Here is a 57,671-nt window from a genome sequence, read left to right as displayed (position 1 = left end):
TGAAAAAATCCACTTCAACGCTAAACAACCCCATTCGAGCGGGCGACAACGCACCCACTACCGGCGGGCCTGTCATTACACGCCCCAGAAACTGGAGGAAGAGTCCTGTACTCAGAACTCTTCCTTAATGGCGGTTTTATTTATTATGCCGGAGTCAGTCCATGGCGTCTTTCCTGAGATTCTGTTTACCACTTCCCCTTGCCTAAATGGCCCGCTATCTCGGCTTTGCTTCTCTGTTTGATGATCCAGGCCTCATCGCGGGCCTGTTCAAACAAGGCTGCGCACGGGGGGTCAAGATTGATCTCAATGCCTTCTTTGGCCAATTGGGCTATTTTCATGGCCAGATTTATAATTTCCATATGAATATCATTGGTGCGGTCCGATGCATAAATCTTTTTGGCATCCTCCTCGGACAGGGCAGCGAATTTCTCCTTAGGTGACATGCACTTGGGGCATTTTTCAGGCGCCTCATTGCCCTCGTAAACAAAACCACAAACCGAACATTTCCACAACATACTTTTCATCTCCCTTCATTCTGTTGAGTAATGCTTATCACATATACCGCACACATACCGGAATTCCTGGCTAACACTTGGAAACTGGACGGTTTTTATTCTACACCTCTTTATCGGCTTCTAAACTGGCATGAAGACCAGCCAGGTATCCATAGGTCATAGCCGGACCCAGAGTACTGCCTCCTCCCCAATAGGCCCTGGCCACCGGGGATGCCACGCAATTGCCGGCACCATAAAGTCCCGCAATGGGCTGGTCATATACATTCAGAACCTGGGCATTTTTGTTAATCACCGGACCTCCATTGGTATCCAAGGTGCCTGCACCGAGGATGATGGCATAGTATGGTCCCTGCTCACTGAGCGGATACATGGTATAGTTCGGACTGCCCGCCGCAGGCCATTCTGCCCCGGGAATGGTGGGGGGGAAGGTGGTCCACTCCCGGTCATAGTTGTAATTACCGCGGCCGAAATCCTTATCCTGACCCGTTCTGGCGAATTCATTGAAACGTGCTACGGTTTTCTCGAGATTATCCTTAAAACCCGGGTCCAGGCTGAATCCTCCGGTTTTTGGAGCGAGCATACTCAGATGCCGGGTTATTCCTAAGACTAGTTCATCCCAGCTGTCCCCTTTTATAATGTAGGATGGTGCTGATCCTTCTACCACATAAGGCGGGAAGCCCTGCCACAGTATTGCCGTACGCTGATCAAATATCATAAAAACCAGCATATTGGTCCACTCCGCTCGCTGCGGGTCCCACACAAAGTGGGTCATGGCGCGGTCATTATAATTGCGCTTCTCATTCATAATTCTGCGGCCATAGCGGTTGACCTCGATCACGCTGTCCCCGGGTATATAGAACACATTGTGCACACCATCCGGATCTGACAGGGCTTCTTCAACAATAATTTCAGCTCGGAAAGCACCGACCATATTACCCAGTTTAGCGCCTATGGCAGCTGCCATCTGAATAAAATCTCCGCTGTTGGTGGGGGCGGCGCACCCTCCGAAAATCGGACCAGGCTGGAAATGCAGCATCAGTTCGGCATTGTGGGTATAGCCTCCGCTGGCGAAAATAACCGCCCTTCGCGCCCGAAAGTTGATGTTTTGCTGATCAGGGCCGATCACTTCCAGCCCAACCACTTCCTCTTGGGCATTTCTGTGAATTTTACTGACCCGATGATTAGTCAGTATCTTAATCCCTTGAGTTCTTGCCTTGCTCCTAAGCTGCCTGACCAGTTCTCCGCCGAAACCCTGTTTACCGTCGGCAGTGCGGGCAAACAAGACCCGTCCCCGCACGCCTTTATTCTCGGGGAGATGATCCATATAATCGACCTGAGGTTTACCGGTCCAGTTGATTTCCTGAATGCTCTGCAGAGCTCCGCAGTCAGCCAAAAAGTCGATTGCTTCTGCAGCCCGGTCATAGTAGGTTTCGATTAGAGCAAACTCGTTTTCCGGCAGCCCCAACCTGGAGTCTTCGGGATTGTAAAGGTGAGGATAGGAATAGCGCGCCATATAGCGCAAAGCGTCCTCTTTAAGGTCGATAATACCCAGTTCTTTCTGAAAACGATTATTGGGAATCCAATATCCGCCGCCGGAGCGCAGAGTGGTTCCCCCAATGATAGGGCCCTTCTCCAGCATAATCACTTCCGCCCCATATGTACTGGCAGTGATCGCGGCCGCAAAAGCAGCCGCCCCGCTTCCAACCACCAGGATATCAGCAGCCTCATCAAACTTCATGTTCAACCCTCCCTCATACTATCGATTCCTCATTACCGGGAATGCAATAATAGTCCTTGGAAAAACCCTTTTCCTCATAGATAGGACATCCCGGGCAGACGCACCCTGACCTGACGGTGATGCACTTACTGCTGCCATACTGGGGAAGACAGAAGGCCAACGGTTCACCGCAGGCTATGTAAGATGGGCACATTTTACAGATACATCGCTTCTGGTCACTGTCCATACAAAAACCTCCCCTTCCGCTCTGCTAAAACTACACCTGGCAAACTAAATATGAGTGTATGGGTAAACTTTATAGAGATTGGATATATTTTAACATAAATAGATGGTATTTACTTAAAAAATAAATCTTTTTAGAATATAGCTGAATAATTGAGGAATTGGTTCGTGAGCCAAAAAAGAATGTTGACCAGCAGGAGGTTCTGGCGTGGATCAATGGCTTTGGTTTAATTCCACCCGTATTTGCCCTTCATCTCTACAAAGGTTACTTCGCCCATCTCTTCACAGTGAATATTACCGGTTTGGTCTTTGGTGATCACGGTCAGTTCTTGCAACCCTTTGCTTCCCAACGGGATTACCATCCTCCCCCCAGGTTTGAGCTGTTCGACCAGTTCTTGTGGCACCTTTTCCGCTGCGGCGGTCACCATGATACAATCATAAGGGGCATGTTCGGCCCATCCATCACTACCGTCGCCCAGTTTAAAATAGATGTTGCTGTATCCCAGAGCAGTGAGTTTTTGTTCGGCGCTCTCTGCCAGTTCCTTGACCCTCTCCACGGTATAAACCTCCCCCGCAAATTGTGCCAATAGAGCGGTCTGATAACCGGATCCGGTTCCGATTTCCAGGACCTTGTGTTCTTTTTTCGGTCCCAATAGGTAAGTCATTCCCAAAACCAGGCTGGGCTGGGAGATGGTCTGCTCGTAACCAATAGGAAGTGCCGTATCTATGTGAGCATACCCTTTAATCGATTCGTTATCGATGAAATAAGCTCGATCCAGCCTTTCAAAAAATTCCCTTAATTCACGGTAATCACCGTATTCCATGCTGCCATTCCCCCATTTGTACCATTTCATAATCTTAACTCCGATCTCCTATTATGATGCCTAATGGGCAATATCTCATCCTCAGTGTAAACAATACTATCGCGGCAGCGATTTTTGTTTTTTCTCGACTCATCATGAAGGTACGGTTTGCTACTCCGCCCCTGGTACTCCTGCAGGCACCTTATCACTGCCTTACAACTCTGTTGGCCAGTTTACCGATATTTTCAATATAGCATTCCACTATGTCGCCGTCATTAAGCAGTCGGGGCGGGTCGCATCCCATCCCCACACCGCTGGGAGTGCCGGTTAATATTATATCCCCTGTCTTTAAGGTCAGACCCTTGGAGAGGTCGCTGATGATGGCAGGAATATCAAAGATCATTTCTCTGGTATTGGAATCCTGTCTGAGTTCTCCGTTTATCCGGCATTGTATATTCAGCTCTAACGGCAGCGGCAGAGCTCTCTTGTGCACCAAGACCGGCCCCATGGGGCAGAAGGTATCCAGGCTCTTGCCCTTGAACCATTGTTTGTGAGCACCCTGCAGGTCACGGGCGGAGACATCATTGGCTACAGTATAGCCGAATATGTATTCTTCAGCTTCTTCGGGCCGGATGTTAATCCCCGCCTGGCCTATCACCACCGCCAATTCCACCTCATAATCAACCTGTGTGGTGGCCTGTGGAGAAAAACGTATATCATCACCGTCGGTTATGGCCGGGCTGGCTATCTTGGTGAAATAAATAGGGCATTCCGGGATGCCGGTATCGGAGATTTTAGTCATTTTGATCTCCCTGGCATGATCAGCGTAATTTTTGCCCAGGCAGAAAACATTGCGCGGCGGATAAGGGATTGGGGCTAGCAATTTTACCTCCTGCATGGGCACGGTTTCATTGCCACCAGCTTTTAAGGCCTTTTCCGCAGCATCCAACTGGCAGTCTGTGACTTTCTCAATCATTTCCAGCATCGAAGCAACTTTGGTGCCTATAAGCTGATTTACCGGCACAACTCCGTTCTCCATCAAGAATCCTACCTGCTCTTTCCCCTGGGCGTAAAAAGTAACCAACCGCAAAATGATTCCTCCCGTCAAAGTCAGCTGTAAACTGCATTGTATCACATTTTACTGTCCTCTTGCCAAAGCTACAGTCCGGTTGTTACACCCGTTTTACTAGGTTTTCCAAGACATTCTTTCCTTAACAACTGACTGTATCCGAGCCCCCAATTGTTTTTACCAACCTTGAGCGATCAAAAGCTGATGGCGTTGCCTGACCGGATTTGCTGGATATAATGGTCATATCATAAGAAAAGGATAGACGCCCCGTTTAAATGTGCCAATGCTAAAAAACTTGCTTTCGACCTGCTTTGATCAGGTTGCCCGGGTCCCGGGCTGCCGCATTTGGACCGTTCCCAGGTCGGGGAGTATGTAACGGCACCTGACTTATGCAGGTGCCGAACATGATATTTTCTCGGATAATGTTGTTGACGAGATATTTAAGTTTTCGGTTAAGCAGCTAAAATGGTCAACAAGGTCTGCACCCATGGCTGCTCTATGGAGCACTACAACCGTTTTGATGATTAATAATCATCAAAAAACTCCCCCTGGATAATGGCGGTTAATACAGGTTTAACTACTCTCAAAAATTCAAAATCGCCTTCAAAGTCCTTGCCCTCAACTACCATTCTGTATTCACAGCACCCCGGACAGATGCCTCTGTCACAGAAAGTCACTGTAAAAGGCTCACTGATTTCTATCTCGAGTTCTAGTGAAAGCTGTTCATTATCGTCTTCTACATCAAACTCCTTTAGATATCTCCAGCTTTGAACAGTCTCCTTCACACCATTACAAACCCGCTCTAATTTAAACAGCAAATCAACCTCTACCTCAGGCTCATATGTTTGCTCATCTTCTCCTGCAAACACAATCAGGCTAGAAAAATCGATTTTGACCAGCGGTTTGAAAATGTCGGTAGTATCGATGGTCAGCCGGTCTAATATAAAAGTCTGATGTTCCTTTACAACGCCATCATCGATTTCGAATATTGCGTCCTGAGGATTGTGCCCACATTCTACTTGAATTACTTTTTTCGAAGTCTTTCTTTTTTGCGAAGACTTTTTGGGAGGAAAATCATCACAATACTTGTATGACACTCTATTCACCCTTTCTACATATTATTTGAGCTCTAGCTCACTATTATGGTATGAAGGTTGAAATAGAAATTCTACTCTTTTTTGGTAGATTTTAGACAATTACGTAAATGCAGGTCAATGGCAGCAAACCTAGCATCAATAGATAATTTATCCAAGGTTATCAGACCTACCGTTATAGTACTCTGACCCGTGGAGGCTAGTTTTCTCCATGTCTGCATAGCCACTAGTTTAACCGTTCAATGATAATTTGCTACACACACTCCCTAATGACTGCATAGCTACAAGGACTCCAGTACAAACTAGAAAAAATTCGGGTTGAGGTGACTCAAGTGTTAAATGACGTATTTTTATGGTCATTGGTAATACTTCCGTGGTTTTCACTATTCCTTATGAAAAAAGACGAAATAAGACGATATCTGCCTGTAGGCATATTCGCTTCAATCACCAGTTTCATTATCATTGATATCGGCGCTTCTCTGCATCTATGGAAACTTACGTATAATATATTTCCATTTTCCAATCTGTTCCCTTATCATTTGGGTGCGGGTCCCGTAGTAGCAATGTGGTTGTTTAAATTTACTTATGGGAATTTTGTAAAATTTATCACTGTAGATGCCCTTCTTAACTTGGCTTTCGGCTTATTGCTCTTGCCTCTGTTGTCTTTTTTAGGGATTCGAGAAAACATCAGGGGTACATATTTGCTAGTATCTGGTATAACAACGCTTCACGCGGTGTTCTTATACTATTTTCAAGCATTTCTGGAAGGCTCATATGAACATCGGCATTCGTTTAGCATCAATCCGGCCGCTGCCAAGCCTTATCAAAACTACAATGATAAAAATGACAGCGACGAATAGACATAAGCCAGGCGCTCCAGCGATGGTTCATCTATCAAGTACCGGGACACGAAAGCATTGAATCCGCTACAGCGCATCCTGTATATCCTCAATAATCCAGGTTAAAAAGAAGGCTCAGGTTTCAACTATCGTGCTAACTTGAGCCTTTTTCTTGCGCAAATCCTCCTGATTGCCCCTCCAAAAACTCCTAGTCATAATTTTCCAGTTGGCCTCTGCCGATTTGTCCCCCCTATGTTGGGTTTCCTCACTCACGGTTGGGCGCCTTTCCGAATAACATATTAGGAATAGGTGCAAAGGGGTGATTATTTGAAGCCAGTAGTAGAAGTCTCCAATGTCAATATGACCTATCAATCCCCCAATGGAGAAATCCATGCTCTGGATGACATCAGCTTCGTGGTCCACGAAGGTGAGTTTGTAAGCATTGTAGGTCCCAGCGGCTGCGGGAAATCCACGCTGTTGTCGATCATATCCGGTCTTCTAAAGCCCACCTCAGGCGAGGTCTTGCTGTATGGTGAACCCAACATCGGACCTTCCAGAAAAACCGGCTATATGCTGCAGAAAGACCATCTCTTTGAATGGAGAACCATTTTGCACAATGTTCTGCTGGGGGTGGAGATACAAAAAACGCTTACCCCAGAGGCCAGAGAAAAAGCCTTGAACTACCTAAAGACTTATGGCCTCTACGAATTCCGCAATAAGTATCCCGAGCAGCTTTCCGGGGGGATGCGGCAGAGAGCGGCTTTGATCCGCACTCTGGTGCCCGACCCGCAGATACTCTTGCTCGATGAGGCCTTCTCCGCCCTGGATTATCAAACCCGCCTGGCAGTCAATGAGGATATATATCTCATCATCCGCCAGGAGAAAAAGACCGCCATCCTGGTGACCCACGACATCAGTGAGGCCATCAGCATGTCGGACCGCGTGGTAGTCTTAAGCCACCGGCCGGGGCGCCTAAAAAAAATCCATAACATAGAGCTTAGCTGCGCCAAGCGCACTCCCTTAAGCTGCAGGGAAGCACCCGAATTCCGGCACTACTTCCAGCAAATATGGAAGGAGTTGGATATCCATGTCTGATTCAGCTGTTATTCCTTCTAGCAGCATGGCGGAGCCGGCCATTTCCGCTGCCCATGCTGAATACCTGAATAAATGCAGACGGCATAAACTCATGGTCCGGGCTACCCAAATGGCAATTCTGGTCATATGCATCGTCCTGTGGGAAATGCTGGCCCGGGCCGCCATAATCGACCCCTTTATTACCAGCCAACCCTCACGGATCATCCGCACCATTGGGGTGCTGTTCCATGAAGGGGTGCTGTTTATGCATATTGGGGTGACCTGTGTGGAGACTATTATAGGTTTTTTGCTGGGCACCGTCGCCGGGGTACTGTTCGCAATTGCTCTGTGGTGGTCTAAGTTTTTTTCCGAGGTTTCAGAACCGTATTTGGTAGTTTTAAACAGCCTTCCCAAAATAGCCCTGGGACCAGTGTTCATTGTTTGGATCGGCGCCGGGCCGGTAGCTATCATCGTGATGACCCTGGCCATCTCCTTGATCGTGACCATACTTGAGGTTTTGAATGGTTTCATGGGCGTGGACCAAGAGAAGATCAAACTTGTGCATACCTTCGGAGGCAGTAAATATCAGGTCTTGACCAAGGTTCTCCTGCCCGCCTCCTTTCCCAGCATCATTAATGCCTTGAAGATCAATGTGGGTTTATCATGGGTCGGGGTCATCGTAGGTGAATTCCTAGTCTCCAAAGCCGGGCTGGGTTATCTGATTGTATACGGCGGGCAGGTATTCAAGCTGGATCTGGTTATGACCAGTGTCGTTATTTTAGGGATCGCAGCCATGATCATGTATCAGGGAGTGGTCTGGTTTGAGAATTTTGTTTTGAAGAAAAATGGTCAGTTGCAAAGAGAGGATAAGGATTGGTAATGAGAAAATTAGTTGCTGTATTGTTGGTACTGATGGTGGGCATGGCCTTGATGGTGTCCGGGTGCAACAACACCACCAAATCGGAGCTAACTAAGGTGGAACTGTGCGAGGTGACCCATTCGATTTTCTACGCTCCGCAATATGTGGCCTTAAGCCAGGGCTTCTTTAAAGACGAAGGCCTGGATATCAAACTCACCAACGGGCTGGGAGCGGATAAGGTCATGACCGCGGTGTTGACCGGGCAGGCCGACATCGGTCTGGCAGGCCCTGAAGCCAGTGTGTATGTTTACAATGAAGGCAAAGAAGACTATGGAGTAGTATTCGCCCAGTTGACCAATGGAGACGGCACCTTTTTAATGGGCCGGCAGCCTGAACCGGATTTCCAGTGGTCCGATTTGAAGGGCAAGACCGTGATCGGCGGGCGTAAGGGCGGCATGCCGGCAATAATTCTGGAGTACGTCCTGGAGAAGAATGGTATGACGGTGGGCAAAGATGTATTTATCGATACCACTATGCAGTTTGCGGCTATGCCAGGGGCCTTTTTAGGTGGCCAGGGCGATTATGTTATCATATTTGAACCGACTGCTTCCACCATGGCCAAAGAGGGTAAAGCCCATATCGTGGCCTCGCTGGGCAAAGAGAGCGGTGAAGTGCCGTATACCGCTTATTTTGCCAAAAAGAGCACTCTCGAAAAAAATCCTGAACTGATACAGAAGTTCACCCGGGCGATATTTAAAGGACAGCAGTGGGTCGACACTCATTCTCCCGAAGAGATAGCCAAAGCAGTGAAGCCGAGCTTCCCGGATGAGTCCGAAGAAATCCTGGCCAGTGCCATTAAGAATTACAAAGAACAGAACAGCTGGAAGAAGGACCCCTTGCTGCTGGAAAAGGATTTCTACCTCTTGCAAGAGATCATCAAAGATGCGGGAGAGCTGAATAAAATCGCTCCCTATGACAAAGTTGTGAGCACACAGTTTGTGCCTAAATAATTAAGCTTAAAGGGGGGCCTATCAAAAGCCCTCCTTTATTATGGGTATTCATATATAATTATACTAAGTAATGGTAATTGCCTGGCTTCCATCACCGATACAATTCAATTAGGGAAAGCAGCTTTGCGATCGTTGTCCGGGACCTGGTCAATAGTATAATCCGGGAGCCGCAATCGTAGACTCTAATATACAACGCTGTACATCAGTTTTAGGGGGCGATTCGCATGACTGATGAGGTTGTATCGGCGAGGTTTGGCGATGTTATCGGCGTATACCGCGGCCCTACCAAACACTACGGGATCTATGTCAATAACCACAGCGTGATCCATTATGCCCCTTATGTAGATGAATTCGATAGATATTACTATATAAGGGAGACCACTTTGGACCGCTTCCTGCATGGAAGGTCAAACTATTTTCTGTGTGTTTTTCCAGAGGTTGACGGCGATGGCCAGATTGATATAAGATCGGGCCGCTTTGCCAGTCTGGTGCCTTTTTGCAGCAGGATCAAGCTCCTCCAGCTTTTCGACCAAATACCCGGCTGCCGCCTGTTATCCCCTCAACAGACCGCACACCGTGCTTTGAGCAGGGTCGGGGAGCGCGAATACACCTCTGCTATCGGCAATTGCGAGAACTTTGTTATCTGGTGTAAGACAGGTATTTGTGAGACTGCTACGGTCAAAGCCCTGCTCGGACTACTCCCCAACCTGGACGCACATATATTCGCAACCTAATATCCGCCTGGATAAAACGGTAATTTGCAGCACGAAAGACTCCCTGATTAAGGGGGTCTTTTATTTGCGCGCACGCCACTTCCTGATCGGTGGCTGCAGCTGATACCGATCCTTTTCATAAGCTTATACTTTTTCCATTGTAACCAAATATTGGTATGGAAGAATACATTAGATTAGATCAGGCCGACATTAATTGTCAAAATATCCAGGCAGATTATTCTAAATCAGGAGGTAATGTGATGAAGACCAATTATCAGAGAGATGCTTACAGATGCGGCAAGCGCAGGTCAGAAGAATATGATGGCAGACAGGATTGTGATACCTGTGCTCGGCAAGAGTATTATGACGACAGTTATGATTGCGATTATGACCCGAAACCTAGAAAAAATAAACACGACGACAAAAAGGATCACTATCCTAAGCCCAAGGAAACCGAGACCATCTTAAGGTGTGGCACCAGCACAGGTTCCGGACCGATATCCTGCGGCGGCGTTTTGATCAATGGGGTGGCTTCAAGCAGTATCAACAGCAATAATAGCGGGATTGTTCAGGCCACAGTAGCCCTTGATACCAGTGGTTTAGTCGAACCCACGGTCAAACTCGATTTCTCTTCGCTGATTAGTTTCAGGACCAGTGACAATGAGAATTTTCTGCTGCGTCTGGTGTTCAAGTTAAGCAGGATTTGCAAAGGCAGCCATGTTCCTCTGGGGACCTGGACATTCGAAAGACAGTCCAGCGTAGCCGTTAGTCAGGTTAATGATTTCATACAGCAGTCCGATTCCTTCAGTTTCAGCTTCTGCTCTTGTGAATCCTGCCCGGATTGCTGCCATTACGTTGTTGAACTTGTCAATCAGGAGTGCTTCAATATTACATTTGCTACCATAACCAATACTTCGCTCACCGCTCTGGCAGTGGGTAAAAAATGCTTCTGATCAGTTGAGCCATCGAGTATTGTAAAAAGCGCCCCTCCGAAACTTGCGGAGGGGTACTTTTTCTTTTCAATGGGGCTTATCACTCCGCTTCGGCCTCAACTGGCTTCTCTTCCTCTTCCTCCTCAGCAGGTTGAACCGGCATATAATTTATGGACGCAAAGACAACATCCTCGCGCTCGCTCACCTTCAACTGCGGGTCTATGGTTAAATTCCCGACGGTAATGGAATCGCCCGCGTTCAGTTGCGCCACATCGACAGCAATGGCTTCAGGCACTGCATCCATAGTGCCCAAAACAGTTACCTCGGGTTTGACTACCATGAGCAGCAATTGTCTGGCAGACAGTTCTTCTTCGCCGCTGAATATGAGCGGAACCTGTAGCTTAACCTCCTGGTCTCTGGACACAACCTGCACGTCTACGTGAGTAATCTGTTGAGAAAGCGGGTCTTTTTGGATCTCCTTGATAAACCCGAGCTTCTTTGTGTTATCGTACAGTACAGTCACTCTGGCGTTGCGGCCGTGGCTTTTCAGGATCTGATGCAAATCAGAACTCTTGAACTTTACCGGATTGCTAGCACCTGCCTTATCACCGTAGATAACCCCGGCTATATAGCCTTGCTCCCTGAACTTACCGCCTTTACGGTCCCGTTTACCGGCTGTCAAAATGGTTTCTTCCATGTTTGTTCTCCCTTTTGTCATTTCTTGGGCTTTATCCCTTTGATATTATTGCCATTATTATTGAAATAATAGCCTCTTCGTAGGTTTTATCAGAACAACTCTGCTCAAATGCCGGTTTTCCTGACCATTATTTTGTGCCGTTATTTGGGTGCTTTTACCCGCTATAAAACCACTATCCTATAATCTGTGTCAATCGCTATTACCTAGTAGAACACGCATCTGATAAGGCATATCCTTGGTGCCCGCTCTCGTCCCGGCGGCCCAGATTGCTCAAAGCCTCAGTGGTTCCCTACCATCACTTCAGACTTCCGGCAATGTCAGGAAGTGGTCTGGAAATATAATACGCCCGCTTCCTCACTCATAGTGAGTTGGCCTTTGACCACCAGGTGATAGAGATGAGCCAGGGCCTCGGCGCAGGCATGCATCTTTTGATTAAGGGGGAATTCATCCCAATCCCGGTAGCTCAAGTCCCATCGCATGCGCTGGGCTACCTGAGCAGCGGTTTTCTTATCTTCCCCCAGGGCTTGCAGTACATCCTGCAGGCGGCGGACATGATGCTGTTTGATCTCATCTATCCGCCCCCGCACATCGGTAATGATATTTCGGTGCCCGGGCAGAACCAATTCCACATCTAGAGCTGCCACCTTGTCCAGACTAGGGATATAAAGGCCTAACAGGTCATGCTTAAAGCTCCATAGGCCGATGTTGGGAGTAATCTTATCCAGGATGTGGTCTCCGGCGATGAGTATCTTCTGACCGGTTTCAAACAAACACATATGGCCGACAGTATGCCCTGGTGTAGATACCGCCTGCCAGGTATAACCGCCTCTAACAAATTTATCTCCCTCGTGAACCACATTGATGGGCACTTCGGCGCGGTCAGCGTATCTAGCGGTCGCCTCCTCTTGGGGACGATAAGGAGAACCTTCGCGCAGCAAACCGCTGCGATGCAGCATTTTCGCCGCCGTACTGATGAACAAGTTCTCTCGCATATTGCTCTGAAATAGCTCAGCATCATCCTCCCCCATCCATACGCTGATACCAGGGCGGAACAGATGCTGCACCAAACCTGAATGATCGGTATGGACATGGGTGATGAACAGGTCAGTCTCCTCCATGTTGATGCCCAGCTTCGCCAAGGCCTGGTCCATGGCGATCTGGCAGGCTTCCAGGTTGAAGCCGGTGTCCACGAGAAGACTTCTGTCATGGTCTTTGATCAGGTATGAGTTCAACACCCGCAGCGGATTTTTGGGCAAAGGGATTTCGATGCGATATATATTGGGCAGTATGCGCTCGATCACTACTATCCTCCTCCATGGCGGCCCTTCTCTTCCAGGCCCGCAAAGCAAACCAATATTATCTAATATCGTCATAGTCAAGTGGGCCAGATTAGATCGCTTAACTGCCCTTTCTCCAGTATGACGTCATTCTTTTACCACTTAAAAAACCGCAGCACCAAGCCAGGTTTCAACGGGGGGAGCGGCCTTTTTCCTTAGCAATGCGCTGGAACTTCGCCAGGCTGGTCCTGGGAGGGATGTGCACCTCGCTGCGACGCGACATGGTTATGGAGCCGTTGGGGCAGAAATTGACACACACCCCGCAGCCCAGGCAAGCCTTTTCATCCATGAACGGTATCTGATTGCCATCCTGGTCCTCCTGCATGGTGATGATTGCGATAGGGCACTTGTCAGCACAGATACCACAGCCAATACATACGGCTACATCAAGGGTGGGCCTGAAATTGCTGGGATGGGTGGCGTAGTGCCCATGCCTGTTGATGCCTTGCATGACCACGCAGCAGCATCTGCAACAGTGGCAGATATAGGTGGGTTGATTCATGACATTGTCACAGTTGTGCACCAACCCCAGAGCCTCGGTCTCATCCAGTACCCGCAGCAGGTCATTCACCGTTGCTGCTTGGCCCAGGCCTCGCCTGATGATCCATTCCGCCGCTGTGCCCAGGGTAGTGCATACTTCAAGAGGAGCTTCGCAGGCCGTCCCCAGGTGATGGGCTTTGTGACGACAGGGGCAAACCGAGATGGCTCCCCCGCCGGACTGACGGATTACCTCCCGGGCCCGCTCATAGTCCAACACCTCAGTCTCAACCGCCAAGGGAATGAGGTGCTCATACACCAGGGTGCGCATAAATTTGGTGTCACGCCCGGCAAACTCGGCCTGCACCTCTTTATTATCAAAATAACTGCGAAACAGCTCGGCCAGTTGGTGCATACCAACCTGGTGTTTTGTGCGCATGAAAGTGTATTCAAAGAAGCCTACTACCATCGGGGTGAGCATGTAATAAAATTCATTCTTACGGGGCAGGTCCATGAGCAGGCCTTTATCAGCCATATTATCCAAAAGGGGTTTTAATGTATGTGAATCGAAGCCGCATATATCGGCCAGCTTCTCCAATTTCACTGGCATCATGGGGAACTTGCTGCCTATCATAGCCTCCCCCTCGGAGTAGAGGCATTTTAAGATCTCCATGAGGGTTTCGTTAGGCGGCGCACCTACCGGCTCTCGATTGAGGCGTTCAGCCAAAGCCAAAAAGACTTGATCTTTTTCATGCACCAGATGACCCATAATTAATCCTCCCGAGGTTACTGCCTAACTCATGGTAACACAATAATACCAATAATTGGAGAGCTGCACCGTGGAAGATTATCACCAACAAGACAACACCTTATAAACGGCCAGGCCTTATCCTGATCTGACAGTCCTTTTTCGGTGCTGCCCAAACCGTTACAAGGGACGGGCAGCTGTGGGCTTTCTCTTAATTCACTGGGCAAAATAATTCAATTCCGTACTAGAAATACAAAATGTATAATTGATATACAGTATTTTACAATAATCTAGCAGGATTATCAGCAAATTCGTCTAATTTATCATAGTAGGCAAGATTAAACGACAGTTTTGTATAGTATAAAAATCCCTGCTGGATAGATTAGATATACCTGCAGGCGGGCTGATTTTATTTGAACTATGGGAGTATTGTAAGTGGATCTCGTCATCAAGATTGAGCAACTGCGCCTTCAACTTACTAAGCTGGGGGAGAAAAAGGGGCTTCAAGATCCTGAAGTCATTGACCTGAGTAAAAAGCTGGATGAACTGATCGTGTTATATTACCGTACTTATGCTAAGGATATGGAGATTTAGCGTGAAGTAACAGCTTTGATCATCGGATCGCCTTTGAGCCATATAGCTCAACCGATACGACACGCGGGGACGTAACCACCCAATCTTTCCGCTGCGCAACTCGCTTTCGTTAATGGCTGCGCGTATAACACCGGGCAAGACAACTGTCCTGCGCGGTCAAAAGTTTCTGGCCAAGTAAACTCCATAGGCGAGAGGGTTGTAAAACAGACGATAGCTGGATTTAGCTGGCTCATTCTGTATAAAGAAGGTCTTATTGGTTTTGCCGTTGACTTCAATAATATAGGGGTGGCCGGTTTTATCAATAACAATATCGATGCCTAACTCTCCTAAAGGCCCTGTCCAAGCCTCCAGGGTCTTGGCTACAGCTGTGGATACACTGCATATATCGCGGTATATTGAATCAACCTTTTGCCTTGACTTGAAAACCTCTGGCATGTCTTTCTGCCAGCTGAGAGGGTATTCTCTGACAGTTGGCGAATTGGTGATCCATGGCTTAATCAAAGCCGCTTCCCATTGACCTTGCTGGTTTTTCTGCACTATCGCCCTGATATTCAGCGGATGGGTTTTGTATTCGGCAGCATAAATGCCTTGTTGAGCTACATAGGCCTCATTGGCGATTATCGCCTGCACTTCGGGCCACAGCTGAGCAAAGCTTTTGTAGCTCAAGCTGGCCTCTTCAGTTGACAGTATATACCGGTTATCTTGTTTTTGTATTTTCCATACACCCGACATTCTTGAATCATACTCAGTTTTAACAAATACCATGGCGAACTGCTCCAGTAGTTCTTCAATTTGGGATGGTGTCGGGTCGATCAGGTTCTGGGGCAAATATGGCCTTAGATAAGGCATTTTACGCAGTATTTGATCGGTTCTGCCCTTACCGAATACAGACCTGCTGTTAATAAACAGCGTGGTGCCGTGGTCCATCACTCGGTCTCTGAATGCTCTGGCCTCTTGGCGCTGCGAAGCTTTGAAAAACGTGGCCCGGTCGTACAAGACCTGCGGCCATGGGAATTCCTTCCGCAGCCACTTTTTTTTGCGGTGGCTATAATACCAGCCGTAAACGGTTTTGTCATGCCCCCAGTCATTGAATGAGAAGTGAAAAGTAGTACAGCCCAATTCCCTGCCAGCTTTGGCCAGGAGCTGTTGGTCAAGATCGGCATCTCCGGATTTTATCGATCTGATTCTGGCCAGAGCTTCAAATATGCCGATGAGAACCCTCCGCCTGGAGCGTCTCTTGATATATCTGGGTAAATCAACATTGCCCACCTGATATCCCGCCAGATGGAAGCAATAATAGAGTGGGCGTCGCAGCGCCCAATACGAAGCCGATGAACCCCTGAAATCCAGGGCATATCTTTTTTCCGGCATTATGTCTATATCTTTTAGATGTGCTGAACCAGATGAATCCATGCCAAAATGTAATTCTAATTCCAGCAGGGCCGGGCTTTGATAACCCAGCCTGACAGATTCGGCCAGGGCACGTTGGATCAGATTCTTGTCTATCATTTTGTAGTTGTCGGCATACACTTCTCTTAAAGCGGACTCCAAAGGGTACTTGGTAAAAGGATTGTATTCCTTCAGATCGTGTGGCACCAGGACTGCGCATCCAGCAGAATACTTCCACAAACCGCAGTGATCTCGCTGCATCAACAGGCGGGCTTCAACATTACACCCCAACATCTCTGCAGCTTTGTAAGGTTGTTTGATCATTCCAGGGAATTGGGGTTCAGGGTAATTAGTCAGCTTGACTCCGTGAGTATCGGCTAAACCCGCTAGCACCTGCTTGTTACGTTGCGGATCGTCATCATTATGATACTGACAATAAATGACGTTCGGAAGCGGGTATTTATGATACTTCCACTTCGAGGCTGCACCGTTAGTCATGGTTATTCCGTTTATGAACAGGCCATTTGTGTCAACATCCTCGACAGCGAATAAGAATACCTCTCCCCCCATTGAACGGGCGGTCTTGATAAAGCGTCCATAATCACCTTCGATATTATTATTCAAAAGGAGCGCTTGGTAAGCTGCGGAAATATTAATACCGATGAGAGGACCTAATACGATTTGTTCCGGGTCTGTGTTTCTCAAAATCGATCTCTGTCCGTTGCGCAGCATCAATTGCTCTGATAGCGCCTGGTTGACCAAAATTTGATCGGCATGGTTTTTCCCAGCCGCCAGCTTGACGGTGGCCGTTATTTTTTTGGCGCCATATACAATATCCCTAGTTGCACCATCGTCAGACGCTTTATCAAGAAAGATGGTGGGAACCGTTTCATTATCTTGCATTACACGTATCTTGATTTTCAATCTACTTCACCTGTTTTATTTATAGCCTATGAATATTGCTGAACATTTGGTGTCAGTAAAACACCCTTCCCCATAAGATAGACTAGTCGAACAAAATATATTGAAGGGGTGGTGGATTTAATGGCAGTGATAAGTACCCGGCCTGCATTTCAGTATAAAATACCAACAGGTTCAAGATCACCGCTCGCGAAAGCACATATTACAGGTGGCATCCGATCAGATAGTGAGGAGGGCGTAGTTCTCCAGTTTGGAGCTGCTCGTTTGCTTATAGAAAAAGAAGCTATAGTAGGGCCGCGAGGTGGATTGAAGATACCGGCGGGAGCAGCCCGGCAGCTTTTATTGCCGGATCTGGATTCACTAGGACGGGTAGAGCTGAATAACAAGATTATTTTTGGTCCTTTGATAGGCATCTTTGTATCTGAAAAAGACATTAAGCAGCTGACAAAAGGGCTCTCTAAAGACCATAGTTTCTATAAGTATGTGAATGAATGTGACCGTTTGGGGGCTATAGCCTGTTTTTTCTGTGTCAAGGATGTTTCCCTGAGTCAGGGGATTATTCGGGGCTGGGTCTACAATAAACAGCTTGTTCAGGATAGCGCCTGGACCTCCCGGCTATTCCCGATTCCAGCTGTCATCTACGACCGTTGTTTTGGTGCGCATGGCCGGAGTGACGGAATCAAACTGAGACAGATGCTGTCCAAGTTCCTCAATGTTACTATATTCAATGCCATGCCCAAGCTACGCAAATGGGAAACCTTTCAAGTTTTGAGGCGGGTGCCTGAATTAGCTGCTTGTTTGCCCCACACTACGGTTCTTTACGCCAATAAACAAGTCGCTTCTGCGGTGAACAGTTGCGAAGCGGTCTACTTAAAGCCGGACGGTCTGAGCAAAGGCAATGGTGTTTTCAGACTTTCCAAAATGGGTAAAGGCTTTCTGTTGGAGAATCGCAAGCCTGAACAAAACGTTAAAAGGCATCTGAAAAACCTAAAAGGTATTCGATCTTTCCTGGCGCCTTATGCCGAATCTGGTGGGGGTTATATTATTCAAGAAAAGATTCCCCTGGCTAAATATAAGGGCAAACAGTTTGATATGCGGGTATTGTGCCAGAAGGATATCAACGGTAATTGGATAGTGGCCGGAATCGCGGTCCGAGTAGCGGCGCGCCAAAGTGTCATTACCAGTCCCAGAAGCGGGGGTTCGGTGATCAGCTGGCCTCATGCCTTGAAAACAGTATTTCATCAAAAGCCCGATCAAAAAAACGGCATCGCAGCAAAGGTTTCACGTATTGCCCTGACGGCGTGTCAGGCCATTGAAAACCATTTCGGATGTTGCGGAGAGTTGGGCCTGGATATGGGCATTGACCATAGGGGTAAGGTATGGATCATCGAAGTCAACGGCAAACCCTTGAAGGTCAGTCTCAGTCGACTCAACGATAGACATTTGGATAAAGAGATCTATGCCAACCCAATCAGGTTTGCATACCATCTGGCCGTAACCGGGTGAGCGCGCCAACATATTCGGAGCCTGCAGATCTTTTTCTTCTCCCGAGGTCTTTCCAATCTTGGTTTTAATGGGGTGCTATAAGCTGACTTCTAGTTTTGCTTCCGAAAGGCCTGGCCTATGGAGCCAAAACCACTGATCTGCCGAGAAATCGGCAAAATTTTTTATTTGAGAGAAGGTCATTGGAGGGGTTTATCATTAAGATAAGCATGTGTCTCAGTAGCGCATACCCATCTTTTCAGTGAGGATTGGGGATACGTCCCGTCGGGACGTATCCCCTGTTTATGATGATGGAGCAAGGAGTACTGGTTTATTTGCCTGTAAATTCAGGCTTGCGTTTCTCTACAAAGGCCTGCATACCTTCCTTCTGATCATGAGATGCAAAAAGGTAGCACAGCTTTTCCAGTTCCATCTCCAGCCCGGTATCCTGGCCGGTATTTAGCATGCTGTGCAGCGATGATTTCAATACTCCCATAGTCAAGGGCGATTTCTTACTTAGCTTTACGGCCAGCTTGAGGGCAGCATCCATTACCTCATATGCAGGAACCACCTGATTTACCAGACCAATTTCCAAGGCCTGGTTGGCATCGATGGTATCCCCGGTAAACATCAATTCCTTAGCCCGGGACATGCCAATCAAACGCGGCAGGCGCTGGCTGCCTCCTGCAGCCGGGAAGATCCCCAGATTTATTTCCGGAAAGCCGAATTTGGCGTTGTCTGCGGCTATACGCAGATCACATACCAGGGCCAGTTCCACCCCACCTCCCAAGGCAAAACCAGAAATGGCTGCAATAGTAGGCTTGGGCATCTCTTCGATCATCCTGAATACCTGATGAATTGGTCTCACATAAGCTTTGGCTGCCTGCGGATCGCAGGCCAGCATAGCCTTGATGTCCCCTCCGGCGGCGAAAACCTTTTCCCCGCCGGTAACAATCAGTACCCGTACTGAATCATCATGGGTGATGAGGTCTATAACCTCGGTCAATTCCTCTATCAGCCTGGCATTCAAGGCGTTCATGGCCTTGGGCCGGTTAAGGGTCAGTATGCCGATGTAATCCTGTTGTTCAAACTGGATAGTATCGAAAGTCATATCTTCACCTTCTTTTTAATCAATCCTTTTTCCCTACTTACTGTAGTCATAGAAGCCTTTGCCGGTCTTGATTCCCAAATGCCCGGCGCGGACCTTCTGTTTCATGGCCAAAGCGGGGCGGAATTTGGGATCGCCGAATTCCTTAAAGAAATACTCGGTCACCATGAGGAGTACATCGATCCCCACCAGGTCGCACAAGGCCAGAGGGCCGATAGGCATGTTGGCTCCCAGTTTCATAGCCTCGTCGATGTCTTTGGCTGATGCCACCCCCTCTCCATAAGCATGGCAGGCGTCATTGAGATAGGGCACTAACAGGCGGTTGACGATGAAGCCGGGGGCTTCTTTGGCCTCGATGGCGGTCTTGCCGATAATTTTGCAGAATTCCATAGCGGCGGCCACCGTGTCCCGACTGGTTTCTTCACCGGGGATAACCTCCACCAGCCGCATAACCGGCACCGGATTGAAGAAATGGGTCCCCACCACTTTGTCCGGCCTGCCGCTGGCGGCCGCTATCTCAGTGATGCTGAAGCCGGAGGTGTTAGTGGCGATTATGGTTTCGGGAGCGCAGATATCATTAAGCTCTTTGAACAACTGCTTCTTTATATCAATGTTCTCGATGATGACCTCGACCACCAGATCACAATCGCTTAAGGCCGATTTATCTACAGAGGTGGCGATGTTGCCCACAAAAACGGCCTTCTGCTCTTCGCTGATCTTGCCTTTCTTAAGATCTTTATCCCAGTTCTTGACTATATTTTTCACGCCCTTTTCAATAAAGGACTGCTCGATATCCACTAGAATGACCTTGAGTCCAGCCTGGGCTGCCACCTGGGCGATGCCATTGCCCATGGTACCAGCGCCAACCACACCAATTTTAGAAATACTCATCTGGCTGCCTCCTTCTTAATCTACAGGGCGGTGTTAAAGCGCCCCAGTCATTTACAGTGCTTCAATAATAGTGGCCATGGCCGGGCCGCCGCCGGCGCAGAGTGTCGCACAGCCGAACTGTTTGCCGCTGCGGCGCATCTCATGAATCAGGGTGATCATCAGTCTGGCGCCGGTCTGCCCTACCGGATGGCCCAGGGACACCCCTGAACCGAGCACATTTATTTTGTCAACATTGATCTGCAGTTCACGGTTGCAGGCTATCACCTGGGCGGCAAAGGCCTCGTTTATTTCCCATAGCTCGATATCGTCCATAGTCATTCCGGCAAACTGCAGCACCCGCTTCACTGCAGGGACCACGCCGATGCCCATTATGCTGGGATCTACAGATGCTGAAGCCGTGGCCACGATACGGGCTAAAGGCTTAATGCCAAGTTCTTTGGCCTTATCGGCTGCCATTAGAATCATAGCTGCACCGCCGTCATTGATGGCTGAAGCGTTGCCAGCCGTGATGATGCCGTCTTTCTTGAAAGCCGGTTTCAATTTGGCCATGCTTTCCAGGCTGGCATTAGGGTTGGGGTGCTCATCGGTATCAAATACCTTGACACCCTTTTTGCTCTTGATTTCAACAGGCACAATCTCTTCTTTGAACTTTCCTGCAGCGATAGCCGCGCAAGCCCGCTGATTACTCATCAGGCCCCATTCGTCGGCTTCCTGGCGGGAAATGCTGTACATATCGACCAGGTTTTCAGCTGTCACTCCGGCGTGATAATTATAGAAAGCATCGATGAAAGCGTCGTACATCATGCCATCTTCCAAAGTGCCTGAGCCCATACGGTAGCCCATGCGGGCTTTTAAGAGCAGATAGGGTATATTGGTCATACTCTCGTGACCAACTGCGGCGCCGATGTCGATTTTCCCCAGCATGATCTGCTGGCTGATAATCTCCGCGGCGCGCATTGAGGAGGGGCATTGCTGGTTAATGGTGACTGATACCGTCTCTACCGGACAACCGGCATGGATGGTCACCTGGCGGCTGGGATTGCCTTTGCAGCCTGCCTGATAGACATGGCCGGTGGCTACCTCTTCGATCTGGGCGGGTGTGATGCCGGCTCTTTCTATAGCAGCCTTTAGTGCGATGGTTCCCAGCTGCACCGCTGTAAAATCCTTGAGGGATCCCAAAAAATCACCAATCGGGGTTCTAACTCCGCTGACGATGACTACTTCGCGCATATTGATTCCACCTTCCTATGTTTATCCGGCTATATCATTCCTTTGCTTCTCATCAGCTTGACCATGGGATGGTAGCTGTTTTCGAACATGGCCATAAATGCCTCAAAATCCCCTGCCAGGGTCTGCCGCCCAGTCCCCAGGTACACGGCCAGGGGGTCCAGGGTGCGCATGATCATGATTTGTTCCTCTGTGGGCAGTTCAGTTTCGGTCAAGTGGGGAGATATGGCCAAATCCCACTGTACCGCCTTTTTGATGTCTTTAAGGTCTATGCCGGGATGAATCTTTTCCAGATACATTTCGCAAGTCTCCGCATCAAAACGATAGACCCCCATGGTGGTTATCACGGCTGCGGGTCCGTTTCCTACCAGTCCTGCTTTTTGGCGTGCCCCTGGTCCGCTCAGGTAGCCCGGCGAGGTGAGATAATCCACTTTATTGACAAAATTGCGTCCATCCTGGCGCAGCATAATGATGGTCCGCCCGGCTGATGAAGCCAGGTCATTGGCACCACCGCTCCCTGCCAGGCGCACTTTGGGGGCATGATAATCCCCTATCACGGTAGAATTGAGATTGCCGTACTTGTCGATCTGAGCCCCGCTGATGCAGGCCACATCAACAAAACCAGCCTGCTGCGCACCCATTACCTCACGCTGACTGCCGGCGAAATAAGCCCGTTCATTGTTTACCGCACAGTCCACACACATCGGCAGGCGCAGGGGTGCCGGTCCCATTGCCCCGTATTCAACCATCATATTGAAGTTGGGTGCATGACTGAATTTAGCTACTGTGGCAGCCATCAGGGGCATACCGACACCAATAAAGGCCAGTTCCCCGTCTTTAATTTCACGGGCTGCTGTGACCGCCATTAATTCGGGCATGCTGTAATCACGGGTATAGTTGGACATACTGATCACCTCACCTCTCCGAATTGCTGATATTTGTGCTCACTCTGCATTAGGCGGTAAAGCCGGTCATAGCCCACCAATTTGCAGTATTCATCCCAGTCCTTGGTGCCCAGGATGTATTTTTCAATCCAGGCATCGAAGCCTTCTTTGGTGGCAAATTGCCGGTAGCCGTCCAACCCGAAAGCCAGGTCGTGATGGTAATAGTAATTCGATTCCCGCCAATGGGCTCCGAAGGGGGCATGAACAATCGCATCCACATAGTAATAGGGAATAGTAGTGAGATTGGGCATGCGGCGAATCTCAGCGGATGTGATGATCTCCTCAACACTGACAATGACATGTTTGGCGGAACGGGCCAAAGTATCGGTATTGCCGTAAAGTCCAAAGCACTGCACATTGCCGATCTCATCAGCGCGAGAGGCATGGATTACGGCCACATCCGGGTATGAAGCCGGAACCAGGGCCACCGGTTCATTATTATAAGGATCGTTGATAACCTTGATTTTAGGGTTGTATTCGGGTATTTCAGAGCCCAACTGTGATTTGGTGGGCATAAAAGGCAGGCCCATAGAAGCTGCCGCCCAGCGCATAGCAGCCCCGAAGTTGCTGTAGTCCTCCACTTCCAACGGTCTGGGGATGCCCTTTTCCACGGCCCGGCGGAACACTTTGTCTTCACCTTCTATTCCGCCCCAGTTGTAGCCCATCTCGATCTTGCGCACCAGACCGGCCCCGATTAAAGCGGAGGACATCCCGATCTGGCTGGTAATGACCAGGTCGACGGTCTTGATGCGGTCGCGCTGCCTGACCATCTCCCATATCAGGGCTGCCGGAGCGGCGCTGACGGTCATGCCCAGGTAGCAGTTTTCATGAATATATTTTTCGATGGCCTCTTTGGCAGTCATGATCTTATAGGCGGGCGGTTTGGCCCGGCCTTTCTTAATCGGCATTGGCTGATACTGCATTTTCCTGCTCCTCCTTCAATGGGGTTTTACGACCTGCCTTCGTGGCAGGTGGAAATTCTGGCACTTTTGAAAAGGGACAAAATTCTATGCCAGCAGGTCCTTGGCGATGATCACCCGCTGGATCTGAGAGGTACCTTCAAATATCTGCAGAATCTTGGAATCGCGCATCATCTTCTCCACCGGGTAATCCCGGCAGAAGCCATAGCCGCCCAGTATCTGCACTGCGTCAGTGGTGACCTGCATGCACATATCAGCTGCAAAGCACTTGCAGATTGCAGAAATCTCCGCCGCCATCAAGCCTTCGTCCAATAGCCAGGCAGCTTTCTGATAGAGCAGCCGGGAAGCTTCAATATTCATTTTCATATCCGCCAGCATGAATTGAACCGCCTGGAAGCTGGCGATAGGTTTGCCGAAAGCTCGCCGCTCCTTGGCATAACCGCGGGCAAATTCAAAAGCCCCGTTAGCCACCCCTACCGCAGCCGCAGCGATGAAAGGACGCGAGGAGTTGAAGGCCTTCATGGCCAATTTAAAGCCGTCACCTTCTTCACCGAGGCGGAATTTCTTGTGCACGCGAACATTATCCAGAATGAGCTCGGAGGTGTCCGAACAGCGCATACCCATCTTGTGCTCACTTTTGCCGATGGAGAGCCCTTCGGTGTTGCGGTCTACCATAAAAAATGACTGGGCGCGGTTGCCTTTGCTGCGGTCATGGGTTGCCAGGACGGTGTATTTGTCGGCATAGCGGGCATTGGTGATAAAGCATTTGGTGCCGTTGAGGATGTAATAATCGCCGTCCTTTTTGACGGTGGTGGTTATACCCGCCACGTCAGATCCGGCAGCAGGTTCGGTCACGGCATAAGAGGCCAGTTGACCTCCTTCGCAGATGCCCGGGAACCACCACTCCATCTGTTCTTCAGTGCCGGCATACAAGACCGGCTCCGAGGCCAGCATATTGGCCAAAGGCGTGATGGCAATACCCAGGCAGCCTTTGCAGATCTCCTCCACAACCATGCACAGGCCAACATTTCCGAAACTCATGCCGTTGTATTTTTCCGGGGCATTCATACAGGAAATTCCCAGCTCGTGCATCTTCTTGACCACCGGCCAGGGAAATTCCTCAGATTCATCATAATCATGGCGCACCGGTACGATTTCGTTTTCGGTGAACTTCCTGACGGTGCGCTGCAGTGCTAATTGATCTTCATTGTAAGTAAATCCAAATCCCATATTTATCCCTTCCTTTTCTAAACTCACCGTATATACAGCCTGATCCCGCTCATCCCTCCTCTCTGACTTTTGCACACTGAATAGCAAGGTTCGTGCCATTTGTCTGCAGATTCCAAAACCCCTATATATCGGGGATATCTGTATGAGGCCAAGAAAGCTGCGACTCGCTTTTTAGGCAAAAGCCCCTGACCATGAGAAAAAGCCCCATGAAGTCCGGGGTTTGGGTCTGTGGCAGACTTAAGAATAGATTGGTAGATGTGCCATTGGCCTTAAGCAGTCGGTAGCAGGATAACCCCCGGGAATGGTCGGTTCAGATATAGCAATGGGCTGCTACGACCTGTTGGCGCTGTTGAAATAGCGCTATTAGCGATTCTTATTTGATTGCGAATATGTTTATACAGATTGAACGGGGGCATCCTGTAAGGCAAAACCAAGTCAGTCATAAAGATGCCAGTCTTGTTCGGCCGGAAGAGGACCTGCTCGGAAGGCAAGAAGTAACTGCATTAAAGTGTGGTTTTATGGGGATTGAGAGGGTTAACAGTCAATCGACAGGAATGCCGTATTTACGCATTTTACGGTAAAGTGAGGATACGTCTATATTTAAGTACTGGGCAGCCTGAGGTTTGTTATTACCGGTCTCAGCAAGAGCGTCACTGATGAGCTGCTCCTCAAACTCCTGCACGATGGTTTTGAGGCCTTTGCTGCCCTCCCAGCAGTTAATCTTGATCTTGGCACAGATAAAGGCCAGATGCCTCTTGCCGATCATATCGGCTTGATCCATGTGAGCCAGGCTCATGGCGCGCTCCATAGCATTTTCCAGTTCGCGTACATTGCCCGGCCAGGAATATTTGAGCAAGACCTCCATGGCTTCATCCTTAACGCCTTTTATGTGCATATGCAGTCTTCGATTTAAACACTGCAAAAAGGCATTGACTAGCTGCCGGATATCTCCTCTGCGCTGGCGAAGCGGAGGTATCTCGATCTGCACCACATTCAGGCGGTAAAACAGATCCTCCCTGAACAACCCCTTTTCCACCATGGACTCGAGGTTGCGGTTGGTGGCTGAAATGACCCGCACGTTGACATTAATGGGGAGGTTTCCGCCCAAACGCTCAATCACCTGCTCCTGCAAGACTACCAGCAGTTTGCTCTGCATGGCCATAGGCATCTCGCCGATCTCGTCCAGGAAGATAGTGCCGTTATTAGCCAATTCGAACTTCCCCATCCTGCCACCCTTTTTGGCCCCGGTAAAGGCCCCATCCTCATAACCGAATAATTCGGCTTCCAAGAGGGTTTCCGGAATGGCGGCACAGTTTACCCGCACAAAAGGTCTGCTGGAGCGCATACTGGAATTGTGGATGGCATGTGCGAATAGTTCTTTGCCGGTGCCGCTCTCCCCAGTGATCAACACCTTAGTATTATCTTGCCGGGCTACCTGTCTGGCCAAGATTTTAGCCTGCAGGAATTGGCTTTCCTCACCGATCAGGTCGTCAAAACTGTAACGGGAGGTATGTGCTTTCAAGACCTCGCCTTTGAGCATATTGTTTTCCACCAGGAGGCTCTCCAGCCGGCTCTTGTGATCCCAGATATTCATGGAAATGCTGTAGGCGAAACAGCCCACCAGTTCATCTGCTTCGAATATGGGGACTGCTGAAGCCATCATTTCATAGCCGTTGATATTCCAATTGTAGGCGGTGATGGCTTTGCCGGTGCGAAGGACTCTGGTGGTATAAGTGTTTGGAGTGACAGATGCGATGGGTTGTCCCAAGACCTCATCGGGTGCCACATTGAGCACGCTCATATAGGTCTTGTTGATATAGGTTACAATGCCTTCTTTATCAACCACGATCAAACACATATTGGGGTTGTCGTCAAAGATAGTTGGAATGGTCAGGCTGTCCAAGTTCTCTCCTCCCCGCCCAATACGCATATCTCGGTTCAAGACATTATATGGTTCTATATATTATTTATGTCTATTATCTAATGAAAAGGATATGGCATACGGGGAACCTTGTTAGTGTGGCACATTGAGCCGTAGATAACTTAACAATCGTCCCAGCTCGCTTTTCTATTCAAGGGTTTGTTGGGGCAGTTTATTTGCGAAGCTGTCCACCAGCCATTTGCACAGTATTGCTATAGCAATGTAAATTGGAACAGAAATGAGCGGATGCCAGTGTATCACCCGATAAATACCCATCCATATAAATAGATATTCTACAACGATCCCACTTAAGCCGAAAATGGTAGTGATGATAATATACTTTTTCCATTTTGGCGCGTACTGGTATAGCAGCATATAAGTGACCGGTAAAACGCTCAGATCCATGGGATAGAGCCGCAATCCTACAGGGAATAGATTATACGGATAAGCCCATAATCCCAGAACTGACCCTAATTTATCGAAGATTGAGACTATAACCGTGATTAAGAAACCAAACGCCAGTATCTTTAACACCCGCCTTTTATCAACTGCTTTCCACCAGATATACCAGGGCAGAATCATTAGCACCAGCAGGAACCACCACTGCGGAGTAAATAAAGCGTTCTCTTTCCAATACTGAGTGTATAATTTGTTTGACTGCACCAATAGATCGATACTCTGATTTAACTCCATATCATACTCCACTCAAATCCAGTTTGCGCACCCCCAGGGCATCATGCTCCCAGAGGACTTTTTTAATGGTCTCGGCTTCATTAGCCTGGCAATCGATTATCAAGACAACCTCGGAGTCGGTGGTTTGGGACCTGTCTTCGAGGTATTTCTTGTTTAACAGCAATTTTATAAGAAGGCCGGCTGCAGCCCCGACCACGAAGCCTATTAGTCCCCAGATCACGGGACCCCAATAGAGATTAAAACCATATATAGCCCCTAAAAGGGCAAAAAAGGAACCCAGAATAAAGGACAGATCCAATAGACTCAAGCCGTCGGACTGGTTCATGGTATCGAACAATTGCGGGCTCTCACCGCGCTTATCCATAGGAATGGCTAGAATGTCCTGTTTCTTGACTCCTTTCATTTCCAGTGCGGTAACGGCCTTTTCCAGTCCAATCGAATACCTGAAGGTGGATACGATATACATGGCTTTACTCCCCCTTTGCTTATTTGTAGGCATGGGATAATCGCTTCTTTGATATTTTCTTTTCAAGTATTTGGCCTGTTCCCAGTCGAAAACCTTGTTACTTTCCACTGTGTTTACGCAAGCATCATAAGCAGCGAAGAAGTATAGTGAAGGAATGTTCAAAAACCAATGGATGTTTAGCATGGTTTTGGCCTGTTCGAAATTTCCGGCCATGGTATGGTGGATGGCCGGCAGTACATTGGCTTGGTATATCACAACAATGGTCCAGGCTAGTATAAAGAATGCGGTTATAAGACGGTGTATGGCAATTTGGCCAGCCCCGGGAACCAACAAGGACCAAAATACCGCTGACCAGGGAGCTTTCTTGTCCAGATAATTGATCTCAATGGCGTCCATCTTGAAGGGCTTAATTGCGGCATCTTCGCGTACCGACAACAGGAACTGGTTGTTCAAATCGACAGTAGTACGGTAGCTGTCCCAGATGCCGAAAAAATAGGCGGGTATATAGAGCAGCATCAGTTTGGTGTCCAGAACCCCTTTGGCCATCTCGAATTGACCGGTGAACGAATAGAATAGCGCCAGATTGATATGACCCACAACATCTATCGCTATTTCAAAACCGAATAGCAGGAAGCCCCGCAAATACTTGGACAACAGTATATGCCCCAGGCCCACAAACATAGCTGACCAGAAGGCCACCACCCAGGGATTGCGCAGGTGCAGCTGGGTTGTGCCCACCGTGCTTACATAAGCTCTATAACGCCTGGCGGGATGATAATTCTTAAGAGTCATATACTTTCCTCAATCATGACACAGGGGGACGCTTTTACTGTGTCATTTTTTAAGTCGATAATGAATCGAGCTGCCGTGAAGCAATATCGGAACATCTACATTAATGGCCGGCCTTATGGCTCGCCGGGCAACCCGTAAACACCGGTTTTTTTGACTTACTTTCCTATATCAACATGTTTTCCCCTAAGGCTTGTTCCCCTGACTATGCTGAAACCAGCACAGATGTTGATTACCGCCGCGACAAATGCCAGCAACCCACTGCCGCGCATCCACAGGGCTGTGGTGTGGCATGCCATGGGAGCCCGGCAAATTCCTATACCCATGACACAGGGGGACGCTTTTACTGTGTCATTTTTTAAGTCGATAATGAATCGAGCTGCCGTGAAGCAATATCGGAACATCTACATTAATGGCCGGCCTTATGGCTCGCCGGGCAACCCGTAAACACCGGTTTTTTTGACTTACTTTCCTATATCAACATGTTTTCCCCTAAGGCTTGTTCCCCTGACTATGCTGAAACCAGCACAGATGTTGATTACCGCCGCGACAAATGCCAGCAACCCACTGCCGCGCATCCACAGGGCTGTGGTGTGGCATGCCATGGGAGCCCGGCAAATTCCTATACCCAGGCTGGATTCGTAGGTTAGTGCAATGATTATAAAAGCGGTTACCGCAATCACCGCTTGTATCTTGTTGCGGTCTGCCCGAGAATAAAAAGCTGCCACCGATAATGCTATTAGAATAAGGGCCAATGCCCGGGCCGCCTGAGCAGTATAAAAGCATTTCATATGCACCAGGCTGCCGTTCTGCAGAGTCAGTAGTCCAGAGCATACTGGCGCCCAGATTGATACTGCCCCGATAACCAGCAGGGCTGCCAGCAGTTCGGCTGCCAATACTATTTGGTTCAAATCCTTTTTCATGGCGATCACTCCTTTGCTGAAAACACAATTGTGCTGTGGTATTGAAAATTGCCGTTTATGAGAAATGTATTAAGAACTTACGATACAATTTAACAATAGTGCACTGACCAAGTTTGCTCGGCTGATAAGCGGATCTTCATCCCTTGCATCAAGCTGAAACTCTTAAGATCTTTAGGCCAGCTGCTGCAGCTGCCCGTCATGCAACTGATAGCGGGCGGTAGCTTGTTCCCAACCGGCCCGGTTATGGGTAGCCAAGACTACCGCTGCACCCTCACGAGCGGCTTCAGAGAGCAATTTCAAAACTCGATGGCCCCAGTACTCGTCCAGGTCATTGGTGGGTTCATCGGCGAGAATCAGGGCAGGCCGGTTTATCAGGGCACGAGCCACCATCAGCCTGCGCCTCTGTCCCCCGCTGAGCTGGCAGGGCAAGAAATGGGAGCGGTCGCTCAGTCCCACCCGCTCCAGCAAAGCTTCAACCTGAGCCGGGGAGCCTAATCGGGTTTTGACCAGACTTTGCGCAAACTCCAAGTTTTCCTTAACCGTGAAAGCCTCCAAAAGGGTGCTTTCCTGAAAGATAAATCCCAATTTACGGGCGCGCAAAACGGTTAGCTCGCGGTCGCTCATAGCGCTCACATCCCGTTCGTACAGGTACATATGGCCTGCCTCCGCCTTAAGCAGTGTGCCAATAACGTAGAGCAGTGTGCTCTTGCCCACTCCCGATGTGCCCTCTATGGAGATGAAATCCCCAGGGTTGACTTCCAGGTCGAGACTATTGAGCACATTGACTCGCTCCTCTACCCCATAGCCTTTACTGAGCTTGACCAGCCGGCAGATCTTCATTATTCCAACACTCCTTGGCTAATCGCCTGTTGAGGCTCTACAACCGTGCTCTTCCAGGCCGGGTAAAAAGAAGCTGCGGCTCCTATGAGAACTGACACAGACACGCCCGCAGCACCACATTTCAGAGCAGTGCCCAGGCTCCACAACCCTGTTGGCATAATGAAGGCCGCTTTTATTGCCTCTACCAACGGATCAGCAAAAATGCAGGCCAGGTAGCTGCCAATAAACCCGCCGGCCACTGCCATTATCAGGGCCTCGGCCATAATCAGCTGGAATATCTGCAGTCTCTGCACCCCCATAGCCCGCATCAAGCCGATCTCCCGCTTGCGTTCTGCGGCCAGGGCGTTGAAACGCCCCGCTAAAGACAGTGCCGCCACCACCAGGACCGCCGCACCCAGGCCCCAAATCACCTGTCCCACAGCTCGCATTTGCCTTCGTACATTTTCAACCACCTCTGTGGTGGAAACAGCCTGAATCTCTAGATTCAGGTTTTTGATGCGATTGATGACCTGGCCGCTGCCAACACCACTGTCTGTCTTTATCAAGACCGCTGAAACCAGATCCTGCGGGGAAGTATCAGCCCCCAGGGCTTTGAACTCCGGATTATCGCGGGCCAATTCCCTGGCTACATCAATGTTCATAAATATGGTCTCATCCATGCCGCTGCCGGTAGAATATAGGGTTCCGACAATTTTAAATGGTCTTCCCAGAATACTGACCACATTGCCTAAAAAAGCCTCCATCCGGCCGCCCACTATGACCTGATCATCCTCCAGCCGCTGCAAGTCTTGTTCCGCGAAATAGGGCGCCAGGATAAAGTCGCTGTCGCTATCAAATCCTACCAGACGGGTAGCCGTACTGACACTGCAACAGCTGGCGTTTAAGGTTTGAGTAAAAAACTGCGGAGTGGCCTGACTAACCCCTTTGACAGCGGCTATCTCTGGCAGTATTGCGGCTGGCATATAAATATTGGCCGGCCTGGCGGTAAAAAGGGTGTGAGAGCCGTCAATTTCAGCCCCAGCCGGGAGTACCATCACATCAGCGCCCAGGCGCTGCTCGGAGAGGGCAATGCCCCCCTTTGCCATCAAAAATACCGCCAGGACCATTACCACAGTGAATACCGAGATTGCAGTGATGATTACAGTAAATACCGATTGTGCCGGTCGTCTGACCGTGTTCCTCCAGGCTGCAAGCCACATAAATATCCCCCCGATACCACAGGCCAAATCCTGCCTCAGCACATTGTGAACAGCCGCTTGACCACAAAAATATTCCGTGCTTTTCTCGGCGCAAAAAAGTCGCTGCAAGTATTATGAGCGACTTTTTCCAGAATATGCATTTTCTCCTATCAGGAGCTCACCGTTCCCAATGCCAACCCATTGATAGAGATGCTTAACAGGTAAAACTTCCTTGGCGCCAGCTCATCTCAAGATCATTGATGTCTTCGCCCGCCATATCGGGCTCGCTTCCCTACATGAGTAATCGCACGCAGTCGGGAGAATAATACACCTATTAAATAGTGTTATTGATAGGGGGATAACATTGGAACAAACCGTTAATCCAGTAACCATTAGTACCGACATTAAAGTAACGCATATGAGCAGACTTACCTCTTCAGAAATCGGCAATCTCTGGCGAATGTATATGAACTACACCATGTTGAGCTGCGTAATGCAGGTAATTTTAAAACACACCCAGGACCCCGATATAAAGAATATCTGTGAAAAGGTTCTTGATATGGCTCACCGTAGGGCTGAGGTGTCTGCCCATTTCCTTTCCCAGGACAACAGGTCTATACCCAGGGGTTTTACTGATGAAGATATTGATCTTGAGGCTCCGGCATTATACTCTGATATGTTCTACCTTTATTATTTGAAGAACATGGCAAGAATCGGTTTAAATGTCCTGAGTATGGCCTTGACCATGTCAACCCGGCTGGATGTGATAGAATTTTTCAAAAATGAAATAGCAGTGTCCTTGGATCTTTGGTCCCTTATTGCCAAGGTGATGCTAGAAAAAGGCATAATGATCAGGCAAAAAGGCATAATGATCAGGCCTCCGTTCATGGAAACTTTAGATGAAGTGCGTTATGTGCAGGATAAAGATAGTTTTGTAGGAAGCATATGGGGCGGAAGCAGACGGCCATTGCTATCTGGTGAAATTGAGCAATTGTTTTTTGGTATTATAAGCAACGAGGTCGGCAAGACACTGTTAACTGGCTTTCATCAAGTCACTCCCCATGATCAGCTCCGCGACTATATCAAAAAGGGATGTGACCTGTCTGGTGACATGATAGACAACTTCAGTTCCAAACTGCGTGATGGCGGCATCACCTCTCCCATGCACTGGGATGCCTATGGGGCTGTGACCGACTCTACCACTCCACCTTTCTCTGACAAATTGATGATGTTCCATATCAATATGTTAAATACTATCGGAATGGCTAATTATGCAGTTTCTCTGGGTTCCGCCTTCAGGCGGGATCTTGTAGCTATGTACGGACGCTATATGAGTGAATTAGCCTTATACGCTGCCAAAGGCCTAGATCTGGCCATTGAAAATGGCTGGCTGGAGGAGCCCCCCAGTTATGTGGACCGGCAAAGCCTGACCAACCGGACTCAACATTAGGTATATGATCCAACTCTTTCGCAGCCAGGACCATTTATTATGCTCCGTCCGCCAGTCTGGGGTATTATCTCGATTTGGGTGCCAATACGCTCCTTAAGTGCAGCCACATGTGAAATAACCCCTATGGTTTTTCCATCTTGATGCAGGCCGGCGAGGGTTTCTAAGGCAGTGTCCAACGCGTATTCATCCAGGCTGCCGAAGCCTTCATCAAGGAAAAAGGAATCTATCCTGACATTGTGGCTGGCCATGCTGGACAGCCCTAAGGCCAGGGCCAGGCTGACTATAAAGCATTCGCCTCCGGATAGGTTCTTAGTCGACCTGATCTCACCGGCCTGATAATTATCAATGACCTTCAACTCCAGCGGCTCGGAATGGTCCGCTGCCAGGAGATAACGATCGGTCATTTTCGCTAATTGTTGGTTGGCGTAAGAGATCATGGTTTGAAAGGTAAGCACTTGTGCAAAATTGCGATATCTTTTGCCATCAGCCGATCCTATCAAGCTATGCAGGTTATTCCAACGTGAAAACTCCTTGGCCTGCAGCTCTATTTTCTTCTGAATTTCCAGTTGACCCCGGCGGGCTTGTTCATCCTCTTTTAAACACAGTTTGATGGCGCCGATTTCTTGCTGTATGTTACCGATAGCGGTTTCCAGGTCAGACAGTTCATTTTTTAATACACTATAGGGCTGCTCTGTGACATTGCGCTCCCGTTCATTATTTAGAGCCCGGGTTTTATCCTGTATAAGGGCCGATGTTTCAAGTTGTTCTTTTCTGAGGCTTTCTGCCTTATCCTGCAATCGTATATACTCGGCCTCATCCAGGCATGAATCCAGATAATCGACCTCGTCTTTCAGTCCCAAGCGGGTCAGGCGGGCCAGGAAAGCCTGTTCCAGGGGGGCTAATTCCTGGGCTCTGGCCTGAGTTGAGGCGGTTCTGGCTTCTATCCTCTCACGGAGGCTTTTCAGTTCCTGTTCAGCAGTACGCAGACTATTATTGGCCTTCTCAAACTCATCTTGTGCCTCTTGTACGTTACCCGCCAGCCTTTTTTCCTCGTCATCAGGGTTTTTATCAGCATATAGAATGTGGCGCTCTTTATTTAATTTGTTCAAATCATCCTGCTCAGCATCAAGAGTCCGCTGTTTGGTCTGCAATTCGTCACTCAGTTTCTGGTGAACGGTTTGTTTTTTAGCCAGTTCAATTTCCTGGGCATTTATCAAATCTTCCTGGGCTTTTTTCTCAGCCAGTTTGGCCTGCCATTTATTGCGGCGCTGGGTGAGGTTTTCAAGCACAATATTCAGATTGTCGACGGAAAGATCATCTACACCGTACTGCTTAACCAAGATAGAGGCCTGCTGGCGGGTGTGATCATATTGCTTTTTTAGGGATTGGCATTGCTCATTAGTCAGGAAATGCTGGTTTTGAGCAATATCCAAATCACGACTGCAATCACTCAGTTTCTTTTCAGCATCAATCAGGGATACCTTGAACTGCTCCAATTCTTTGAAAGACTTCTGTTCTTCCTGGCGTTTTTGCTCAACTGCGGCAATTAACTGTGAACAATTGGCCAGCCCAGCCGAAACATATTCCATTTCCCTTGATATGGCCTCTGCCAGGTTGCCATCCGGCACCGCAATATTCAGCGATTTGATCAAATCAGAGCTAATGCTGCTTTCCCTGGCCAGGATGAGTTTTAGCGCCGCTTCGTTATCATCCAACTGCTGCAGGTCTTTGGCGATTTCAGCCTGACTTATTTTCATATTCGATAACTTATCTGTTAAGGTTTTTAGCTCACTTCTGGCTTTTTTCAGTGCTGACTCGGTTTCATTGGGCCGGGGTATATTCCCCTCGGCATAGGGATGGTCCATTGATCCGCACAATGGGCATGGCTGCCCATCTTGTAGTGCGGCGCGCTGCTCTTCCAAACTTTGAATGCGTTTTAATAAGTCCAGCTGTATTTCCAGATGATTGACTTCCCTTTCAAGCTGCAGTTTCTGGCTTTCACCGTGCTGGATTTCCTGGACTAAACCTGCTTGAGCAGCCTGGAGCCGATCCCGCTTGTTTGCGGCTTCTTGCAGCGAATCCGTGGTCGTGTTTATAGTGTTCTGACTCTGCCCTAGCTTCTCCAGATTATTTTTCCGTTCTTTGAGATCATCCAACTCATGCCGCCAATCATCCAATTCACGGTCTTCCAGTAAGGTTTTTATGGCTTCCAGCATTGACTCATGCTTATCGGCCAATTGCCGGGTTTGAAGAGCGATCTTTTCATACTTCGAATTGAGTTCTTGATACTCGGCTTCGGCTTCTTTGATACTCCTGAAATCCTTGCTTAGTCTATCCTGAGCCGCGCTGTATTGAATGTTTATATCTTTGAAGGCATCGAAAGTCTGCTTGATTGCCGTCAGGTCTTCGATTAACCGGGCATCAACCGTATTATTATCCAGGTATTGTTGAATTTCATCCAGGCTCAAGCGGTATTTGTCCAATAATATTTCTATATCCAGGATGCTGCTTTGAGTTTCAAGAAGTGCCTTTTCTGATTCCGAGATTCCTTGAAGCAAAGCCTTAACCTGCTGGTTTTTCTGGTCTATTTTAATATCCAACTCGCGGACCGATTTGATGACCAGCATTTCCTGCTGCTGCTTCTGTTGTACTTCAAGGAGCCGGTCTTTAGCCGTATTGCGGGAAATGTTGGCACCTTCCAAGGCTTCTTCGGCTGCTGGCAATCTTGCCTGATTCTCAGCAAGCTCGGAGAGTTCCCTTTTCTGTTCATCTCGCTTTCCGGCTATTCTGGTATAATCCCCTTCAAGCTCCCTGGCCCGGCGGGCTTTATCCAGCTTCTCCAACTCTGGTTTAAACACTCTCGCCCGTTGTTCAAGTTCAGTATGTCTGGCCTGTAATTTCGTAAGCTCCTCTTCTTGCCGGGCTATACCCTCCAGCCATAAGATAGCTTGTCTGGCTTTATCTCTTTGTTCGGTAAACTGCGGCTCTAAGGCCAGTTTCTTTTCAAGGTCGGCCTGTAATTGCTGCCTGGCCCCATCGTCCAACAGTTTTATTCCGGCAGCCTTCTCTTTAAGCTTTTCCAGTTCTCTGGCCTCTTCCGCTCTCCGTTGGTGCACCTTCATGGAGATCTGGCTGTAGATCTCGGTGCCGGTGATTTGCTCCAAAATTGGAGCCCTTTCATGGGAAGGGGCCTGGAGAAAGGCGGCAAACCCACCCTGAGCCAGCAGCATGGAGCGGGTAAAGCGTTCATAATCCATACCGGTAATAGTCTCAATCTGCCCTGCTACCTCACTTGGCCTGGATTCGATTATTTCGCCGCTATCTGCATAGGAAAGCTCATGTTTGTACTGTTGCAGCACACCGTCCGCCTTATTGCGAGCCCTATGCTGACTCCACTGGCAGCGATAACGACCGCTTTGAGTTTCGAAACATACTTCCGCAAAGCAATCCCCGGTGAGCCGGGACATGATTTCGTTGGTGCTTTTAGTAACCTTGGTCAGGCGGGGGGTGCGCCCGTATAATGCCAGACAAATGGCGTCTAAAATGGTGGTCTTGCCAGCTCCGGTAGGTCCGGTGATGGCGAAAATACCATCAGAGGTATAGGCCGGATGGGTAAAATCAATACTCCAACTACCTACCAGAGAATTCAGGTTTTTGAAGCGAACATTGATTATCCTCATCTTAAGCCCCCGCCTCCTCTTCCAAACCGGCCCCCTCTTCTTGCACCAGCAGAACCGCCTCACGGTAGGTGTTAATGAGCTCTTCTTGCTGCTCCAGCGGTATTTCATTGGCATCCAGGCAGCGTTTGAAAACCTCATCAATGCTCAGGTCAGCCAGGGTTTCATCGTCTATGCTGCTGATTTTGGCATGTTCAAATATGCGCTCATTCTTGATCCTCAAAATCTCCAGTTTGGTCTGGGCGGTAAGCTCATCCAGGCGATCGCGCAGATCGCCCACGACCTGTTCTCCGGTATAGACAATATCAATAAGAATGGTGGTATCCTTGCTCTTCAGCTCTTCCAGTCGCGAGGCAATTTGCTCCCAATCCCCTTTTATGGTTTCCATCTCCTGAAATCTAGGGACTGGAATGTCCGTAACAAACGGTTGTCCGTTGTCAAATTCTACCTGACAGAGCAGCTTTTCCTGTCCGGCCTCTCCAAAGCCCATGGGAATAGGAGAACCGGAATACCTCATAAAGTCACACCCTGCAACCTTTTGGGGCACATGCAAATGGCCCAGGGCCAAATAATTGATGCTGGGGGGGAAAATATCACGTTCAACATGGGCCAGAGAACCCACATATAAATCGCGCACCCCGTCCGAATCAATGGTCTGCCCGCCGGCAGTAAACAAATGCCCCATCGCTATGATCGGCACCTCTATACCAAGCTCATGTCGGATCCGCTCGGCCTCCTCGCAAACACTCTTGTAATGAATCCGAATCCCTTCAATCAGCTTGCGGCCTTTCTCCTCATAGCTTTCTCCGGCCTCGGCCCGGCGCACGTCCCGGTCCCGCAGATAAGGAACCGCGCATACTATCAATTCCGGCTCCCCTTGCCTGTCCGATAGGACGAGAACCTCATCAGCTATCGCTTCTGAGATGCAGCCAATCACATGAACATTGAGATAACGAAGAACTTCCCGGGGTGCGTTCAAAAAGGAGGGGGAATCATGATTGCCCCCGGTAACAACCACATGGCGGCAAGGTGAATCCGCCACCCGGCACAGAAATCGGTAATACAGTTCCTGGGCCCGATTGCTGGGAGCAATATTATCAAATATATCTCCTGATATGAGCAAGGTATCGATTGCTTCTTCTTTTATGTAATCAGCCAGCCAGTTTAGAAAGGCTTCAAATTCCTCGTAGCGTTTGCGTCCAAACAGCGAACGCCCTAGATGCCAGTCTGAGGTGTGAATTATTTTCATGGGATCACCTGCTTTGATATTCGTAATTTCTCTTTGTGGTTACAGTCAATTATTGTCTATCTTTAATGGTTTTTGAGTTTTTTACAATGAGCAATAAGGTCTGAACAAAGCTTCACAAGATTTTCTGAGACCAAACCTTTCTCCCAAGCTAGTTTTAATGCCCTAGCGATAGCCAGGGGATTTTTTCTTAATCCGCCTGCATTAGCATAGTGTAAATATGATGCATTTAAAAAGGTGTTCCAGTCACTGCCTAGTTCAGCTTCTATAGCCGCGGTAAGATTTGTTTTCCATAAATATAAATCTGGCTTTATTATTGTAGCTGTTGGCCATTCGCTTTCACTTGTATAACCTAATAGATTTAATATAATTCTATTGTCCTTTTTTTGCTTTTCAATTTCGTCTGGTCGATCCTTATTTGTATCAGCATCAAATACCACGAAAACCGGAATATTTAATAACTTTGCCATGGCCAGCGGCTTAACAATAGAACTCTTTCCTCCCATCGGAACAATGTGACATCCTAGTCTTCTAAATTCCGCATTATTTCCTGTAAGCATCAAGTACGTAGAAATGTAAGCAACATCTTCTATTCCTTCTACTAGAATTAAGTTGTTGCAGAAGAACAATTCATTAATAATTGGATTTAAAGATGGATATAACTTAGCTAATATTCCTTCTTCACGCAATGGCTTTTCACCGGATAATTCTAGCTTTAAAGCCAGTTCTTTATACAAAAGCTGGGATATATAAGACCTACTCGGTTCATCAGTTTCTCTAACAATTCTCACAGCTTCAAAATTATCTCCTGGTATGAATAAAGGACTGTGAGAACAGATCATTATTTGAGAGCCTTTTTGCGAAAGATCGGTTAGGACTTCTGAAAGATGTTTAGCTTGAGGAGGATGTTGATATATTTCTGGTTCTTCTATTCCCATGATTAACGTTGGAGCTGTTTCATCAAATATAGTCGTCAATTCTTGAAGTAATGCAAGCATATAAGATCGTTGAAGACCATGCCCAAACCGTGCTAAATCTCCTTCGAATCCCCTTTCACCAATTCTAATATAAGCCCAAGGTTCTTCAACCTTAATCGATTTCTCAGGGTCTTGTTTCCACAATATTTGAGCAGTAATACCAGGATGTGCCCAGGATTCAAGCCTTTCTTTTAATGATGAAGATATTGTGTCCAAAACATGTTGCTCTGCATCCAGAATTTTTTGGTACTCAGATTGAGTTTCCTTTTTTAGTGTTCTTACCTTCTCTGAGAAATTGACTTTGGATCTTACGGTTCTCGCTAATAGCTGACCCAAAGCTGAATTCTTTGATTCTTCAGTTTCTTCTGTCGCATCTTTTGAGGCAGAAATAAAAACCCATTGTACATGATTCGCTAATCTATTGACACCCCTGCTAACGCCGTAAAATTGATCTTCACTTGGAATTAAACTACATTGTTCAGGATGATCAGCTTCATATTTATGTAATGCATCTATCATTGCTTGTTTTGTACCTGGAGCTGGTAAATCATTGTAGGCATTTTTTAGAGTAGTATAAATCTCTTTTAAGTCATTAGCTTTAGCTCCAGCTTTTTCATTTTCAAAAAAGGATCTGAAAGCCTCTAAACCGATACGATTTCCATATTGTTTTACTTCAGCACTATCTGTAGTAGGATCATATTCTGCCAGGGATGACACAACTAACTTATCCTGTCTAACATAATCCGATAACTCCTGTTTTGCAGCTTCGGTTAAATTGGCAAAAGTGACTGTTATTTTTATAGGCTTGGTCACGTCTTTATGATGAAAGTCTTCTCGTGTGAGTTTGCTCAGATCAGTTTTACTATCTTTGTACTGTCTAAAAAAACATTTAAAGCGTTAAGAACTGTTGATTTGCCGGAGCCATTAGATCCAACAAAACAAGTATAAGTACCAAAGTTTATGGTCTCGTCTTTAAAACTCCTAAAGTTCTCTATTCTTACAGATTCAATCATCATGGTTAATACCCCCTTAAAATATCATAACAATATCTGGAGTCATCTTACTTCAGTCCCATGCTTTTTTTACACATTTCAACTATATTTACCCATGTTTTTCTATATATGACATATCATTTCCTTTTTCTTCCGAGGCTTTTTCAGTTCCTATTCATTTATGGCGAGGTTTCTGACTTTGAATGCTTCTCAGTTTCTTATTTGCACCACTTCCACTCGAATCAGAACCATTAACCCATTTTAGACACGGCCCCTTTGACCTAGGCGTTGATGACATTCGCCAGGATGATTATGGTTGAAGGTCTTAGTGCTAGGGTTCCACACACTCACCTGTTGTGTCGATCACTAAAGGAATCCACCCCTGGTTTGAAGAATGGTATCCTTAGTATTGGAGGCATTATCTTTGTGATAGAAAAGAGATTTGACATTCCCTTCCTGGCCAACCTGGCCTTGCGGGAGAAGCAGATACAACAGAATTACCGCCCCGTCATTGCAGTTCATAAATGGTTTGCGCGCCGCCCGGGGACACTGTTCCGGGGTCTTTTGTTATCGGAGTATGGTTCAGGTGAGCTGCAGGATTCATTTTACCAGGCCAATGCGTTGAACGGCATTACAGTGGCCGACCCTTTTATGGGGGGAGGAACGCCAATAATTGAGGCCAACCGCTTGGGGTGTGACGTCATTGGATGCGACATCAATCCAATGTCTTATTGGATTGTGGAAAGAGAATTAGCTTCTCTCAACATGGAAGAATACCAATCGGTCTCGGATAGTTTTTTAACTGAGCTCAAAAAAAAGATTGAGTCCTTTTACATGACGACTTGTACCATCTGTGGCAATGAAGCACCGGTAAAATATTTTCTATGGGTGAAAACACAGGCTTGCAAGGTTTGTGGTGAATCATTCGATTTGTTTCCAGGATATCTGATTGCGGCCAATAACCGCCATCCATCTTACGTGCTTGTCTGCAGCCAATGCGGTCAATTAAATGAAGTTGATGACCAGAGTGAAGCAGGCGATTGTGCCCAATGTCATGAACCCTTGAAGGTTCAAGGACCGGCCAAAGGCAACAAATGTGCCTGTTCCCATTGCGGATCAAATAATCAATATCCCCAACCTTCTCAAGGCCCGCCAAAGCACCGAATGGTAGCCATCGAGTATTATTGCCCCCATTGCAAGCCGAATCATCAAGGGCGATTCTTCAAGAAGCCTGATGTAACTGACCAGCTTCGATATGAACAAGCAGCAGCGATATTTTTAAAAACCAAAAACTCTTATATACCAGACGATATAATTCCACCCGGTGACGAAACTACCCGTTTGCACCGCTGGGGGTATAATCGGTATGGTGAACTGTTCAACCATCGCCAGCTATTGGGATTGGTGTTGAGCTGCGATTTGATAACCAGTCTGCCGGATGATGAAGTAAAGAATGCCCTGGCTACCAATCTGTCTGACCTTTTGCGCTACCAGAATATGCTGTGTCGTTATGATACCCGGGCGCTCAAATCGTTGGACATCTTTTCTATCCATGGGTTTCCGGTTGGGCTCATGCAGTGCGAGTCAAATTTGTTGGGCATTGCAGATGAAAAAAGGGGCGTCAACGTAGGCAGCGGCGGCTGGACCAATATTATCGATAAATACCGCCGCGCCAAGGATTATTGCCAGCACCCCTTTGAAATATACCATGCTAAAGGCAAGAAGATTCGAGTCCCTATCCCTGGAGAATGGATCGGGCCTGGCAAAGATAATCGCGACCAACAGCGGGATAGGACGATTCAGCTGCATTGCGGCAGTTCAACTGAGTTGTCCCTGCCTCCCAACTCATTGGATGCGGTATTTACCGATCCCCCCTACTTCGGCAATGTGCAGTACGCTGAACTCATGGATTTTTGCTATGTTTGGCTGCGTCAACTGATGGGCATCGATATACCAGGATTTCAACGGCCTACCACCAGGGATATCGACGAGTTAACCGGCAATACCACCATGGATCGCGGCGCCGAACATTTTCTGTGTGGTATGTCCAAGGTGTTCTGCAACATGGCCCAGGCCTTAAAGCCAGGTTCACCACTGGTTTTCACCTACCATCACAATGATATAGGGGCCTATTATCCCATAGCGGCCGCCATATTGGACGCAGGTCTGGTATGCACCGCTTCGATTCCCTGCCCTGGTGAAATGGGAGGCTCGATTCATATTAATGGCACCGGTTCATCAATCACCGATACGGTGTTTGTTTGTCGCTCTACCGGTGTTGTGTCACGGAGAACTATTGTTGATAGCGCTGAAGCCATCGCTGAGCTGGTTCTTCAAGATCTGAAGAGCCTAAAAGCGGGCGGGGTTAAATACTCTCAAGGCGACATTCGCTGTATCACTTACGGGCACTTGATTCGTCTATCCATATGGTTATTGCGGAGCGAATGGAATGCGAATTGGGATGCAATGACCAAGATAGACCGAATTGCAGCGCAAGCTAGAAGGTTGGGAGAATGGGCGACGATTAAAGACTACGTTTTGAGTGTGGCGGCAGTGCCAGAGAAACAGAGCTGGATTACTCTGGAGCCCGAATTAACCTATGAAGGAGAATGTCATGAAATTGCCTTTTGAAGCTAGTCTTGAAGAACTAGTAGAAAATATGGACCAGTGTGTAACTGCGGTATTTTCCTCGCTGGAATCCGACTTCATGACCATGCCCCGCGGCAATGGCTTTATAGAATTCTCTGCCTTTGAAAAAGGCTATGAAGTGCTCAAAATGGCTACCAAAGGATTTACCGATTTCAGTTCCGTGGCTGTTGTAGAAGCGGTTGCCGAATGCCCGTTAGTTGTCATTGTTATTAGGAGTATATTAGGGTTTACCCCTCCAGAATGGGCTTATATTACGACTCAAAGAACCGGGGTTGAGGTCAGCCAGAGTTTTGCCCGTACCCTGGATAGAAATATTCGCTTGAATCCCACCAAGCCTCTATCGAACAACAAGACCACAATCCCGCGCATTAACGCCATGATTGAATCCGCCTGTCGGCTGATTAATTCTTCTTTACCAGCAACTGATGATACTAAACTGCACAGACTAGACAAAGCCGACACCCGGTCGGGTCTACTCGGTTTGCAGAATCTGGCCGTTCTTGGGGTGCCTTATTCAATGCTATTATATGAACGGTTTCTGGGGCGTCCCTTTGCGGGTCATCGTGATTCGGTTTCTGATCTGGTGGGTGATAGTCTGGAAGCGGCCATAGAGGAAACATTGACAGACGCGGGAATAAGTTATAGAAAGACCAAGCGGGCCGAAAAGCTAGCCGATTTCGACCAGACTCCTGATTTTATTATTCCAAGCGAATTCAATCCTCAAGTTGTAATCGAAGCCAAGATAACCGAAGATGATGGGACAGCGCGTGATAAAGTCACCAGAATTCAACATCTGAGCGAGCTGAGTAACTCATTTATCAAACAAGGCAAATCAGGGTTTGAGGTTATTGCCTGCATTGGGGGCAGGGGTTTTGGAGTGCGCCGGGAAGATATGAAGAAGATGCTGCTGGCCACTAACGGTAAGGTATTTACCCTCCAGACCCTGAATCGTATGGTGGAATGCTCCAGGTTACGGGAGTTTAGGACCAAAAAATAATCCCATACCTGGGCTAGACTTTCGCTCCTTTACCTCAATATCTAGGTAACTTAAGCTGCTCGTAATAGTATTCGGTTGCTCCAATTTCCTTCATGCGATCATTTATGTATCTCCAGCGATCCCGTAACCGACCGCTGAACTGTTTTTCGCAGGGATACTCATCACATTGAAAGCAGAAGTCAACGCCTTTTTCTCTATAGCAGGTTTTAGCGGAGCAAGTGGTAATCGGGCATAAAACATTTTCACCCCGGCAGCCGCTGCACGAGGCATTGGCGAAACCGGTCAGGATTTCTTCAAACTGAGTGTAACCTTTAAATTCCGGTTTGCCTTCCGTTTTCATCCGTGCTACCGGGCCATAATTACCGAGCAGTTTAATAAGCCTTGAACTCAATTGTTTGATTTCCCCGTGTTCATAATCGGCACATCTCATACAATCAAGGCCACAGGGAGCAATATGCTGCAATATATCTTTATATTCCACCTTCAAACACCTCTTTTCATCACATTCATATCAATATTCGTTGGTTAATATTGTTACTCCTGCGCTAGAGGGAAAATGAAAGCCCTAACAAACATGAAGGCGAAGAACAGCGCAATAATAAGCCTCGGGGCAACTGAACTCTGAGCCTATTCTATGCGCTCTGCAATCCCCAACCAGGTTTCTTTAGTCAAAAAGCTTGCTTCGACTTGCTCTTCCAGCTCCAAAAACCGTTTGTAGGGGATGCTGAAGGAGAGGATGTCTTTGTTTATATACTTTCGGGCCGAGGGATCAGTCAATCCTATAACACACTTTTGGCTTCCAGCTTCGGCTTGTTCCAAGGCGTATAGAACCGATTGGTGGCAGCCAGCCCCAAAGTCGATCTTAACATTGTCCTGGGTGGATGTATCGTAATTGGCAAACCACATCAAGGCTGAAAGTTGATCGGCATTGGCCAGGAAAATGATAATTTCCGGTATTTCGCCTTCAGCTAATTCGGCTATGGGCTTGAAAACAACATATGTCTTGCTGCCCGAAACCTGGGGTAAACCGGTTGCGAATTGGGCTGCCAGCTGGGGATTCTTTTTGTAGAACTCCCCTTCCCTGCCCCCTGCACCTCCGGTTGACAGGAAATACTCAATAAAACCCAGTTCGAAACGCTTAAAACCCAGCCCCACCTTGCCGCCCAGGCAGGTGGTGGTCTTTTCATCAAATACGGCGGTACGGCCGTTGGCTGCAGCATTTAACATTGCAATAACGCAACCCCGTTTGCCTTCCTTAAATTGCAGAGCCCCGTCAGGTTTAGTATCTGAACGGAAAACAGCCACAGGATGGTTTTTCAGTTTTATGGCATGGGCTATCTTACTTTGCATATACAAACCTCCATCTTGCCGCAAGAAGCAGCAATCCAAATCCATTAAGGCCATTAAACATCACCTGGTTGCAAAGTGCAATTCTGGGGGTTAGAATATTTATAGGAGCCAGCAGGGAGTTGTAGCCCGGTTGCGTCTCCTGGTACGAATTATCCACATTTGAGGGGCTGTGGCTCTACATCATGTAGAGATGCAGCCCTAACGCTTTATGAGGGCTAGACTAGAAACAATCAGGCCTCTCCAACATTAGTGGAAGGCCTGCGATAGGAAATGTGGTATTTATGCCTTTCTTAGTTTCAATTCTGCATTTTCACCTCGAGCAGTATCCTCAAGGAATCGTCTTAAGATTTTGGCTTTCGCTTTGATTTCGTTTTGGTCTATAGATGTTCTATTTATCTCCTGTTCTGCACTTTGCATGGATTGAGTCAGGCCATCGATAGACAGTAGGGCAGTCGCTATACAATAATAGCTTTTGCTCTTGCCATCATCATATTGTTCCAGCATGTTCTCCAATATGGCAATGCGCTGGGCCTGCTGTTCCATAAACGGTTCGAGGCCGGATTCCCGAATGACCGCCAGGTTATGGAGCACTTTTCGGTGAGTTATGAACGAGTCTCTCAGGCCGGTCTCTTTTTTGGACTTTGCACAAGGGTATTCATCACACTGAGCGCACACTTCCAGTCCCTTCTTTTTAAAACAACAGGTGACAAATGGACAGGTGGGGTGATTGTCAAAAAAACCTTCTCCGCAGCAGCCCGGGCACCTGGAAGACCCGTTGGTGTAAAACCTGGGGCACAAACCGCAATCCAAACCGCAGCATCCCAAGGTAGGGTGTTTTTTATTCATTGTTTATAACCTCATGTTATGTAGATGAAATCCGCACCGTTATAAGCGCAGGCCAATAGGTTATATCCTAAAGCGCTTTGAGGTTTGGTGCGATCACCGGGCGCTGTAAATGCTATTGGGCCAATTATTCTTTCCTCTTCTCTTAAACGTAGCATAGCGGGCAATGAGTTGCCCAAACATATACTACACGTTAACACCTGCCCAGGAGACATCACAGAGTATAAGCCCCGTTCAGTTGACTCCCATTGCCTATTATGAAGCACGGGGCCACACGGACAAGCACAAATGACATAGTGGCCCCTGTCTCCGTCTGAGTCACTCCCCGTTTGACGTTATCTGTTGAATTTGATGAAAATATATTTGCCCTTGACGCTTTTATTTACATCCGCCGGGCTTTGGGTGTTTTGCCAGTAAACACTGGTCCATTCGGGGTTGACGTTATTGGGATTATCGAAAGCCACCGAAATACCCGTTATAGGCGGCAGAGTCTGCTCCCGGGAGGTCCACAGATAGATGAAAGCTCCGCCTGAACCCTCATTTAAATCCTGACCATTGCGCACATAGTACACGTAGTTGGCATTGTGATTCAGGAGTTTGGCCTCCGGCGGCGCCGCACTTCCCCGGTATTCCATAAACAAGTCGGTGTAGGCCTCATTGATGTTCTCATCTAGTTTATAGCACAAATAGATGAAGTTCCCGCCGGCTCCTGCATTGAGATCAGCATTGATCAACTGATACCCTGGAGGGCATTTGCTTCTGGCGTTCCATTCATTCTTGTCGGAGACGAATACAATGTCGGTTACATATTTTTGCAGGGGCCACTGATTGCCCTGAGCCAGATTCTGTTTTTCGAATTCAGCTTTAAGGCTGGCCGCCCGGGTGGGATTGTCACACAGCTCCCAAATTGGTACCAGGGCCCTGGCGGTGGTGCTGCCGAAATCGACCAGGGTACCTTTGTCCTCCAAGGTGGCTTCCCATTTGGACAGGATCTGCGGATCGGTCAAAAACTGATTGATATTCAGAGTGAATTCGCCGCCATAACTGTGCAGTGTCTGCTCCTTGTCGCTGTCATATTCAGATTTGTTCTTAACATTCTGATAAGAACCGCTGCCTCCGGCACTGAATATCACGGCATTGAAGTCGGCTTTGGCAGCAGTCTTGAAGTTTTCATAACTGGTTGAGGCCTTGGAACTGGCTGTAATGCTATAATCGACTCTGCCTCCGGTGATTGTATCCACCAGCACGTAATGGCCGAAGTTTGCAAAAACCGTACTGGCAGCAACGCTGCTGTCATTGATCATCTGCCGGGCGTCGTTGGTGAGGTAGTTCTTCAAATCGGTGGTTCCGTTGACGTATACGCCATACTTTTTCACCACATAGCTGAAGGTGGAAAAATAATTGTTTAATTCCTGGGTGCGTTTTGAATCAAAATTCGCCTTTACTGAACCGCCAAAACCAAAATAGCTGCCCGAAGCGCTTATTTTGGTTGAAATACTGTTGCTGTAGGAGCGGATTGATTCGCTGATGATCTGTCTGTTTTCGCCCTGATCAAAACGAATTCGTTCCATTTTTTGATCCTGGATGAGTTTGGTGGTGTCTAATACCGGCTGTTTCAAGGAATCCACTGATGCATATTTGCCAAAGACATCATATCCTCTGCCTACGCGCATCACTACAGGAATATCTGCTTCATCCATAGTCACTTTCATTACTTTTCCAACCTGTGTGGGCGACCAGAGGTCTTTCAACCTGCTTATATCCATGGAAACAAGCGTTAAGTTAGTGGATAATTGGGGCTTGGTCACTGGGGTATCCTTTATTATCCCGGGTATTGACGGAACAAAGGGCTTAATGGTAGATCCACTTGATGAGCCGGTTTTGTTAACAGTTATCTTCCTGGTGACATCGTCCCATTGAACAGTACAGCCCAGTGCTTCAGTGACAAACCGCAGCGGCAGCATGGTTCGCCCGTTGACGATCATGGGCTTTACATTGACATTGCCCGAATCTATGAGAACACTGTTGCCGTTGACCAGGGCATTACTCTGTCCGATCCACAATTCAATTTTCGTTTTATCCAATGACACCGTTACTTTTCTGGTTTGATCATCCCAACCGACATCGGCTCCTAAAGGGGTGGCGGCATATCTGATCGGCAGCATGGTCCGGCCTTCAAAAATAGTAGGGCTGACATCCATAACATTGAGGTCACCGTTTACGGTATATGTATTGTTATCAAGGATAAAAACCATAACCGTATCCTGATTAGTTGGCTCACCGGCTATTGCAGTTAAGGGAACAACCATGATTAAAATCGCTAATGCCAAAAATAATGCTGAGATTCGTGCTGAAATCATTGGATACTTTGGGGCTGTAACAGTCTTCATCACTACCAACCTCCTGTTTCTTCCATGACTCTTTTGCAGGGCTCTTTCCATTTTTTACCGAGATGCCAATTATATTGTACTCGCATACCTTTTACTCCATCAAGTTAAATATGACATGGGCCAACAGAGGGACGTTCTTTTTTTACGAAAATCCCCTTAAAGCCAAAGGATTTTCATTGACGCTTGTGAACCGAAGGCTCATGTTAGTTTTGTTGGGTTTTTCAACCCAACAAAAGAACGTCCCTCTATTGGCCCCTAAGACTAATCTATCCGCTCCGCGATCCCCAACCAGGTTTCTTCGGTCAAAAAGCTTTCTTCGACTTGCTCTTCCAGCTCCAAAAACCGTTTGTAGGGGATGCTGAAGGAGAGGATGTCTTTGTTTATATACTTACGGGCAACCGTAGCACAGCAGCCAGGATGTTGCAAAGTTCAATGCTACACGTTAAAATATCAATAGGAGCCAGCAGGGAGTTGTAGCCCGGTTGCGTCTCCTGGAACGAATTATTCATTCTCAGGGGCTGTGGATCTACGCTATGTAGATATGCAGCCCTAGTGCTTTATGAGGGCTAGAATAGAAACGATTACCGCCAAGCAGCAACAATTCCGTATTCGTCAAACGACCACCCCCTTGTTACCAGGTCGGTAACCGGGGTTCCCTGCCGACTCCTAAGTTTTGTGCCAGCTTTCTTATTCACCGCGACCAATAAAACAGAACGTACGTTCTATAGACAGTATATTAGATTATCCAGTTTAAGGCAATCATCAAGCTGCTACTCAATGCTGGACAGCATTTTTAGAGTAATCATCGAAAGGCATTGAAATTCGCTGGCGCTCTTTTTACCTTCTCAATAGTGCGGGTGATGTAGGCGGTCAACTTGGCCTCAAATTCCTCCGGGGTGATCTCTTTGTTCTGCACCATGAACAAGCCTTTTTCCCAGCTGGCGGTAAGAATGGGGTTCAACAACTCTTTGGCGGATTGGCGCACCAGTTCGACGATGGCCTCACCCTTGGGCTCGGGGGTGACGATGCGTGTCTTGGCATTGATTTTGATGTAGCCAATATCCTGAAGCTTCTTAATGATGCCTGCCCGGGTGGCGGAGGTACCGATGCCGCAGGTCTTGATCTGCTCTCTCAGTTCCTCGTTCTCAATATATTTGCCCGCTTTTTCCATGGTCAGAACCAAGGCCGCATCTGAAAAACGGGAAGGCGGTTTGGTCTCTTTCTCCTCTAGATCCAGGGCGGTGACGGCGCACTTTTCCTTTTTAGTGAGCAGGTGAAGTGGTGCGGCGGATATTTCCTCTTCATTTTTGGCCGGACTCACTTCGTAGATCTCTTTCCATCCAGCTTCTTTGAGGGTTTTGGAGTTGGTCACAAAGACCTCGCCAGCAACTTCGGTTTCAACCTTAACCGTGTTGTAAACCGCTGCTGGATAGAATATGGCCAGAAACCTCTTCACAATCAAGCTGTACACATTGCGGCTGTCGGCATCTAACCGGGACAGATCGGTGCTTACATAGGTGGGGATTATGGCATAATGATCGGTAACCTTGCTGTCATCCACGAACCTCTTACTGGATTTATCGATAGCCAGTTTGCCGAAATCCTTGATTCTGATGACCGCGTCTTTGAAGGCGGCATTCTTATACAACCCATTTAAGACCTGGGGCAGTTCGCCAACTATTTCGGTGGACAATACCCGGCTGTCGGTCCTGGGGTAAGAGATGAGTTTTTTCTCATACAGGCTCTGGGCAATGGACAGGGTTTTATCTACCGGCAGCTTATATTTTTTGTTGGCCTCCGACTGCAGTTCGGCCAGGTTGAAAAGCAGGGGCGGGGCTTCCTTTTTGGCTTTGATCTCCACCTTTTTCACCGCAGCCTCATGCCCCTGCAGTTTTTCGATGATTTGCTGGGCATCCTCCTGGCTGAGGTACTTCTCCTCTTCTTCAGTTGCTTCCGGGTCCTTTTTTCCTTTGGCCTTTTTGGGCTGCCACTTGCCCTTATACTCGACCCTGCTGTCCTGGGACAAAAAGCTGGCCACTATCCCATAATGGGTTTTAGGCACGAAGTTTCTGATTTCCAGTTCACGGTTGACCACCAGGCCCAACACACAGGTCATAACCCGTCCAATGGCTATCACTGCGCGTTTCTTTTCCTTCAGTCGATTCGATAGACCTTGACCGTACTGGCAGGTGTAGATGCGGCTGAAGTTCATGCCAAACAGCCAATCCTCCTTGGCCCGGCAGTAAGCCGCCTGGGAGAGGGAGTCATACTCACTGAGGTCTTTGGCTGCTGCAATGCCCTTTTTCACGGCATCTTCGGTATGCGCCGACAGCCACACCCGTTTGGCGGGTTTTTTGGTACCGCTGAGCTGATAGACCAGGCGGAAAATATATTCCCCTTCCCGCCCGCTGTCAGTGCATGAGTAGATCATCTCCACATCGGGGCGGTGCATGAGCTGTTTGATGACCGCAAACTGTTTGCCGGTGCCGGCATTATCTATGATCTTGTATTTATACTGTTTCGGTATGATGGGCAAATGCTCCACCCGCCAGGATTTGTAGGCCGGGTCGTATTCCTCCGGGTAAGCCATGGTCACCAGATGGCCATAACACCAGCTGATGATGGCCTGATCATTTTCCGCGTAGCCCCGGCTGCGGTCGGATTTGGATATATCTATCCCCAGGACGTTGGCAAAGCTGCCCGCCACCGAGGGTTTTTCGGTAATGTATAATTGTTTGCTCACATCTGATACCCCATACTCACAACGGGCTTTTCATAATCCCTTGGCTAAACCCTCTCCCCCCAGGGTTTCATCAACTTTAGGCCCATTTCCTGTTGGCTCTGCTGTGGTTGCGCAAAAACAGCAGGATATCGATCCCTACCAAAACCCCATTCAACGCATACAAATATACAACCGTATCGAAGTTGTATAATACCTTGTGCAAGACCCCGGCAACATACCCCATAAAGACAATCAACAGAAATATTAGGCTCTTGCCTTGGTTTGAACCGGACTTATATGATTTATATATTGAAAACGGCCACGCAAAGCCAAAACAAAGTAACATCATAATTTCGAAAATACTCATTCATGACTCCTGGCGCAATTGCCTTATCGTAACTTGGACAATACAACATTTCCCACCCAGCATCTTCGTTGATTGCAGCCAAAATACCTCCCAAACCTGAATATTATAACACTATTTCTGTACGAGTAATAGTTTTGCCTGGGATTGGGCAAAGAGGATTGATCAGCCGGGTGTGGCATCTTATTCACCGGTTTTTTTCCTGCCCCACCTAATTGTGCCAGCTCGAAATATAGTATTATTAATAATAGGCCATGCCCAATTTACTCCAATTTCTGACAATATGTGGCGTTGCCTGGGACATAAAAGCATCGAGGGGGCGTATTCATATTAGTCATTTGAAGGCATACCAAGCCAAGCTGGTCAGCCCGGCAGAAGCTGTAAAAGTTGTCAAAAGCGGTGACTGGGTCGATTATGGTTTTGGCCATTCCAAACCAATAGCCTTAGATCGGGCACTGTCACTCCGTAAAGAAGAATTGCAGGACATAAAAATTCGCCAGGTTTTAAGCCTGAGTCCGCACGCATGCATAGAGGCTGATCCTAAAGGAGAGGTGTTTGTTCTCAATTCGTGGTTCTTTTCCGGTTACGATCGCAAATTACATGATCGCGGATTGGCTTATCATCAGCCCATGGTTTTTAGCAATCAGAATCTCTATTACCAAAAAAGTATCACAGACCTGGTCGATGTAGCCATGTTTCGAGTCACCAAAATGAACCAGGAGGGCTTTTTCAATCTTCACTGTGCCTGTACTTGCTGTTATTCGATCATGAAGGCAGCCAAAACAGTGTTGGTGGAGGTCAATGATCAACTTCCCTGGGCTATGGGGGGAGCCGATGAGGTTATCCATATTTCCGAGGTTGATTACATCGTTGAAGCTCAATCCAAAGTGGAAGAGATTCCTGCGCTTACACCCACGGAAATGGACCGGCGGATTGCCAACCACATTGTTCCCTTAATTCGCGACGGTGCCTGCATTCAATTGGGTATCGGCGGTCTGCCCAACATTGTTGGCACCATGCTGGCTGAATCGGACATAAAAGACCTGGGTTGCCATTCGGAGATGCTGGCGGATGCTTATTATCATCTGCATGAAGCCGGCAAATTGACCAATCGTAAGAAAGTGGTAGACAAAGGCAAATCGACCTTCACTTTCGTTGCCGGGAGCAAGTTCCTCTATGATTGGTTGGATCATAATCCTTCCTGCATCACCTACCCTTCCTCGTACACCAATAACTCCAGGGTGATCGCGCAAAACCCCAATACCGTATCCATTAATGCCTGCCTGGAGGTGGACCTGTTCGGGCAGGTATCCTCAGAGTCAACCGGGCCCCGCCAGATCAGCGGAACCGGCGGCCAACTTGATTTTGCGGCTGGGGCATATTTGTCGGAGGGTGGCATGTCCTTTATTTGCTGCAATTCTGCCTATCAGGATAAGGATGGGAATCTCAAATCCCGAATTGTACCCACATTTACGCCGGGGTCAATTGTGACCGTCCCTCGTTCACTCACCCATTGCGTGGTGACAGAATACGGCATAGCCGATCTGGCGGGTCTTTCAACCTGGCAGCGGGCAGAAGCCTTGATCAATATCGCTCATCCTGAGCTTAGAGATGAATTAGTTGCCGAGGCTGAAAAGATGAATATCTGGCGTCGCAGCCATAAATAAACCAACAGGCCAACAGAGGGGACGTTCTTTCTGTTGGCACTATTGGCACTATAGACCCTAAAAAGCCTCGTTATTGTCCTGGTTGAGCCTCTTTAGCCGGCTGGCGACCCAGGAGGTAACTGAAAAGCGCAAGCAGGACCGGTATCACCGACAGCAAATACATAAGACTGTAGCCAGTTAGTTCCGCCACCGCTCCCCACATGATAGAACTCAGTCCTATCCCCAGGTCAAAACCGGTGAAGAAAGTGGCATTGGCGGCACCGCGTCGCTGCGGGGGGGACAACACAATGGCCATAGCCATCAGGCTGGGCTGGACGGCCCCAAAACCTGCCCCATAGATCACTGCCGCCAGAAGGAATCCAGACAGATCTTCCGCCCTGGACAACAATACCATGGCGATAGCCACCAGTATGATGCCGGGGATGACCACCACATCGAATCCGCGCATGTCGGCAATCCGCCCTGCCAAAGGCCGGGAAACGGCCACGGCCAGGGCATGCAGCGTAAAAAAGAGGCCGATGTTGCTAATGCCCCGCTGCTGGGCATAAAGGGCGATAAAGGCCACTATGGCTCCGAAAGTCATGGTCATGAAAAATACCACTAAGGTGGGGCGTAGGGCAGCCCTCTCGATAAGGCTCAATTTCGCCTGCCGGGGGTGAAGTTCGACGTTATGGTACTTTATCAGGTTGGCTATAATGATGGCAATCGACACCATCACCGCTGAGACTACAAATAGAATATCGAAGCCGAAGCGGTTAAACAGGTACAAGCCAAGAGCCGGAGCCATGGCCATCGAGATGGTTGCGGCCAGGCCGTAATACCCCATGCCCTCTCCCAATCTCGACTTGGGGATAATATCGGCCGCCACTGTGCTAGCCGAGGTGCTGGAAAGGCCCCAGCCGAATCCGTGAATAAAACGTATAATCAGCAGAACCAGGAGTGACGGTGCCCAAATATAACCGAACACGCAGACTGCGAATATCACCAATCCGCTGAGGAATATTCCTTTGCGCCCGTATATATCCAGGGCTTGTCCGACGAAAGGCCGGATCAATAAGGCGGAAACAGTGAAAATACCTACCACCAGGCCTGCTGAAGTATCGCTGCCGCCCAGATATTTGGCATAAATAGGCAAAGTGGGCAAAAGCATCTGAAAACCTAAAAAGGTAAAAAGGTTGACTATAAATATTATGATGAATTCTTTGGTCCACAGAGGTTCTTTTTGCAGCGCTGCGCTATTCTCCACATTCCATCCCCTTATCTCAGAAAATGCTGCCTGTTGAACAGCCGGCTATGTCGATTCACGAAAAACTCGATCGAGTGAACAACAGCGCCAACATCATCATCCAACACCGGCTCATGAAGGCTGCAAAGCATTTCATCGCAAATCGTGCGGCACAGTGTTGATCGACTTTTTTAGTTTAACACAATCCGTATACTCCTACAGCCAGTAGTTGCTTATTACGGTTTTTGTTAGGGGCCAATAGAGGGACGTTCTTATTGTTGGGTTTTTTAACCCAACAATAAGAACGTCCCTCTGTTGGCCCTCTGTTGGCCTGTTGGCAAATGCATCTTCTGTAGGCTATGGCAGCTGGTTTATGGTTATTTGCCCGCCGCCTTGCCGAATGATGGTCATTTTGTGCTTTCCTTGGCCCATTTTACTTGCCATCGTTTTGACCGACTGATCGCTGCTCGGTGTATGAGTATCGTTCGGCTTACCGTTGCTATCTTCATTCCCCGTATCCTTTGCTGCCGCCTGGCTATCACTGGTCTCCCAGTTTAGATTACCCGCCACATTCTGGTCCTGAGGCAGCAAAACAGAAACCAATGCATCAGTGGAGGAAGGCAGGGATACATCAGCAGACCCTGTACCCCTGATCAGCCAGTCATTCATCAGCCTGGCATTCGAAATCTGCAGCCTGGCAGTGTTATGATCTACTTCCACCGCCAGCCTCTCCGGAAGCACCAGAGCGAACCTGGCGTCATAGTCGCTGCCCCCAAACCCCAGTCTTAAGTACATGGTATTACCACTGGTGCTGGTAGTCAGTTGAACCGTGTTTTTCAACTCCTGCTCAGCTTCAATCTTGGAACCGGCACGTATAGCCACCCTGGCATTGCTGAGAATAACATTGCCCCCAGCAGTTTTTATATCCAGCTGAGAGCAGCGCTCAGTTTGTATGACCAACTTTTGAATGCTACTGTCCACCGCTATTTCTTGGTCAGCTTGCAGGTGGAACCGCTCAGCGGTGATATTCTTCTGAACATAGCTGGTCAGTCCAAAGTGGCTGGCAGCTTGCAGGCTCAGGCCTGTCATGACAATAATAAAGACAATGAAAATGCTGAAAACATCATACTTGACTCTGCCATCTTCAACCTTGTTAAAATACGCCTGCAGCAGGACTTCCAAACCAAGCAGTATAAATATCAGCGGCCACCATTGCAAGAGGTATTCAGCTACCGGGTATGGTTGAAACTGACCGTATAAAAGCCCTATGCCAGTCGCAAGCAAGAGCAACCCCATGGAAAATGTTCCGACCCGCCATTGTCTCATAGCACTTCCTCCTTTGAATCCTGTGAATCCTGTGAATCTTGGTCCGCGTTCTGATCATTCTGGCCGGTCAGCACATCCGGGACGGGCGGCAGCGCCTGGTGCAGGACCTGTTTTTCAACTTTGCTGCCCATGAGAAGTTTGATGCCTCCCGCGATCAAGATAATAGCCACCAGGCTGGTGCCTAGATAAGCGCGCAGGCTTGGTCCGATAAATGTGGACAGCAAAGGGGTTATGATACGCTGTAACATTACTATCACACCCAAACCGATCAGACCCCATCCCAGGGTTTGGGGGCGATTGGAAAACCAATCGAACAAGCTGGATGAATCCAGATGCAGTTCGCGCTCATCCTCTAATAGGTGATAGATATCAAAAACGCTGTAAAACCAGATCACCGGCAGCACAAAGCCGAGCACGCTCACGTTCAGCCAGTCCGTCAGGACCAGAATCAGGAAAAACCCAGCCATCAATTGAGCGCCCTGCTTAATCAGGCCTAAAAACATGTGCCCGGCACCGGGTATGGTGGCTAAAGCCAGAGCGATCATCTTGCGATTGCTGATCAACACCGGGCTCCGCACATCTGAACCAGGGCTGCTGTCATATCCTTCCAGGCTGTTTAGATCTATTTCCTGACCGGCCAGACCCAAGGCTTCCGCCAGGGCCATAAACCAAACCAGAGCGATGACAAAAAACATCAGGGGGCCAAAACTGTTGGAAAGCGAGTAATGATAGCTCATATTGTTGATGGTTATACCGCTGATGCATAATCCTAAAAAGACCGCAAAGAATACCAAGGCTCGCCTGGTCCAACCAAGATAAAGGTGACTCAGGCCGGGAAGCGGTGACAGTAGGAAAACCAGTAATTTGCTCTTTTTATTCACTACTATTCCTCCTATTGATATTATCGAAATGGTTCAACCAACTGCTCGTCATTTCTTGCAGCTGGGCAGGCCAATTCCAGAGGATGCTCTCATATCTGGAATAATCAATGGAGTAAGCATCCTGAGGCAGGGTGGCCAGTCTCTGATTCACATCTTGAATGATCCCCCCGCCTGTCAAGGCTAAGGTCAACACTGCCGCAGCGGTGTAATAGAGCAAGAGGCTTCGAGTGTTGGACCGCTGTGAGTTGGGGCGTTTAGGCCTGGTGCTTTTTTCTATCAGATCAATAGTCTGAGCCGCAAAACCGGGAACGATGGCTGCCTCTGCTCTTTTCATCTCTGCCGCGTCGATCGATTCTAAAAACAACTGGCGGCATTGGTCACAGATCTCTAAGTGGGTTTCCATTGCCAGCGCTTTATCTGTGTTTTGACCCTGGGAAAACTGCTGCCACTCTACTTTGCTGAAATGCTGCATTTTACGTTCCCTCCTCCCATCGTTCTCTCAAAAGCTTACGTGCCCGGTACAATCGGGATTCTACGGTTTTGAGGCTGATGCCCTCTTCACGGGCTATCTGTTGGTATGACTGATGTTCGAAATAGTACCTCATCAAAACCCGCCTGTAGCCTGGGGGAAGGCCTTTGCACAAGGTCTTGATGCGTTCCTGTTTTTCCAGCTTGATCAACATCTGCTCCGGGTTCATGTCTGATGGCTGTAGGGCCAGCGACGTGTCCACATTGGCCTGCAGATATTGGCCTTGCCGCGCCCTGCTTCGCTTCCCATCGATGGCCTTGTTGGTGGCGATCTTCCCTACCCAGGCCCTCAGGTTATCGGGTCGATACTGCGGCAACGAACGATATAGCTGCACAAAAACTTCTTGAGCTATATCCTGGGCATCATCAGGGTCGCTCACAAAACGGAGGATGATAGCGAATACATAGGCCTTATACTGCTCAATAAAGCATTCAAATGCCTGCAGGTCACCGTTCATCAAGCGCTTCTGATCTATTTCATTGTTGTGAACTGTGACCACCCCCCTAATATAATAACGATCTGAATGAGCAAATCCCTGCAATAACAATTCTATATTTTTTGCGTTGCTCAACTTTCACATTCTGGGGGGATTAAATGTCATGGGGTTGAACGGAAGGTTTTGAAGGAAACGAAGCGGATTCACGAGACGGGACCGACTGAGAAAGATGGTGACATATAGTGAGTTGGGAAGCCCACCGAGGGACTAGTAAACCAAGCAGCCAGCCTTGGAGAGCAACTGACAA

Annotated in this window: 50 protein-coding genes and 1 pseudogene; 13 read left to right on the top strand and 38 right to left on the bottom strand. The window is 48.2% G+C overall.

Annotated features, from left to right (window positions below; genetic code table 11):
* Positions 1-185: 185 nt before the first annotated feature.
* The 6 genes from AC15IQ_RS09445 to AC15IQ_RS09420 all read right to left on the bottom strand — a co-directional run bounded on the left by AC15IQ_RS09445 (position 186) and on the right by AC15IQ_RS09420 (position 5,444).
* Positions 186-515, bottom strand: a complete 330-nt coding sequence (locus tag AC15IQ_RS09445; RefSeq protein WP_483178748.1) for a rubredoxin-like domain-containing protein — start codon at positions 513-515, stop codon at positions 186-188.
* A 100-nt stretch (positions 516-615) separates the two neighbouring features.
* Positions 616-2,253 (bottom strand): FAD-dependent oxidoreductase, encoded by a 1,638-nt coding sequence (locus AC15IQ_RS09440; protein ID WP_483178746.1) that lies wholly within the window; start codon positions 2,251-2,253, stop codon positions 616-618.
* 13 nt (positions 2,254-2,266) lie between these two features.
* The gene (locus AC15IQ_RS09435) at positions 2,267-2,479 is read right to left on the bottom strand and encodes a DUF2769 domain-containing protein (RefSeq protein ID WP_483178745.1); all 213 of its coding nucleotides are present in this window, start codon (positions 2,477-2,479) and stop codon (positions 2,267-2,269) included.
* A gap of 223 nt (positions 2,480-2,702) precedes the next feature.
* Positions 2,703-3,329: a protein-L-isoaspartate(D-aspartate) O-methyltransferase gene (locus tag AC15IQ_RS09430; RefSeq protein WP_483178744.1), complete on the bottom strand. Its 627-nt coding sequence runs from the start codon at positions 3,327-3,329 to the stop codon at positions 2,703-2,705.
* 154 nt (positions 3,330-3,483) lie between these two features.
* Positions 3,484-4,368: a fumarylacetoacetate hydrolase family protein gene (locus tag AC15IQ_RS09425; protein WP_483178743.1), complete on the bottom strand. Its 885-nt coding sequence runs from the start codon at positions 4,366-4,368 to the stop codon at positions 3,484-3,486.
* A gap of 503 nt (positions 4,369-4,871) precedes the next feature.
* A complete protein-coding gene (locus AC15IQ_RS09420) occupies positions 4,872-5,444 on the bottom strand; it encodes a DUF4489 domain-containing protein (RefSeq protein WP_483178742.1) in 573 nt (190 codons plus the stop codon).
* Between the two features lie 389 nt (positions 5,445-5,833).
* Between AC15IQ_RS09420 and AC15IQ_RS09415 the strand changes: the two genes are divergently transcribed.
* From AC15IQ_RS09415 to AC15IQ_RS09390, 6 genes are all read left to right on the top strand, one after another.
* A complete protein-coding gene (locus AC15IQ_RS09415; RefSeq protein WP_483178740.1) occupies positions 5,834-6,301 on the top strand; it encodes a hypothetical protein in 468 nt (155 codons plus the stop codon).
* A 306-nt stretch (positions 6,302-6,607) separates the two neighbouring features.
* Complete coding sequence (locus AC15IQ_RS09410) at positions 6,608-7,375, top strand: ABC transporter ATP-binding protein (protein ID WP_483178738.1); 768 nt, start codon at positions 6,608-6,610, stop codon at positions 7,373-7,375.
* Positions 7,368-8,234, top strand: a complete 867-nt coding sequence (locus AC15IQ_RS09405) for an ABC transporter permease (RefSeq protein WP_483178736.1) — start codon at positions 7,368-7,370, stop codon at positions 8,232-8,234. The genes AC15IQ_RS09410 and AC15IQ_RS09405 overlap by 8 nt, the downstream gene beginning before the upstream one ends.
* Positions 8,234-9,223 (top strand): ABC transporter substrate-binding protein, encoded by a 990-nt coding sequence (locus AC15IQ_RS09400; RefSeq protein WP_483178734.1) that lies wholly within the window; start codon positions 8,234-8,236, stop codon positions 9,221-9,223. Before AC15IQ_RS09405 ends, AC15IQ_RS09400 begins: the two co-directional genes overlap by 1 nt.
* A gap of 224 nt (positions 9,224-9,447) precedes the next feature.
* Entirely contained in the window at positions 9,448-9,957 is a 510-nt protein-coding gene (locus tag AC15IQ_RS09395; protein ID WP_483178732.1) for a lecithin retinol acyltransferase family protein, read from the top strand.
* Between the two features lie 239 nt (positions 9,958-10,196).
* Positions 10,197-10,889 (top strand): DUF4489 domain-containing protein, encoded by a 693-nt coding sequence (locus AC15IQ_RS09390; protein ID WP_483178731.1) that lies wholly within the window; start codon positions 10,197-10,199, stop codon positions 10,887-10,889.
* Between the two features lie 79 nt (positions 10,890-10,968).
* On the opposite strand, the gene AC15IQ_RS09385 is transcribed toward AC15IQ_RS09390, so the two are convergent.
* The 3 genes from AC15IQ_RS09385 to AC15IQ_RS09375 all read right to left on the bottom strand — a co-directional run bounded on the left by AC15IQ_RS09385 (position 10,969) and on the right by AC15IQ_RS09375 (position 14,148).
* Positions 10,969-11,565 carry a 50S ribosomal protein L25 gene (locus tag AC15IQ_RS09385; RefSeq protein WP_483178730.1) on the bottom strand — a complete coding sequence of 199 codons (597 nt, stop codon included), beginning with the start codon at positions 11,563-11,565 and terminating at the stop codon, positions 10,969-10,971.
* Between the two features lie 317 nt (positions 11,566-11,882).
* Positions 11,883-12,866: an MBL fold metallo-hydrolase gene (locus tag AC15IQ_RS09380; protein ID WP_483178729.1), complete on the bottom strand. Its 984-nt coding sequence runs from the start codon at positions 12,864-12,866 to the stop codon at positions 11,883-11,885.
* A gap of 166 nt (positions 12,867-13,032) precedes the next feature.
* Positions 13,033-14,148 (bottom strand): 4Fe-4S dicluster domain-containing protein, encoded by a 1,116-nt coding sequence (locus AC15IQ_RS09375; protein ID WP_483178727.1) that lies wholly within the window; start codon positions 14,146-14,148, stop codon positions 13,033-13,035.
* Positions 14,149-14,562: 414 nt separating this feature from the next.
* On the opposite strand from AC15IQ_RS09375, the gene AC15IQ_RS09370 reads away from it, so the two are divergent.
* Positions 14,563-14,721 (top strand): aspartyl-phosphate phosphatase Spo0E family protein, encoded by a 159-nt coding sequence (locus AC15IQ_RS09370; protein ID WP_483178725.1) that lies wholly within the window; start codon positions 14,563-14,565, stop codon positions 14,719-14,721.
* 156 nt (positions 14,722-14,877) lie between these two features.
* Here AC15IQ_RS09370 and AC15IQ_RS09365 read toward each other — a convergent pair whose 3' ends face one another.
* Positions 14,878-17,034 carry a YheC/YheD family protein gene (locus tag AC15IQ_RS09365; RefSeq protein WP_483178724.1) on the bottom strand — a complete coding sequence of 719 codons (2,157 nt, stop codon included), beginning with the start codon at positions 17,032-17,034 and terminating at the stop codon, positions 14,878-14,880.
* Between the two features lie 261 nt (positions 17,035-17,295).
* Between AC15IQ_RS09365 and AC15IQ_RS09360 the strand changes: the two genes are divergently transcribed.
* Complete coding sequence (locus tag AC15IQ_RS09360; protein WP_483178723.1) at positions 17,296-18,537, top strand: YheC/YheD family endospore coat-associated protein; 1,242 nt, start codon at positions 17,296-17,298, stop codon at positions 18,535-18,537.
* Between the two features lie 307 nt (positions 18,538-18,844).
* Here the strand turns inward: AC15IQ_RS09360 and AC15IQ_RS09355 are convergent, their stop codons facing one another.
* The 9 genes from AC15IQ_RS09355 to AC15IQ_RS09315 all read right to left on the bottom strand — a co-directional run bounded on the left by AC15IQ_RS09355 (position 18,845) and on the right by AC15IQ_RS09315 (position 28,705).
* On the bottom strand, positions 18,845-19,624 hold the full coding sequence (locus AC15IQ_RS09355) for an enoyl-CoA hydratase/isomerase family protein (RefSeq protein WP_483178721.1): 780 nt from the start codon (positions 19,622-19,624) through the stop codon (positions 18,845-18,847).
* Positions 19,625-19,657: 33 nt separating this feature from the next.
* Positions 19,658-20,512: a 3-hydroxyacyl-CoA dehydrogenase family protein gene (locus tag AC15IQ_RS09350; protein WP_483178720.1), complete on the bottom strand. Its 855-nt coding sequence runs from the start codon at positions 20,510-20,512 to the stop codon at positions 19,658-19,660.
* Positions 20,513-20,563: 51 nt separating this feature from the next.
* On the bottom strand, positions 20,564-21,742 hold the full coding sequence (locus AC15IQ_RS09345; protein ID WP_483178718.1) for a thiolase family protein: 1,179 nt from the start codon (positions 21,740-21,742) through the stop codon (positions 20,564-20,566).
* A gap of 29 nt (positions 21,743-21,771) precedes the next feature.
* Positions 21,772-22,644 carry a CoA-transferase subunit beta gene (locus tag AC15IQ_RS09340; protein ID WP_483178717.1) on the bottom strand — a complete coding sequence of 291 codons (873 nt, stop codon included), beginning with the start codon at positions 22,642-22,644 and terminating at the stop codon, positions 21,772-21,774.
* A 5-nt stretch (positions 22,645-22,649) separates the two neighbouring features.
* On the bottom strand, positions 22,650-23,606 hold the full coding sequence (locus AC15IQ_RS09335; protein ID WP_483178716.1) for a CoA transferase subunit A: 957 nt from the start codon (positions 23,604-23,606) through the stop codon (positions 22,650-22,652).
* Between the two features lie 84 nt (positions 23,607-23,690).
* On the bottom strand, positions 23,691-24,932 hold the full coding sequence (locus tag AC15IQ_RS09330) for an acyl-CoA dehydrogenase family protein (protein ID WP_483178714.1): 1,242 nt from the start codon (positions 24,930-24,932) through the stop codon (positions 23,691-23,693).
* Between the two features lie 442 nt (positions 24,933-25,374).
* The gene (locus AC15IQ_RS09325) at positions 25,375-26,736 is read right to left on the bottom strand and encodes a sigma-54 interaction domain-containing protein (RefSeq protein WP_483178713.1); all 1,362 of its coding nucleotides are present in this window, start codon (positions 26,734-26,736) and stop codon (positions 25,375-25,377) included.
* A 165-nt stretch (positions 26,737-26,901) separates the two neighbouring features.
* The gene (locus AC15IQ_RS09320; RefSeq protein WP_483178711.1) at positions 26,902-27,447 is read right to left on the bottom strand and encodes a CBO0543 family protein; all 546 of its coding nucleotides are present in this window, start codon (positions 27,445-27,447) and stop codon (positions 26,902-26,904) included.
* Between the two features lies 1 nt (position 27,448).
* Entirely contained in the window at positions 27,449-28,705 is a 1,257-nt protein-coding gene (locus AC15IQ_RS09315; protein ID WP_483178709.1) for a hypothetical protein, read from the bottom strand.
* Between the two features lie 204 nt (positions 28,706-28,909).
* On the opposite strand from AC15IQ_RS09315, the gene AC15IQ_RS09310 reads away from it, so the two are divergent.
* Positions 28,910-29,149: a hypothetical protein gene (locus AC15IQ_RS09310; RefSeq protein WP_483178707.1), complete on the top strand. Its 240-nt coding sequence runs from the start codon at positions 28,910-28,912 to the stop codon at positions 29,147-29,149.
* Between the two features lie 17 nt (positions 29,150-29,166).
* Here the strand turns inward: AC15IQ_RS09310 and AC15IQ_RS09305 are convergent, their stop codons facing one another.
* The 3 genes from AC15IQ_RS09305 to AC15IQ_RS09295 form a co-directional block, all read right to left on the bottom strand.
* Positions 29,167-29,625, bottom strand: a complete 459-nt coding sequence (locus AC15IQ_RS09305; protein ID WP_483178706.1) for a DUF4418 family protein — start codon at positions 29,623-29,625, stop codon at positions 29,167-29,169.
* Between the two features lie 171 nt (positions 29,626-29,796).
* Positions 29,797-30,465, bottom strand: coding sequence for an ABC transporter ATP-binding protein (locus AC15IQ_RS09300; protein ID WP_483178705.1), 669 nt, complete (start codon positions 30,463-30,465; stop codon positions 29,797-29,799).
* Complete coding sequence (locus tag AC15IQ_RS09295; RefSeq protein WP_483178704.1) at positions 30,465-31,664, bottom strand: ABC transporter permease; 1,200 nt, start codon at positions 31,662-31,664, stop codon at positions 30,465-30,467. The genes AC15IQ_RS09300 and AC15IQ_RS09295 overlap by 1 nt, the downstream gene beginning before the upstream one ends.
* A gap of 343 nt (positions 31,665-32,007) precedes the next feature.
* On the opposite strand from AC15IQ_RS09295, the gene AC15IQ_RS09290 reads away from it, so the two are divergent.
* Entirely contained in the window at positions 32,008-33,093 is a 1,086-nt protein-coding gene (locus tag AC15IQ_RS09290; protein ID WP_483178703.1) for a DUF3231 family protein, read from the top strand.
* Here AC15IQ_RS09290 and AC15IQ_RS09285 read toward each other — a convergent pair.
* The 4 genes from AC15IQ_RS09285 to AC15IQ_RS09270 form a co-directional block, all read right to left on the bottom strand.
* The gene (locus AC15IQ_RS09285) at positions 33,090-36,773 is read right to left on the bottom strand and encodes an SbcC/MukB-like Walker B domain-containing protein (protein WP_483178702.1); all 3,684 of its coding nucleotides are present in this window, start codon (positions 36,771-36,773) and stop codon (positions 33,090-33,092) included. The genes AC15IQ_RS09290 and AC15IQ_RS09285 overlap by 4 nt on opposite strands.
* Position 36,774: 1 nt before the next feature.
* Positions 36,775-38,019 carry an exonuclease SbcCD subunit D C-terminal domain-containing protein gene (locus AC15IQ_RS09280; protein WP_483178701.1) on the bottom strand — a complete coding sequence of 415 codons (1,245 nt, stop codon included), beginning with the start codon at positions 38,017-38,019 and terminating at the stop codon, positions 36,775-36,777.
* Positions 38,020-38,081: 62 nt separating this feature from the next.
* Positions 38,082-39,806 (bottom strand): ATP-dependent nuclease, encoded by a 1,725-nt coding sequence (locus AC15IQ_RS09275; RefSeq protein ID WP_483178700.1) that lies wholly within the window; start codon positions 39,804-39,806, stop codon positions 38,082-38,084.
* Between the two features lie 35 nt (positions 39,807-39,841).
* Positions 39,842-40,006 (bottom strand): AAA family ATPase, encoded by a 165-nt coding sequence (locus tag AC15IQ_RS09270; RefSeq protein WP_483179049.1) that lies wholly within the window; start codon positions 40,004-40,006, stop codon positions 39,842-39,844.
* 405 nt (positions 40,007-40,411) lie between these two features.
* Between AC15IQ_RS09270 and AC15IQ_RS09265 the strand changes: the two genes are divergently transcribed.
* Positions 40,412-42,616 (top strand): DUF1156 domain-containing protein, encoded by a 2,205-nt coding sequence (locus AC15IQ_RS09265; protein WP_483178699.1) that lies wholly within the window; start codon positions 40,412-40,414, stop codon positions 42,614-42,616.
* Positions 42,600-43,631 carry a hypothetical protein gene (locus AC15IQ_RS09260; protein ID WP_483178698.1) on the top strand — a complete coding sequence of 344 codons (1,032 nt, stop codon included), beginning with the start codon at positions 42,600-42,602 and terminating at the stop codon, positions 43,629-43,631. Before AC15IQ_RS09265 ends, AC15IQ_RS09260 begins: the two co-directional genes overlap by 17 nt.
* A 34-nt stretch (positions 43,632-43,665) precedes the next feature.
* On the opposite strand, the gene AC15IQ_RS09255 is transcribed toward AC15IQ_RS09260, so the two are convergent.
* From AC15IQ_RS09255 to AC15IQ_RS09225, 7 genes and pseudogenes are all read right to left on the bottom strand, one after another.
* The gene (locus tag AC15IQ_RS09255) at positions 43,666-44,112 is read right to left on the bottom strand and encodes a DUF3795 domain-containing protein (protein ID WP_483178697.1); all 447 of its coding nucleotides are present in this window, start codon (positions 44,110-44,112) and stop codon (positions 43,666-43,668) included.
* 146 nt (positions 44,113-44,258) lie between these two features.
* Positions 44,259-44,981, bottom strand: coding sequence for a DUF169 domain-containing protein (locus AC15IQ_RS09250; protein WP_483178696.1), 723 nt, complete (start codon positions 44,979-44,981; stop codon positions 44,259-44,261).
* Positions 44,982-45,260: 279 nt separating this feature from the next.
* Positions 45,261-45,827 (bottom strand): DUF3795 domain-containing protein, encoded by a 567-nt coding sequence (locus tag AC15IQ_RS09245; protein ID WP_483178695.1) that lies wholly within the window; start codon positions 45,825-45,827, stop codon positions 45,261-45,263.
* Positions 45,828-46,159: 332 nt separating this feature from the next.
* Positions 46,160-48,214 carry a stalk domain-containing protein gene (locus AC15IQ_RS09240; protein WP_483178694.1) on the bottom strand — a complete coding sequence of 685 codons (2,055 nt, stop codon included), beginning with the start codon at positions 48,212-48,214 and terminating at the stop codon, positions 46,160-46,162.
* A gap of 261 nt (positions 48,215-48,475) precedes the next feature.
* Positions 48,476-48,610, bottom strand: a pseudogene (locus AC15IQ_RS09235) (DUF169 domain-containing protein); the annotation flags it as partial.
* 406 nt (positions 48,611-49,016) lie between these two features.
* Entirely contained in the window at positions 49,017-50,957 is a 1,941-nt protein-coding gene (locus AC15IQ_RS09230) for a DNA topoisomerase 3 (RefSeq protein ID WP_483178693.1), read from the bottom strand.
* A gap of 76 nt (positions 50,958-51,033) precedes the next feature.
* Positions 51,034-51,303: a hypothetical protein gene (locus AC15IQ_RS09225; protein WP_483178692.1), complete on the bottom strand. Its 270-nt coding sequence runs from the start codon at positions 51,301-51,303 to the stop codon at positions 51,034-51,036.
* 335 nt (positions 51,304-51,638) lie between these two features.
* Here AC15IQ_RS09225 and AC15IQ_RS09220 point away from each other — a divergent pair, with 335 nt between their 5' ends.
* On the top strand, positions 51,639-52,967 hold the full coding sequence (locus AC15IQ_RS09220) for an acetyl-CoA hydrolase/transferase family protein (RefSeq protein ID WP_483178691.1): 1,329 nt from the start codon (positions 51,639-51,641) through the stop codon (positions 52,965-52,967).
* A 70-nt stretch (positions 52,968-53,037) separates the two neighbouring features.
* On the opposite strand, the gene AC15IQ_RS09215 is transcribed toward AC15IQ_RS09220, so the two are convergent.
* The 5 genes from AC15IQ_RS09215 to AC15IQ_RS09195 all read right to left on the bottom strand — a co-directional run bounded on the left by AC15IQ_RS09215 (position 53,038) and on the right by AC15IQ_RS09195 (position 57,499).
* Positions 53,038-54,213, bottom strand: coding sequence for an MFS transporter (locus tag AC15IQ_RS09215; protein ID WP_483178690.1), 1,176 nt, complete (start codon positions 54,211-54,213; stop codon positions 53,038-53,040).
* Positions 54,214-54,549: 336 nt separating this feature from the next.
* The gene (locus AC15IQ_RS09210) at positions 54,550-55,518 is read right to left on the bottom strand and encodes a LiaF transmembrane domain-containing protein (RefSeq protein ID WP_483178689.1); all 969 of its coding nucleotides are present in this window, start codon (positions 55,516-55,518) and stop codon (positions 54,550-54,552) included.
* Positions 55,515-56,399 carry a hypothetical protein gene (locus AC15IQ_RS09205; protein WP_483178688.1) on the bottom strand — a complete coding sequence of 295 codons (885 nt, stop codon included), beginning with the start codon at positions 56,397-56,399 and terminating at the stop codon, positions 55,515-55,517. Before AC15IQ_RS09205 ends, AC15IQ_RS09210 begins: the two co-directional genes overlap by 4 nt.
* Complete coding sequence (locus AC15IQ_RS09200) at positions 56,392-56,871, bottom strand: hypothetical protein (RefSeq protein ID WP_483178687.1); 480 nt, start codon at positions 56,869-56,871, stop codon at positions 56,392-56,394. The genes AC15IQ_RS09205 and AC15IQ_RS09200 overlap by 8 nt, the downstream gene beginning before the upstream one ends.
* Position 56,872: 1 nt before the next feature.
* A complete protein-coding gene (locus tag AC15IQ_RS09195) occupies positions 56,873-57,499 on the bottom strand; it encodes an RNA polymerase sigma factor (protein WP_483178686.1) in 627 nt (208 codons plus the stop codon).
* Between the last annotated feature and the right edge of the window lie 172 nt (positions 57,500-57,671).

The organism is Syntrophomonas sp. DTU019 (genome assembly GCA_913757435.1).
Lineage (GTDB): Bacteria > Bacillota > Syntrophomonadia > Syntrophomonadales > Syntrophomonadaceae > DTU019.
This window is presented reverse-complemented; position numbering and strand designations above follow the sequence as displayed.

Bases quoted from the DNA above. Each gene is read 5' to 3' on its own strand.
- AC15IQ_RS09445 (WP_483178748.1), bottom strand. From the start codon at position 515: ATGTTGTGGAAATGTTCGGTTTGTGGTTTTGTTTACGAGGGCAATGAG.
- AC15IQ_RS09440 (WP_483178746.1), bottom strand. From the start codon at position 2,253: ATGAAGTTTGATGAGGCTGCTGATATCCTGGTGGTTGGAAGCGGGGCG.
- AC15IQ_RS09435 (WP_483178745.1), bottom strand. From the start codon at position 2,479: ATGGACAGTGACCAGAAGCGATGTATCTGTAAAATGTGCCCATCTTAC.
- AC15IQ_RS09430 (WP_483178744.1), bottom strand. From the start codon at position 3,329: ATGAAATGGTACAAATGGGGGAATGGCAGCATGGAATACGGTGATTAC.
- AC15IQ_RS09415 (WP_483178740.1), top strand. From the start codon at position 5,834: ATGAAAAAAGACGAAATAAGACGATATCTGCCTGTAGGCATATTCGCT.
- AC15IQ_RS09405 (WP_483178736.1), top strand. From the start codon at position 7,368: ATGTCTGATTCAGCTGTTATTCCTTCTAGCAGCATGGCGGAGCCGGCC.
- AC15IQ_RS09400 (WP_483178734.1), top strand. From the start codon at position 8,234: ATGAGAAAATTAGTTGCTGTATTGTTGGTACTGATGGTGGGCATGGCC.
- AC15IQ_RS09395 (WP_483178732.1), top strand. From the start codon at position 9,448: ATGACTGATGAGGTTGTATCGGCGAGGTTTGGCGATGTTATCGGCGTA.
- AC15IQ_RS09390 (WP_483178731.1), top strand. From the start codon at position 10,197: ATGAAGACCAATTATCAGAGAGATGCTTACAGATGCGGCAAGCGCAGG.
- AC15IQ_RS09385 (WP_483178730.1), bottom strand. From the start codon at position 11,565: ATGGAAGAAACCATTTTGACAGCCGGTAAACGGGACCGTAAAGGCGGT.
- AC15IQ_RS09375 (WP_483178727.1), bottom strand. From the start codon at position 14,148: ATGGGTCATCTGGTGCATGAAAAAGATCAAGTCTTTTTGGCTTTGGCT.
- AC15IQ_RS09355 (WP_483178721.1), bottom strand. From the start codon at position 19,624: ATGACTTTCGATACTATCCAGTTTGAACAACAGGATTACATCGGCATA.
- AC15IQ_RS09350 (WP_483178720.1), bottom strand. From the start codon at position 20,512: ATGAGTATTTCTAAAATTGGTGTGGTTGGCGCTGGTACCATGGGCAAT.
- AC15IQ_RS09345 (WP_483178718.1), bottom strand. From the start codon at position 21,742: ATGCGCGAAGTAGTCATCGTCAGCGGAGTTAGAACCCCGATTGGTGAT.
- AC15IQ_RS09340 (WP_483178717.1), bottom strand. From the start codon at position 22,644: ATGTCCAACTATACCCGTGATTACAGCATGCCCGAATTAATGGCGGTC.
- AC15IQ_RS09335 (WP_483178716.1), bottom strand. From the start codon at position 23,606: ATGCAGTATCAGCCAATGCCGATTAAGAAAGGCCGGGCCAAACCGCCC.
- AC15IQ_RS09330 (WP_483178714.1), bottom strand. From the start codon at position 24,932: ATGGCACGAACCTTGCTATTCAGTGTGCAAAAGTCAGAGAGGAGGGAT.
- AC15IQ_RS09320 (WP_483178711.1), bottom strand. From the start codon at position 27,447: ATGGAGTTAAATCAGAGTATCGATCTATTGGTGCAGTCAAACAAATTA.
- AC15IQ_RS09315 (WP_483178709.1), bottom strand. From the start codon at position 28,705: ATGACTCTTAAGAATTATCATCCCGCCAGGCGTTATAGAGCTTATGTA.
- AC15IQ_RS09310 (WP_483178707.1), top strand. From the start codon at position 28,910: ATGCTGAAACCAGCACAGATGTTGATTACCGCCGCGACAAATGCCAGC.
- AC15IQ_RS09305 (WP_483178706.1), bottom strand. From the start codon at position 29,625: ATGAAAAAGGATTTGAACCAAATAGTATTGGCAGCCGAACTGCTGGCA.
- AC15IQ_RS09300 (WP_483178705.1), bottom strand. From the start codon at position 30,465: ATGAAGATCTGCCGGCTGGTCAAGCTCAGTAAAGGCTATGGGGTAGAG.
- AC15IQ_RS09295 (WP_483178704.1), bottom strand. From the start codon at position 31,664: ATGTGGCTTGCAGCCTGGAGGAACACGGTCAGACGACCGGCACAATCG.
- AC15IQ_RS09285 (WP_483178702.1), bottom strand. From the start codon at position 36,773: ATGAGGATAATCAATGTTCGCTTCAAAAACCTGAATTCTCTGGTAGGT.
- AC15IQ_RS09280 (WP_483178701.1), bottom strand. From the start codon at position 38,019: ATGAAAATAATTCACACCTCAGACTGGCATCTAGGGCGTTCGCTGTTT.
- AC15IQ_RS09270 (WP_483179049.1), bottom strand. From the start codon at position 40,006: ATGATTGAATCTGTAAGAATAGAGAACTTTAGGAGTTTTAAAGACGAG.
- AC15IQ_RS09260 (WP_483178698.1), top strand. From the start codon at position 42,600: ATGAAATTGCCTTTTGAAGCTAGTCTTGAAGAACTAGTAGAAAATATG.
- AC15IQ_RS09250 (WP_483178696.1), bottom strand. From the start codon at position 44,981: ATGCAAAGTAAGATAGCCCATGCCATAAAACTGAAAAACCATCCTGTG.
- AC15IQ_RS09245 (WP_483178695.1), bottom strand. From the start codon at position 45,827: ATGAATAAAAAACACCCTACCTTGGGATGCTGCGGTTTGGATTGCGGT.
- AC15IQ_RS09240 (WP_483178694.1), bottom strand. From the start codon at position 48,214: ATGAAGACTGTTACAGCCCCAAAGTATCCAATGATTTCAGCACGAATC.
- AC15IQ_RS09225 (WP_483178692.1), bottom strand. From the start codon at position 51,303: ATGAGTATTTTCGAAATTATGATGTTACTTTGTTTTGGCTTTGCGTGG.
- AC15IQ_RS09210 (WP_483178689.1), bottom strand. From the start codon at position 55,518: ATGAGACAATGGCGGGTCGGAACATTTTCCATGGGGTTGCTCTTGCTT.
- AC15IQ_RS09200 (WP_483178687.1), bottom strand. From the start codon at position 56,871: ATGCAGCATTTCAGCAAAGTAGAGTGGCAGCAGTTTTCCCAGGGTCAA.